At 63.3% G+C, this 55272-nt stretch carries 56 protein-coding genes, 2 tRNA genes and 1 pseudogene (2 of these 59 cut by a window edge); 24 read left to right on the top strand and 35 right to left on the bottom strand.

What is annotated here, in order from left to right; translation table 11 throughout:
• Positions 1–423 carry the start of a type III secretion system ATPase SctN gene (gene sctN, locus ACVWZ5_RS03335; protein ID WP_084941350.1) on the bottom strand. 906 nt of this gene lie to the left of the window's left edge, so the window shows 423 of its 1329 coding nt (coding positions 1–423); the start codon lies at positions 421–423; its stop codon lies off the left edge, out of view.
• A gap of 207 nt (positions 424–630) precedes the next feature.
• On the opposite strand from sctN, the gene ACVWZ5_RS03330 reads away from it, so the two are divergent.
• The 11 genes from ACVWZ5_RS03330 (at position 631) to ACVWZ5_RS03280 (ending at position 9835) form a co-directional block, all read left to right on the top strand.
• On the top strand, positions 631–1467 hold the full coding sequence (locus ACVWZ5_RS03330; protein WP_062573471.1) for an HrpJ domain-containing protein: 837 nt from the start codon (positions 631–633) through the stop codon (positions 1465–1467).
• The gene (locus tag ACVWZ5_RS03325; RefSeq protein WP_062573472.1) at positions 1448–1732 is read left to right on the top strand and encodes a TyeA family type III secretion system gatekeeper subunit; all 285 of its coding nucleotides are present in this window, start codon (positions 1448–1450) and stop codon (positions 1730–1732) included. The genes ACVWZ5_RS03330 and ACVWZ5_RS03325 overlap by 20 nt, the downstream gene beginning before the upstream one ends.
• Positions 1733–1734: 2 nt before the next feature.
• The gene (locus ACVWZ5_RS03320) at positions 1735–2106 is read left to right on the top strand and encodes a type III secretion system chaperone family protein (RefSeq protein ID WP_062573473.1); all 372 of its coding nucleotides are present in this window, start codon (positions 1735–1737) and stop codon (positions 2104–2106) included.
• The gene (gene sctX / locus ACVWZ5_RS03315; RefSeq protein WP_062573474.1) at positions 2103–2468 is read left to right on the top strand and encodes a type III secretion apparatus assembly protein SctX; all 366 of its coding nucleotides are present in this window, start codon (positions 2103–2105) and stop codon (positions 2466–2468) included. Before ACVWZ5_RS03320 ends, sctX begins: the two co-directional genes overlap by 4 nt.
• A 4-nt stretch (positions 2469–2472) precedes the next feature.
• A complete protein-coding gene (gene sctY / locus ACVWZ5_RS03310) occupies positions 2473–2802 on the top strand; it encodes a type III secretion apparatus assembly chaperone SctY (RefSeq protein ID WP_062573475.1) in 330 nt (109 codons plus the stop codon).
• Positions 2799–4898, top strand: coding sequence for a type III secretion system export apparatus subunit SctV (sctV, locus tag ACVWZ5_RS03305; RefSeq protein WP_084941351.1), 2100 nt, complete (start codon positions 2799–2801; stop codon positions 4896–4898). Before sctY ends, sctV begins: the two co-directional genes overlap by 4 nt.
• Positions 4899–5044: 146 nt before the next feature.
• A complete protein-coding gene (locus ACVWZ5_RS03300) occupies positions 5045–6016 on the top strand; it encodes a virulence-associated V antigen (RefSeq protein WP_457340400.1) in 972 nt (323 codons plus the stop codon).
• An 8-nt stretch (positions 6017–6024) separates the two neighbouring features.
• Complete coding sequence (locus tag ACVWZ5_RS03295; RefSeq protein ID WP_062573478.1) at positions 6025–6531, top strand: SycD/LcrH family type III secretion system chaperone; 507 nt, start codon at positions 6025–6027, stop codon at positions 6529–6531.
• Positions 6521–7681 (top strand): type III secretion system translocon subunit SctE, encoded by a 1161-nt coding sequence (gene sctE / locus ACVWZ5_RS03290; RefSeq protein WP_084941352.1) that lies wholly within the window; start codon positions 6521–6523, stop codon positions 7679–7681. Before ACVWZ5_RS03295 ends, sctE begins: the two co-directional genes overlap by 11 nt.
• 14 nt (positions 7682–7695) lie before the next feature.
• Positions 7696–8517: a hypothetical protein gene (locus ACVWZ5_RS03285; RefSeq protein ID WP_062573480.1), complete on the top strand. Its 822-nt coding sequence runs from the start codon at positions 7696–7698 to the stop codon at positions 8515–8517.
• 112 nt (positions 8518–8629) lie between these two features.
• Positions 8630–9835, top strand: a complete 1206-nt coding sequence (locus tag ACVWZ5_RS03280; protein ID WP_457340399.1) for a hypothetical protein — start codon at positions 8630–8632, stop codon at positions 9833–9835.
• 56 nt (positions 9836–9891) lie between these two features.
• Here the strand turns inward: ACVWZ5_RS03280 and ACVWZ5_RS03275 are convergent, their stop codons facing one another.
• The 5 genes from ACVWZ5_RS03275 to trhP all read right to left on the bottom strand — a co-directional run bounded on the left by ACVWZ5_RS03275 (position 9892) and on the right by trhP (position 14874).
• Positions 9892–10329, bottom strand: a complete 438-nt coding sequence (locus ACVWZ5_RS03275; RefSeq protein ID WP_062573482.1) for a YqaA family protein — start codon at positions 10327–10329, stop codon at positions 9892–9894.
• The gene (locus ACVWZ5_RS03270) at positions 10329–10757 is read right to left on the bottom strand and encodes a DUF411 domain-containing protein (protein WP_062573483.1); all 429 of its coding nucleotides are present in this window, start codon (positions 10755–10757) and stop codon (positions 10329–10331) included. Before ACVWZ5_RS03270 ends, ACVWZ5_RS03275 begins: the two co-directional genes overlap by 1 nt.
• Before the next feature lie 68 nt (positions 10758–10825).
• A complete protein-coding gene (locus ACVWZ5_RS03265) occupies positions 10826–11731 on the bottom strand; it encodes a copper resistance protein B (RefSeq protein ID WP_084941353.1) in 906 nt (301 codons plus the stop codon).
• Positions 11724–13460, bottom strand: coding sequence for a copper resistance system multicopper oxidase (locus ACVWZ5_RS03260; RefSeq protein WP_062573485.1), 1737 nt, complete (start codon positions 13458–13460; stop codon positions 11724–11726). The genes ACVWZ5_RS03265 and ACVWZ5_RS03260 overlap by 8 nt, the downstream gene beginning before the upstream one ends.
• Positions 13461–13539: 79 nt before the next feature.
• Positions 13540–14874, bottom strand: a complete 1335-nt coding sequence (trhP, locus tag ACVWZ5_RS03255; protein WP_062573486.1) for a prephenate-dependent tRNA uridine(34) hydroxylase TrhP — start codon at positions 14872–14874, stop codon at positions 13540–13542.
• A gap of 124 nt (positions 14875–14998) precedes the next feature.
• On the opposite strand from trhP, the gene ACVWZ5_RS03250 reads away from it, so the two are divergent.
• Positions 14999–16063 carry an AI-2E family transporter gene (locus tag ACVWZ5_RS03250; RefSeq protein WP_028692470.1) on the top strand — a complete coding sequence of 355 codons (1065 nt, stop codon included), beginning with the start codon at positions 14999–15001 and terminating at the stop codon, positions 16061–16063.
• Between the two features lie 24 nt (positions 16064–16087).
• Here ACVWZ5_RS03250 and ACVWZ5_RS03245 read toward each other — a convergent pair whose 3' ends face one another.
• The 17 genes from ACVWZ5_RS03245 to ACVWZ5_RS03165 all read right to left on the bottom strand — a co-directional run bounded on the left by ACVWZ5_RS03245 (position 16088) and on the right by ACVWZ5_RS03165 (position 37094).
• Positions 16088–18139 (bottom strand): TonB-dependent receptor family protein, encoded by a 2052-nt coding sequence (locus tag ACVWZ5_RS03245; protein ID WP_062573487.1) that lies wholly within the window; start codon positions 18137–18139, stop codon positions 16088–16090.
• Between the two features lie 151 nt (positions 18140–18290).
• Positions 18291–19760, bottom strand: coding sequence for an NADH-quinone oxidoreductase subunit NuoN (gene nuoN, locus ACVWZ5_RS03240; RefSeq protein WP_038706426.1), 1470 nt, complete (start codon positions 19758–19760; stop codon positions 18291–18293).
• A 7-nt stretch (positions 19761–19767) separates the two neighbouring features.
• The gene (gene nuoM / locus ACVWZ5_RS03235) at positions 19768–21300 is read right to left on the bottom strand and encodes an NADH-quinone oxidoreductase subunit M (RefSeq protein WP_028692467.1); all 1533 of its coding nucleotides are present in this window, start codon (positions 21298–21300) and stop codon (positions 19768–19770) included.
• Between the two features lie 40 nt (positions 21301–21340).
• Complete coding sequence (gene nuoL, locus ACVWZ5_RS03230; protein WP_062573488.1) at positions 21341–23194, bottom strand: NADH-quinone oxidoreductase subunit L; 1854 nt, start codon at positions 23192–23194, stop codon at positions 21341–21343.
• Positions 23191–23499 carry an NADH-quinone oxidoreductase subunit NuoK gene (gene nuoK / locus ACVWZ5_RS03225; protein WP_008096201.1) on the bottom strand — a complete coding sequence of 103 codons (309 nt, stop codon included), beginning with the start codon at positions 23497–23499 and terminating at the stop codon, positions 23191–23193. The genes nuoL and nuoK overlap by 4 nt, the downstream gene beginning before the upstream one ends.
• A gap of 3 nt (positions 23500–23502) precedes the next feature.
• Positions 23503–24003, bottom strand: coding sequence for an NADH-quinone oxidoreductase subunit J (gene nuoJ / locus ACVWZ5_RS03220; protein WP_023631348.1), 501 nt, complete (start codon positions 24001–24003; stop codon positions 23503–23505).
• 10 nt (positions 24004–24013) lie between these two features.
• On the bottom strand, positions 24014–24562 hold the full coding sequence (nuoI, locus tag ACVWZ5_RS03215; RefSeq protein WP_003251442.1) for an NADH-quinone oxidoreductase subunit NuoI: 549 nt from the start codon (positions 24560–24562) through the stop codon (positions 24014–24016).
• 11 nt (positions 24563–24573) lie between these two features.
• The gene (nuoH, locus tag ACVWZ5_RS03210; RefSeq protein WP_028692465.1) at positions 24574–25581 is read right to left on the bottom strand and encodes an NADH-quinone oxidoreductase subunit NuoH; all 1008 of its coding nucleotides are present in this window, start codon (positions 25579–25581) and stop codon (positions 24574–24576) included.
• A complete protein-coding gene (gene nuoG / locus ACVWZ5_RS03205; RefSeq protein ID WP_062361143.1) occupies positions 25578–28292 on the bottom strand; it encodes an NADH-quinone oxidoreductase subunit NuoG in 2715 nt (904 codons plus the stop codon). Before nuoG ends, nuoH begins: the two co-directional genes overlap by 4 nt.
• Positions 28293–28424: 132 nt before the next feature.
• Positions 28425–29801, bottom strand: coding sequence for an NADH-quinone oxidoreductase subunit NuoF (nuoF, locus tag ACVWZ5_RS03200; protein WP_062573489.1), 1377 nt, complete (start codon positions 29799–29801; stop codon positions 28425–28427).
• Entirely contained in the window at positions 29798–30295 is a 498-nt protein-coding gene (gene nuoE, locus ACVWZ5_RS03195) for an NADH-quinone oxidoreductase subunit NuoE (protein WP_012313767.1), read from the bottom strand. The genes nuoF and nuoE overlap by 4 nt, the downstream gene beginning before the upstream one ends.
• A 2-nt stretch (positions 30296–30297) precedes the next feature.
• Positions 30298–32079 carry an NADH-quinone oxidoreductase subunit C/D gene (gene nuoC, locus ACVWZ5_RS03190; protein ID WP_084941355.1) on the bottom strand — a complete coding sequence of 594 codons (1782 nt, stop codon included), beginning with the start codon at positions 32077–32079 and terminating at the stop codon, positions 30298–30300.
• 79 nt (positions 32080–32158) lie between these two features.
• On the bottom strand, positions 32159–32836 hold the full coding sequence (locus ACVWZ5_RS03185) for a NuoB/complex I 20 kDa subunit family protein (RefSeq protein WP_008096180.1): 678 nt from the start codon (positions 32834–32836) through the stop codon (positions 32159–32161).
• 9 nt (positions 32837–32845) lie between these two features.
• Positions 32846–33259, bottom strand: coding sequence for an NADH-quinone oxidoreductase subunit A (locus ACVWZ5_RS03180; protein ID WP_028692461.1), 414 nt, complete (start codon positions 33257–33259; stop codon positions 32846–32848).
• Between the two features lie 381 nt (positions 33260–33640).
• The gene (locus ACVWZ5_RS03175) at positions 33641–34303 is read right to left on the bottom strand and encodes a lysoplasmalogenase (protein ID WP_084941356.1); all 663 of its coding nucleotides are present in this window, start codon (positions 34301–34303) and stop codon (positions 33641–33643) included.
• A 206-nt stretch (positions 34304–34509) separates the two neighbouring features.
• On the bottom strand, positions 34510–35835 hold the full coding sequence (aceA, locus tag ACVWZ5_RS03170) for an isocitrate lyase (protein ID WP_062573491.1): 1326 nt from the start codon (positions 35833–35835) through the stop codon (positions 34510–34512).
• 494 nt (positions 35836–36329) lie between these two features.
• Positions 36330–37094, bottom strand: a complete 765-nt coding sequence (locus ACVWZ5_RS03165) for a secretin N-terminal domain-containing protein (protein WP_177330852.1) — start codon at positions 37092–37094, stop codon at positions 36330–36332.
• A 142-nt stretch (positions 37095–37236) separates the two neighbouring features.
• On the opposite strand from ACVWZ5_RS03165, the gene ACVWZ5_RS03160 reads away from it, so the two are divergent.
• From ACVWZ5_RS03160 to ACVWZ5_RS03150, 3 genes are all read left to right on the top strand, one after another.
• Positions 37237–38679, top strand: a complete 1443-nt coding sequence (locus ACVWZ5_RS03160; RefSeq protein WP_457340398.1) for a SulP family inorganic anion transporter — start codon at positions 37237–37239, stop codon at positions 38677–38679.
• Positions 38680–38837: 158 nt separating this feature from the next.
• Positions 38838–38914: transfer RNA gene (locus ACVWZ5_RS03155), tRNA-Val, on the top strand.
• A gap of 155 nt (positions 38915–39069) precedes the next feature.
• Positions 39070–39639, top strand: coding sequence for an SPOR domain-containing protein (locus tag ACVWZ5_RS03150; RefSeq protein ID WP_028692457.1), 570 nt, complete (start codon positions 39070–39072; stop codon positions 39637–39639).
• A 56-nt stretch (positions 39640–39695) separates the two neighbouring features.
• Here ACVWZ5_RS03150 and ACVWZ5_RS03145 read toward each other — a convergent pair whose 3' ends face one another.
• On the bottom strand, positions 39696–40715 hold the full coding sequence (locus ACVWZ5_RS03145; protein ID WP_457340397.1) for a PAS domain-containing protein: 1020 nt from the start codon (positions 40713–40715) through the stop codon (positions 39696–39698).
• Positions 40716–40851: 136 nt separating this feature from the next.
• On the opposite strand from ACVWZ5_RS03145, the gene ACVWZ5_RS03140 reads away from it, so the two are divergent.
• Entirely contained in the window at positions 40852–41673 is an 822-nt protein-coding gene (locus ACVWZ5_RS03140) for a class I SAM-dependent methyltransferase (protein WP_186599533.1), read from the top strand.
• Positions 41674–41728: 55 nt separating this feature from the next.
• Here the strand turns inward: ACVWZ5_RS03140 and ACVWZ5_RS03135 are convergent, their stop codons facing one another.
• The 4 genes from ACVWZ5_RS03135 to ACVWZ5_RS03120 form a co-directional block, all read right to left on the bottom strand.
• Positions 41729–42496, bottom strand: coding sequence for an SDR family oxidoreductase (locus ACVWZ5_RS03135; protein WP_096048206.1), 768 nt, complete (start codon positions 42494–42496; stop codon positions 41729–41731).
• A 27-nt stretch (positions 42497–42523) separates the two neighbouring features.
• The gene (locus ACVWZ5_RS03130) at positions 42524–43591 is read right to left on the bottom strand and encodes a phosphotransferase family protein (protein ID WP_084941358.1); all 1068 of its coding nucleotides are present in this window, start codon (positions 43589–43591) and stop codon (positions 42524–42526) included.
• Positions 43592–43789: 198 nt separating this feature from the next.
• Positions 43790–44107 carry an SCP2 sterol-binding domain-containing protein gene (locus ACVWZ5_RS03125; RefSeq protein WP_062573496.1) on the bottom strand — a complete coding sequence of 106 codons (318 nt, stop codon included), beginning with the start codon at positions 44105–44107 and terminating at the stop codon, positions 43790–43792.
• A gap of 54 nt (positions 44108–44161) precedes the next feature.
• Positions 44162–44875, bottom strand: a complete 714-nt coding sequence (locus tag ACVWZ5_RS03120) for a histidine phosphatase family protein (RefSeq protein WP_084941359.1) — start codon at positions 44873–44875, stop codon at positions 44162–44164.
• Positions 44876–45074: 199 nt separating this feature from the next.
• Between ACVWZ5_RS03120 and sohB the strand changes: the two genes are divergently transcribed.
• The 3 genes from sohB (at position 45075) to ACVWZ5_RS03105 (ending at position 47907) form a co-directional block, all read left to right on the top strand.
• Positions 45075–46091 carry a protease SohB gene (gene sohB / locus ACVWZ5_RS03115; protein ID WP_062573498.1) on the top strand — a complete coding sequence of 339 codons (1017 nt, stop codon included), beginning with the start codon at positions 45075–45077 and terminating at the stop codon, positions 46089–46091.
• A 144-nt stretch (positions 46092–46235) separates the two neighbouring features.
• A tRNA-Cys gene (locus ACVWZ5_RS03110) sits at positions 46236–46309 on the top strand.
• A 635-nt stretch (positions 46310–46944) separates the two neighbouring features.
• A complete protein-coding gene (locus tag ACVWZ5_RS03105; protein WP_062573499.1) occupies positions 46945–47907 on the top strand; it encodes a hypothetical protein in 963 nt (320 codons plus the stop codon).
• Positions 47908–48015: 108 nt separating this feature from the next.
• On the opposite strand, the pseudogene ACVWZ5_RS03100 reads toward ACVWZ5_RS03105, so the two are convergent.
• Positions 48016–48093, bottom strand: a pseudogene (locus ACVWZ5_RS03100) (chemotaxis protein); the annotation flags it as partial.
• A 409-nt stretch (positions 48094–48502) separates the two neighbouring features.
• On the opposite strand from ACVWZ5_RS03100, the gene ACVWZ5_RS03095 reads away from it, so the two are divergent.
• Positions 48503–48940, top strand: a complete 438-nt coding sequence (locus ACVWZ5_RS03095; RefSeq protein WP_155721648.1) for a hypothetical protein — start codon at positions 48503–48505, stop codon at positions 48938–48940.
• Positions 48941–49216: 276 nt separating this feature from the next.
• Entirely contained in the window at positions 49217–49432 is a 216-nt protein-coding gene (locus tag ACVWZ5_RS03090) for a hypothetical protein (protein WP_062573501.1), read from the top strand.
• Positions 49433–49488: 56 nt separating this feature from the next.
• Here the strand turns inward: ACVWZ5_RS03090 and ACVWZ5_RS03085 are convergent, their stop codons facing one another.
• Together ACVWZ5_RS03085 and ACVWZ5_RS03080 are read right to left on the bottom strand one after the other, a co-directional pair.
• A complete protein-coding gene (locus ACVWZ5_RS03085) occupies positions 49489–49695 on the bottom strand; it encodes a DUF6434 domain-containing protein (RefSeq protein ID WP_028692449.1) in 207 nt (68 codons plus the stop codon).
• An 88-nt stretch (positions 49696–49783) separates the two neighbouring features.
• Positions 49784–50680, bottom strand: a complete 897-nt coding sequence (locus ACVWZ5_RS03080; protein ID WP_062573502.1) for a LysR family transcriptional regulator — start codon at positions 50678–50680, stop codon at positions 49784–49786.
• A gap of 258 nt (positions 50681–50938) precedes the next feature.
• Here ACVWZ5_RS03080 and ACVWZ5_RS03075 point away from each other — a divergent pair, with 258 nt between their 5' ends.
• Together ACVWZ5_RS03075 and ACVWZ5_RS03070 are read left to right on the top strand one after the other, a co-directional pair.
• Positions 50939–51442 carry a DsbA family protein gene (locus ACVWZ5_RS03075; protein WP_230962651.1) on the top strand — a complete coding sequence of 168 codons (504 nt, stop codon included), beginning with the start codon at positions 50939–50941 and terminating at the stop codon, positions 51440–51442.
• Positions 51439–51831: a nuclear transport factor 2 family protein gene (locus ACVWZ5_RS03070; RefSeq protein ID WP_028692446.1), complete on the top strand. Its 393-nt coding sequence runs from the start codon at positions 51439–51441 to the stop codon at positions 51829–51831. The genes ACVWZ5_RS03075 and ACVWZ5_RS03070 overlap by 4 nt, the downstream gene beginning before the upstream one ends.
• A gap of 66 nt (positions 51832–51897) precedes the next feature.
• On the opposite strand, the gene ACVWZ5_RS03065 is transcribed toward ACVWZ5_RS03070, so the two are convergent.
• Positions 51898–52617, bottom strand: a complete 720-nt coding sequence (locus ACVWZ5_RS03065) for an META and DUF4377 domain-containing protein (protein WP_230962652.1) — start codon at positions 52615–52617, stop codon at positions 51898–51900.
• Positions 52618–52952: 335 nt separating this feature from the next.
• Positions 52953–53309 (bottom strand): hypothetical protein, encoded by a 357-nt coding sequence (locus ACVWZ5_RS03060; protein ID WP_028692444.1) that lies wholly within the window; start codon positions 53307–53309, stop codon positions 52953–52955.
• Between the two features lie 184 nt (positions 53310–53493).
• On the opposite strand from ACVWZ5_RS03060, the gene ACVWZ5_RS03055 reads away from it, so the two are divergent.
• A complete protein-coding gene (locus ACVWZ5_RS03055) occupies positions 53494–53919 on the top strand; it encodes an anti-virulence regulator CigR family protein (protein WP_336196605.1) in 426 nt (141 codons plus the stop codon).
• A 233-nt stretch (positions 53920–54152) separates the two neighbouring features.
• On the opposite strand, the gene ACVWZ5_RS03050 is transcribed toward ACVWZ5_RS03055, so the two are convergent.
• Positions 54153–54584, bottom strand: coding sequence for a hypothetical protein (locus tag ACVWZ5_RS03050; RefSeq protein WP_062361166.1), 432 nt, complete (start codon positions 54582–54584; stop codon positions 54153–54155).
• 144 nt (positions 54585–54728) lie between these two features.
• A protein-coding gene (locus ACVWZ5_RS03045) for a polysaccharide lyase family 7 protein (RefSeq protein WP_062361168.1) crosses the window boundary here: on the bottom strand, positions 54729–55272 show its 3' portion. Its footprint extends 131 nt past the window's final position; only the last 544 of its 675 coding nucleotides appear in the window; its start codon lies off the right edge, out of view; it ends in the stop codon at positions 54729–54731.

Below are 55272 nucleotides of genomic sequence, written 5' to 3'. Positions count from 1 at the left end.
CTTGCGGCTCAAGGGCGCTGGCGCATCCCGGTGCACCGGATACCAGGCCTGCGGTGTGGCCGGCATGCTGCCGTCGAGCGGGTTGCCGAAGCCGTCAAGCACGGTTCCCAGCAAATGCTCCCCCACGCCGACGCGGTGCATGCTCCCGGTGGGGCAGACCTCGGTGCGCGTGCAAAGGCCCTGCATGTCGCCCAGCGGGGCGAGCAACGCCTGGTCCTGTTGCAGGCCGATGACCTCGGCCAGCAGCGCCTGCTCATGGTTGGGCCTGCGCAGTCGGCATAGCTCGCCGACCTGCACGCCGGGCGCCAGTGCACGGATCAGGGTACCGGTGACCTGGGTGACCTTGCCGTTGACCTGGACCAGGGTGGCGCCGTTCACGGCAGACTTCAGGGTCTGGGGAATCTGGAGCAGCGATGGCGACATGGGAACGATGTGGGTGCGTGAATGAAGGGGACCATTCTAGGAAGCCTGCACGGGGATGGATTTCGCTATGAGTCGCATGTTTTTAGATTGCGGTCGCCAGGTGTTGCGCGCGTCGGCAGGCTAAAAAGAAGCGCCTGACAATGACGGTACGGCTGCTGGCTTGCCTCTAGCATGCCGCCCGTTCATTTATTTCGAAGTGAGGTGGGGATGAGCGAAGGTATCGGCTTTGCCCGGGTTGACCCGATGGTGGCCATGGGGGGCGGCTGGGAGGCAACCATCCAGGCGCGGCAGGTGACCCCGATGGGGCTGCAAGCCGAGATGGCGGAGGAGGTGTCGATGGCATTCTCGTCACTGGCCAATGCCCGGCTCAGTGCCCGCAGCCGCGTCACCGATGCGCGCCAGCATGGGCTACAGGCAGGCCAGGCGGCCGAGGAGATGCTGGCCAAGGTGCCGGACGTCCAGCGCCGCGCCCTGGATGAGCTGGTGGCCTGGTTGCGTCAACATCCTCATCTGACGCCGGGCGAGCTGGAGGCACGGCTGGATGGCTTCTCCGGCGAAGCCTGCCAGCGCTTCCTGGCCCTGGCCTATGCCCGTGATGCATTGGGCAAGGTGGCTGATGCCGGCGACGTGCCCGGCAAGCTGGACCAGGCCATGGCAAGCATGGCGCAGACCCAAGGCCAGGCTATCGAGCTGGGGATCGAAATCGGCCCGTTGGCCCAGGCGGCCCAGGAACAGGGTGTCGCCGAGGTGGCGGCGCTGCGCGAGGTTTATTGCGACTTCCTGTGCGGTTATCGCGGGCTCAGGCATGCCTGGGACGACTTGCGGTCACGCTTCGGCGATGCGGCCATCAGCGACATTGCCCAGTTCATGCTCAACGGCCTGGCCAGTCATATCAGCGGGCCTTCCCCGCACCTGGACAGCAACCAGCTGCAGCAGGTCATCAGCGACATGAAGCTGGTGCAGGCCCTCAAGAAACTGGAAAGCGACACGGCCGCGCTGTTCCGCCAGCTTGCCGGAGAGCCCAGTGGCGTACGGGCCTTCTGACCTGGTCAGCGACCTGTTGGCGCTGATCGACAAGCGCTGGATCACCGAGCAGGACATCCTGCGCCTGCTTGCCGCGCTGCCGCTCGCCCCTGGCGCCCAACGTGTCCATTGCCTGCGTGAACTGCAGCGCATCTTTCGGCTGCTGCCCTTGCAGGTGTTCAGCGAAGTGGCCCAGCGCGAGCACCTGCTGGCGATCTGTCAGTTGACCATGGATCAGCTCATCGACGACGAAGAAGCGTCGCTGCGTGGCGGGCGGGAGGCGTGAGCATGGACTTGTGTACCGAAGCTATCGTCCGGTTCTGTCGCGATCAGGGAGTGCTGCTGGCGCATCCGCCGCAAACGGTGCTACGCCTGGAACTCCCGGATACCGGTGTCCTGCAGTTCGAACGGCAGGCGGGTCAGTTGACGCTTTGGCTGAGCGTTACCCTGCCGGGAGCATTGTTCGAGCACGCCCTGTCGAGTGCGCTCAGGCATGTCCATGACCAGCAGGCACCTGGTCAGCTGCTGCGTTGTGGCCTGCTGTCTGACGAACGTCTGGTGTTGCTGCTCAGCCTCGATGAACGCCGGGTGACCGAGCAGGCACTGCGTGAGGCTTACCGGCTGCTGTCGCAGGTGCGCGCCGAAGTGCTCGCGGCATGAACGCGATCGAGCGAGCCGGGCAGTTCCAGGCACTGTGGCTGCCATCGGTGGCAGCCGACACAGCGTTCCCACGGTCGGCTGGCGAACTGCTGCCGATGCCGGGGCAACCCATACAGGCTCATCTGCGTGAGCTGTATCCGCAGCAGTTGATGGAACGCCTGCGTCTGTCCTACGCCAGTCCCGAGCAGGAGCTGCGTGCCTTGTACGACCCGCAGCGCTTTGCCGCGACCCTGGATGCCCTGGTGCGGCAACTGCTTGACACCCAGGCCTGCCAGGACCGCCAGGCGGCGGTACTGCTGCAAGCGTTGCTGGCCGACCGGCACATGCTGGCGTACTACGTGACCCTTCTGCTCAAGGTATGAATAGATGCAATTGACGATTGAACAGCGCGATGTCCTGCAGCTGTTGGCCTGGCTGCACCTGCGATGTGGTCGGCCCGAGGGGGCGCAAACATTGCTGGAGGTACTGTTGCGGGTTGACCCCGATCACCTTGCCGGGCGTCGAGCCCTGGTCGTGGCGGCGTTGGAGCTGGGCGACTGGGCGCGCGCCGAGCAGCAGTGCCTGGCGCTGCATGACGCCGGCGAGCAACAGGCATCTCTATGGCTGTGCCTGAGTCAGGCGCAGCAGATGGCGGGGCGGCTGGAGCAGGCGCAGGCTACCTTCGGCGAGTACCTGCGACGCAAGGATCATTCATGAACACCTTGACCCGGATGCTCGGCCATATCGGCGCGCGCAAGGACCTGATGCTGGCGGTGATGCTGCTGGCGGTGGTGTTCATGATGATCCTGCCGTTGCCGCCGCTATTGCTGGACCTGCTGATCGCCCTGAACATCACCATCGCCGTGGTGTTGATGATGATGTCGGTGTACGTCGTCTCGCCGCTGCATTTCTCGGTGTTTCCCTCGGTGCTGCTGGTCACCACGCTGTTTCGCCTGGCGCTGTCGATCAGCACCACGCGGATGATCCTGCTGGAAGCCGACGCCGGGCAGATCGTGCAGACCTTCGGCGACTTCGTGGTGGGCGGCAACCTGGTGGTGGGCTGCATCCTGTTCCTGATCATCACCATCGTGCAGTTCCTGGTCATCACCAAGGGCGCCGAGCGGGTGGCGGAGGTCAGCGCGCGGTTTTCCCTGGATGCCATGCCGGGCAAGCAGATGAGCATCGATGGCGACCTGCGCGCAGGGGTCATCGACGTCAACGAGGCTCGCGAGCGCCGTGGCGAGGTGGAGAAGGCCAGCCAGATGTTCGGGGCCATGGACGGGGCGATGAAGTTCGTCAAGGGCGATGCAATCGCCGGGCTGGTGATCATCGTGGTCAACCTGCTGGCGGGGCTGGCCATCGGCGTGATGCAGAAGGGCATGAGCGCGGCTGACGCCTTGCAGCTCTACGCGGTGCTTACCGTGGGCGATGGCATGGTCAGCCAGGTGCCGGCGCTGTTGATCGCCATCACCGCGGGCATCATCGTCACCCGCGACGGCGAAGGTGCCCGCGACCTGGGGGCGAACATCGGCAGCCAAGTCATGGCGCAACCCAAGGCCTTGTTGATCGGTGGCGCGCTGCTGGCGTTGTTCGGCATTATCCCGGGTTTTCCAACGATTACCTTTTTCATCCTGGCGCTGCTGGTTGGGGGCGGTGGTTGGTGGGCAACTCGCCAGCGGCGCATCGAGGAGGATGGCCGGCAGCAGAGCGGTGGACTGCCGGAGTTGCTGGCCAATGGCGCCGGGGCCCCCACGCTCAAGGCATCCAGCAAGGCGAAGGCGGCCGCTGACGCGCAAGCGTTCGCCCTGACGGTGCCCTTGCTCATCGATGTGGACAGCGGCCTGCAAACCGCCTTGGAGGCCGCCTCGCTGAATGAGGAGCTGGCGCGGGTCCGTCAGGCGCTTTACCTGGATCATGGTGTGCCGTTTCCCGGTATCCGCCTGCGTTTTAGCAGCGCGCTCGGCCCCGGCGAGTACCGCATCCTGTTGCAGGAAGTGCCGGTGGCGCGTGGCCGTCTGATGCCGGAACGACTACTGGTGCAGGAAAAGCCCAGCCAGCTGGCGCTGGTCGGCGTGCCCTATGAGGAAGGCGAAGCCCTGCAGCCAGGGCGTGCCGCATTATGGGTGGAGCAGGCCCAGCGCGAGCGCCTGGAGCGTGCCGGGTGCGCCTTCCTGGCGATCGACCAGGTGCTCGCCTGGCACCTGTCCCAGGTGTTGTGCGAGTACGCCGGTGACTTCATTGGCATTCAGGAGACCCGGTACCTGCTGGAGCAGATGGAGCAGGGCTACGGGGAACTGGTCAAGGAGGTGCAGCGCATCCTGCCGTTGCAGCGCATCACCGAGGTGTTCCAGCGGCTGGTGGGCGAGGGCATCTCGATCCGTAACATGCGCTCGATCCTCGAGGCCCTGGTGGAGTGGGGGCAGAAGGAAAAGGATGTGGTGCAACTGGCCGAATACGTGCGCAGCAGCCTCAAGCGCTACATCTGCTACAAGTACGCCAGCGGCCACAACCTGCTGCCGGCCTATCTGCTGGACCCTGCGGTCGAGGAGATGATCCGCAACGGCATACGCCAGACCAGCGCCGGCAGCTACCTGGCCCTGGAGCCCGCGCAGAGCGATACCTTCCTTGCGCAGGTGAAAGCCGTGGTGGGCGACTTGCACGATGCCCAGGCCAGGCCCGTGCTGGTGGTGTCGATGGATATCCGCCGCTATGTGCGCAAGCTGATCGAGGGCCTCTATTTCGACCTGCCGGTGCTGTCCTTCCAGGAACTCACCACGCAGATCAACATCCAGCCATTGGGGCGCATCGGCTGACGCCATCCTGGCGTCAGAAAGCGTACCCACAAACTACAAAATCGCGGCCGGGTCTGACGGAGCGGCCGCTCGCGCCTCAATAGACTTCATCGGCATGTACCCCGGCCTTGTGCCAGGAAGGGTACCTGACCAACCGGATACAGATGATGAGCAGTTCTATTGAAGCAAGTAGTCGGCCTGTCCCATTGCCGTACGTTGACCGTGTCGCGCCGCCGGAGATCTGGGTGGAGGTCCAGCGGCTGGAGTGGTTGCTGGACCAGAAGGGCATCGTGGCCGTGGACGGACAAGGCCAGCCCTTGGAGCGGGAGCGGCGTCGGCAGGCCATCGAAGCGCTGCTTGGGCCCGAAGGGCAGGCGCAGTTGCTGGCAAATCGTCCTTACTTCGACACGCTGCTGGCGCAACCGCTGTCCGACCCGCATTACCACGCAGTGGGGCAGTTGCTGGAGGCCTACGCAAATTGGCTGCCGGGAGCACCCTTGCAGTTGCAAAACCTCGGCGAGCGCCTGCGCATGGACGAGTTGGTGATGGCGGCGATGGGCCTGCGCATGCGCAAGCAGAAGGCCGAACGCACTGAGCTCAGCGAACAGCTCAAGTGCCTCACGGCGGAGCTGAAGATCTTCAGCATGATCCAGTCGAAGGTCAACGTGGTGATGGCGGACAAGGGCACCTTCATGCTGGAAGACCCGGGGTTCAACCTCTTCGACCGGACGTTGTACGACCTTGACGCCGACAGTTGGGAAAAGAGCAGCGAATACCGGTTGCTCTCGAGCCTGGATACGTTCCAGCCCGCCTTCAATGGCACCGCGGTCGTCACGGTGCGGCATTTCCTGGCGGGCACGCAATCGGTCACGGCTTCGAGTGAAAGCAGTGGTCGTCTGCAAAAAGTCAGCGGGCCGATGACCGACCTGAAAGCACAGTACGCCTGGGACAAGGACAACAACCCGCTGGCCAATTTCTCCCAGGCCCTGAGCGACCGCACCCGCATCGTCAACGACAAGGTGACCGAACAGACCACCCTGCTCAACGACGTGGGTTCGCGCTACACCACCTCCACCGAGGTGATGATGAAGTTCGTCGAGACCTGGTTCTCGATGCTGTCCAAGATTCTGCAGAACTGAGGTAGGTGATGACGGCAGTACAACAGGTGGACGGCGACGATGCCGATGCCAACAACGTCGATGCGATCGAGCGCTTCTTTGGCGATGGCGGCACCTTCGCCATGCTGCGCGGAGTCTGTGCGGCGCAACTGGAAACGCTCTATGCCCAGGCGTTCAACTTCTACCAGGCAGGTCGGTTGGACGATGCGCTGACGCTGTTCAAGGGGTTGGCGGCGCTCGATCACTACGACCCCCGGGCTTTTCTGGGCGTGGCAGGTGCGTACCAGGCGCTCGAGCGCTACCAGGACGCATTGCCGGCCTATGCCTACGGCGCGATGCTCGCACCGCAGGACCCCCGGTTCAGCTTCCATGCCGCGCAGTGCCACCAGCACCTGGGCGATCTGGACTCGGCGCGCAGCGGTTACGAGCAGGCGCAGATCCTGGCGGTGGACAGCGAGCATCCCGGTCTGGCAGGTCAGGCACAGGTGCTGCTCGAGGCCCTGCAGCAGAAGGAGGGCGTACGTCATGCGAGCTGAACGTCTGTCTGTGGAACAGTCGCTCTTGATGCCGACTGAAATCGAATCGGAAACACCGCTGCCGGGCATGGCGATCCAGTTGCCCGGCGAGACCGGCACACCGTCTGGAGTCACAACGACCAAGCCAGACATGAGCGTCCGGCTGGATCCTCCAGCGCCACTGGCGACGGCACAGCAGCAGGGGCTGGTACTCGACAAGCTGATCGATGCTGAAGGCCTCATGCAACCTGTGCTGGTCGCGGTACCTGATATCGGAGCATTGATACTCGGGCAGCTCGCCGGGGACATCTCCGACGCCGAACTGGATATCCGCCTCACCGAACTGCTGAGTCAGCTGGGTGCTCGCCAGACCGAGCTGAACCTGCAGCAGGTACGTCAGCTCACCGAGCAGAACCGCCAGCAGATGGCGCTCAACGCGCAGAAGTTGGACGAGGTAGCCCAGCGGCACCAGGATGCCGGCACGGCGAGCGTGTTCGCCAAGGTTTTCGGCTGGGCCGCAGCCATCGTTTCCATCGTGGTGGGGTCCGTCATGGTCGCCACCGGCCTGGGCGCCGTCGCGGGCGCGCTGATGATTGCTGGTGGCGTCATGGGTGTGGTGTCCATGTCGTTGAACCAGGCCGCCGAGGACGGACATATCGCCAAGGAGGTGATGAAGTACCTCGGGCCTGTGTTGATGGCGGTGGAGGTCGCCCTGGCACTGGCCTCGGTGGTGCTGACCTGCGGCGGCAGCCTTGCGGTGGTCGCGGCCAAGGTCGCCGGCAAGGTGAGTGGCAAGGTCGCGCAGACGGTCCTGTCGGTGGGCCAGAAGATCCAGGGCGTTGCCTCCACCGGGGTCACCTCGACTGCCTGCGCGGGCACCCAGGCCAAGCTGCAGATGACCCTGACCGGCGCCAGCATGGCGACCACCACGCTGTCCAGCGTCGGGCAGGCGGCCAGTTCGGTCATGCAGGGGTTGGCACTGCGTAGCGAGGCCCAATTGGCGGAAATGCGTCTGCTGCTGGACCAGGGGCACAGTTTTCTCGAGCAGTTGGCCAAGGCGCTTGAACAACTGCTCGCGGGGAAAGAGCAACGCTTCGAGCAACTGCTGGAACTGTTGAACAGCCGCAGCAAGGCCTGCGCTGATATCGCTTGCCGAAACGTCATTGCCTGATCAAGGAGTCAATCATGAGTCTGACCATATCCAACATCGATCATTCGTCTCGCGTGGATGCCCAACAGCCGGTCACCGAGGGGCAGAAGGCCTGCCAACCGCTGTGGGCGATGTTGGCCATGCCCTGCGCAACAGCGGGCGCGGTATTTGCCGGGAAGCAAGGGCGGGTAAGCCTGGATACACCGCAGGCCACGCCCTGCAGCCAGGACCTGGAGAGCCTGCTGGCCATTCTCAGGGCCGCCATGCAGGTGCGTGACGGCAACGCGCAGGGGCGCAGGACCCAGGCCGAAGTCAGCGTGCTGGCGAGCAAGGAGCAGATCGGCTGGATGAGAACCGCCAGCAACGCGCTGTTCGCCTCGGCGGCCGTCAGTGGTGCATTGGGCATGTTCACCCTGGCCAGCGGCACCACCGGCATGCTCAGGAACCTGGGTGACGCGCGCACGATCAAGGGCCTGGAGCAGGCCAGTCATGCTGCCAAGTATGCTCGGCCCGGCGAGATGACGCTGGCCTCGAAAAAGCTGGTCGCCGAGAACCGTATCGAGGTCAAGCACCTGCAGAACGCCATCGACACCCGCAACACCACGCTGCACACGCTCAATGGCGTGGCCCAGAGTGGCGCCGCCTTTGGCACGGGCATCGCCCATGCCATCAAGTCGCTACAGGACGTGTGGGCCAAGGAGCAGGAGCTCGAGGCGGCAGTTGCCGGCAATCAGAAAGAGTTGTTCCAGCGCTGCACCGATGACCTGGCAAGGATGATCGATCAGGTGCGTCAGCTGATCCAGGAAATCTTGCGTAACGACAATCAGGGGATCAGGGCTGCGGGCATCATGGCCTGAGCACGTCAGGTTTCCTGGCAGGATGTTGCAAGGCGCAAGGATCCAGGTTCTTGCGTGTGTGAGAGTGGTCTTTTTCCAAATCAAATGATGCTGCAAGAAGAGGTTTGCACAAATGATTGAATCGGTTTCAACCAGTTGGGTGTGTGCCGCCCAGTTGCATCCAGTCAACGAGAGCAGTGACTGCGCACAGGTGAAAACCAGCGAGTCGGCGCAACGCCTGGCGCGTCACGAGGAGTCGCAGAAGAATGGCATCCTGATGAGCATTTTCATCGCGATTGCCAAGTACTTTGGCTTTTTTTCGAGTGCACCGACTCCAGGGAAACAAGGCATGGAGTCGACGGCGCAGATGACGCGCGTGAGGGAAGAGACCATTAAGGAGATACCGAATCTCATGAAGTCGCAGAGTTGCTCGATACTGAAAAGGTTGGAGGTTATGTCAACTGAGGAGTTTATGATTGAGTATCCTCAAGAGCTCTTGGGCAATGGTGTAATGCGAAAAGCTAATTGTTTGATAGCGAATCTCAACGAGCTGGGTAAGTTGGTGCCAGAGTTGAAAGTGGAGATAGGCGCCAACAAGATCGATATCGTCGGTGGCTACGCTTTGAATGAGGCTCAGTTTCCGGATAATATCAAATTGATGCAGAACGACCCGATGGCTGCCGCCAAGGTGCTCGATGCGGTGGCTTTCCTGGCTACGAGGTTTGCCGAGTTTCCGGATCCAGAGCGGGTGGGCCCCGAAGCGGTAGTGGAGTTTGTCAAAGTGGTCGATGCCGAGTTCATCGAACTGTTCGCCCAGAAGCCTGATATGGTGGCGGCAGGTGTCGTGGTGGATGCAGGCGACGCTGCCCCAGCGCTGATGACCGGCACGTTGGCCGGAGCGAGCGCTGCACAGCCTGTGGAACCTGAAGCGACTTGCGACGCGACGACCTCCGAACAGCCTGATCCGGTAACGTCGTTGAAGGCTGTCAAGCTCAGCTTTGTCAAGATTGACGACGAGGTTGCGCTGCCGACACGCAATGACTTCAACGCGACCATGCATTCGCTACAGCGGCCGGCTAGTCCGCTCTCGCAGTCGTTCGAGCACCTGGAGCATCTCGCCGGACATGGCAGTGCTGCCGAAAAGGCAATCGCTTCAATGGTCCTGGACCACACGGCGGTGGGGCAGTCCCACTCCTTCGGCGAACTCTTCGGGCAGCGTAAACTGGAGCCCAACCTGCTGCAGGCTCACTCCGCGCTCTCGTTCGTGGACACGCTGCAGAATAAGCTGGACATGGCAGGTCGCCTGCTCGGCAACCTGCAGGCTGCCAACGCGGCTTGAGCGTAACACTGGCTGGAGCCTGCAGGCTCCAGCCAGCCCTTCGAATTCCCGCCTGATCACCCCGTGTGAAACCAACCCAGGGTGATCATCGCCACCACGATATAGCGTCCACCCTTGGCCAGGGTGACCAGCAGCACGAAGCGCCAGAACGGCTCGCGCATGATCCCGGCGATCAAGGTCAGCGGGTCGCCGATCACCGGCATCCAGCTCAGCAGCAGCGACCATTGACCCCAGCGCTGGTAGCGGCGCTGGGCGTGTTCCAGCTGGCTGGTGCTGAACGGAAACCAGCGGCGATCACGCAGGTGCTCGATGGCCCGGCCCAACAGCCAGTTGACGATGGAGCCGAGCACATTGCCGAGCGTCGCCACCAGCAGCAGGGTCACCCAGGCTGTGGGTTCGCGAATCAGCAGCCCCACCAGCACTGCCTCTGACTGAAGCGGCAACAGGGTGGCGGCGCCGAAGGCGCTGAGGAACAGCGCCCCGAGGCTGAGCATCAGTAGTTGGCGACCACGGTATCCTGGCCATCCCGGGTCACGCCGATGACCTGGTAGGCGTCCTTGTGGTCACCCATCTCCATCCCCGGCGAGCCCATCGGCATGCCCGGCACCGCGATACCCTTGAGGTCGTCGCGCTTGGTCAGCAGGCGCACCTGCTCCGCCGGGACATGGCCTTCGACGAACTTGCCGTCGATCACCCCGGTGTGGCACGACGCCAGGCGTGGCTCGACACCCAGGCGCTGCTTGACCGCGCTCATGTTCGGTTCGACATGGTCGTTGACGGTGAAACCGTTGTCGCTCAGGTGCTTGATCCATTCCTTGCAGCAACCGCAGTTGGGGTCGCGGTAGACATCGATGGTTTCGGCGGCCTGGGCCAGGCCGGTGACGGCCAGCAGGCCGAGGGTGAGCAGGTGTTTGCGCAGCATGGCGGAGCTCCTGTGAAACAGCATGAATCTTTGACCTGGTCGCCGCTCCCACGCAGAGCGCGCGTGTATCAGAAACGCAGGCGAACCCCGGCCACCAGCCGGGTCTGGCCGACGTCCTCGCCATCCTCCCGGGCCAGGTCGGCGCGGTTGCCGTGCAGACGATTGAAGCTGACGCCGACATAGGGCGCGAACGCGCGGGTGATTTCGTAGCGCAGGCGCAGGCCCAGTTCGCTTTCGGCCAGCCCCGAGCCTTGCTCGCGCCCGGCATCGTTGCGGCCGAAGAAGTTGGCTTCGACGGTCGGTTCGAGGATCCAGCGATTGGTCAGCAGCATAGCGTAACCGGCTTCCAGGCGCAGCGCGGTCTGCTGTCGCTCGCCGGCGTAGGCGGTGGCCTCCAGCTCCAGGCCGTAGAGCGGCGTGCCCTGGATGCCGAAGGCGGCCCAGCCCTGGCCGCTGGCGGGCTTGAAGTCCTGGCGCACGCCGCCGACCAGTTCCCACCAGGGGCTGATGGCATGGCCCCAGAGGGCCTGCAGCTCGGCCTTGTGGGTCTTGCCTTGTTCCCGCTCACCCTCGGTGCGCAGCCATAGACGGTCGATATCGCCGCCAACCCAGGCAGTGGCGTTCCAGTTCAGGGCGCCGCTGCTTTCGAAGTTCTGGTATTCCAGCTGGTCGACGATCACCGCCCAGTTGGTCGCCTGGTCGTGCACCTGATGCCCCGGAAGCGGCGGGAAAGCGGCACGGCGGTCGGCGTCGGTGATCACCGGAAGCGGTGTGCGCGGTTGGCTGGGGGGCATCGCCGCGTGGTTCATCTGGCTGTGGTCCATGGGCATGCTGTCATGGTTCATTTGGCCGTGGTCCATCGGCATGGTGCCATGGTTCATGTGGTCCATGCCCGCGGCCAGGGCCCGTTCACTGGCCAGCAAGGCCATAAGCGCGACACCGGTGACGATGTGGCGGTTGCGGTTCTCATTCATCGACCCGTACCTCGCGGAACATGCCGGTCTCCATGTGGTAGAGCAGGTGGCAGTGGTAGGCCCAGCGGCCCAGGGCATCGGCGCTGACGCGGTAGCTGCGCCGGCTTCCGGGTGGCATGTCGATTGTGTGCTTGCGCACCAGGAAGCGCCCTTGTTCATCCTCCAGGTCGCTCCACATGCCGTGCAGGTGGATGGGGTGGGTCATCATGGTGTCGTTGACCAGGATGATGCGCACCCGCTCGCCGTATTTCAGGCGCAGCGGCTCGGCATCGCTGAACTTGATGCCGTCGAACGACCAGGCGAAGCGTTCCATGTGGCCAGTCAGGTGCAGCTCGATGTCCCGCGACGGTTCGCGCCCGTCCGGATCGGGGTAGGGGCTACGCAGGTCGGCGTAGGTCAGCACTCGGCGGCCGTTGCCGCGCAGGCCAATGCCGGGATCGGCCAGGTTGGGCCGCGGGGCCATGGTCTGCATGTCCACCAGCGGGTTGTCGGTCTCGCTGGCGGGGTGGCCTTGCATCATGGCCATACCGGCCATGTTCGAGTGGTCCATGCCCGCCATGTTGCCGTGGTCCATCGCTGGCATGTTCGAATGGTCCATCCCGCCCATGCCGCCGTGCCCCATGTCGTCCATGGTCAGCACCGGGCGCGGGTCCGGCTCGGGCACGGGGGCCTGCAAACCCGCCTCGCGGGCCAGGGTGCCACGGGCGAAGCCGGTGCGGTCCATGCTCTGGGCGTACAGCGTGTAGGCGGGCAGGTCGCCCACGGTGACCAGCACGTCGTAGGTCTCGGCCACGGCGATGCGCAGTTCGTCCACGCTCACCGGGGTCACCGGCAGGCCGTCGGCGGCGATCAGCGTGAGCTTCAGGCCCGGAATGCGGAAGTCGAAGTAGGTCATCGCCGAGGCGTTGATCAGGCGCAGGCGCACGGTCTCGCCGGGCTGGAACAGGCAGGTGAAGTTGCCGTCCGGGGGCTGGCCGTTGAGCAGGTAGGTGTAGCTGGCGGCGCTGATGTCGGCCAGGTCGGTCGGGCTCATGCGCATCTTCGCCCAGGTCCAGCGGTTGTCGATGGCCTTGCCCCAGCCGTTTTGCGCGACATCGTCGACGAAGTCGCCGACCGTGCGCTTGTGGTAGTTGAAGGCGTCGGACTGTTTCTTCAGGGTGGCCATCAGCGCTTCTGGCGCCTGGTCCGACCAGTCGCTGAACAGCAGCACATGGTCGCGCTGGTACTGGTGCGGCTCGGGCGCGCGGGGCTCGATGACGATGGCGCCGTAGACGCCGGCCTGCTCCTGCAACCCGGAGTGGCTGTGGTACCAGTAGGTGCCGCTCTGGCGCAGGGTGAACTGGTAGAGGTAGTCGCCGCCAGGTTCGATGCCAGCGAAGCTCAGACCCGGCACGCCGTCCATGTTGGCCGGCAGGATGATGCCGTGCCAATGGATCGAGGTGGGCTGGTCCAGGCGGTTGCGCACGCGCAGGGTCACGGTGTCGCCCTCGCGCCAGCGCAGCTGCGGGCCGGGCAGGCTGGCGTTGATGGTTTGCGCGGTGCGCGGCCGGCCGGTGATGTTGACCGGGGTCTGGCCGATGAACAGGTCGAACTGCTGGCCGCTCAGGTCGTGCAGCGGCAGGCGGCCTTCGGCGGCCTGGGCCAGCGGGCGCCAGAGGCCGAGGCCGGCCAGGGCGGTGGCGGCACCCAGGCCCTTGACGAAGGTGCGGCGGGTTGGAGTCGGTGGCATGGCGTGCTCTCGCTACGGAACTGCCACGATCCTCGCCGCCCGCGCCTGTCAGCTACCTGAGGCGCGGATTACAGATTTGTCAGGCAGCGGCCTCGCCACTCTCCAGGTCGCGCATCAACAGGCCGAACTCCAGCGAGACCTGCTCGGGAATCGGCAGGTACACCACATGGCCGTCGCCCGGCGCCACCTCGATGGCCTGGTGCTGGCGGTCGCACAGGCGGTGCAGGTCGAAGTGGTAGTTGCCGCGCGGGGTCATCAGCTCCAGGTGGTCACCCACGGCGAAGCGGTTCTTCACCTTCACTTCGGCCAGGCCGTCCACGCGCACTCCGGTCAGCTCGCCGACGAACTGCTGGCGCTCGGACACCGAGTTGCCGCGCTGGTAGTTCTGGTACTCGTCGTGCACGTGGCGGCGCAGAAAACCTTCGGTGTAGCCGCGCTGGGCGAGGGACTCGAGGTTGCTCATCAGGCCGCGGTCGAACGGCCGCCCGGCCACGGCGTCGTCGATGGCCTGGCGGTAGGACTGCACGGCGCGGGCACAGTAGAAGTGCGACTTGGTGCGGCCCTCGATCTTCAGCGAGTGCACGCCCATCCGGGCCAGGCGCTCGACGTGCTGGATGGCGCGCAGGTCCTTGGCGTTCATGATGTAGGTGCCGTGCTCGTCCTCGAAGGCCGGCATCTCTTCGCCGGGGCGGCTGGACTCCTGGAGCAGGAACACCTGCTCGGTCGGCGCGCCGAGGCCCAGGGTCGGCTCGCACTCACGGACGATATCGCCGGTGGCATTCTCGGTGGCCGGGGTAGCCTGGTATTTCCAGCGGCAGGCATTGGTGCAGGTGCCCTGGTTGGCGTCACGCTTGTTCATGTAGCCCGACAGCAGGCAGCGCCCGGAATAGGCCATGCACAACGCGCCGTGCACGAAGACTTCCAGCTCCATCTCTGGCACCTGCTGGCGGATCTCCTCGATCTCTTCCAGTGACAGCTCCCGCGACAGGATCACCCGGGTCAGCCCCAGGCCTTGCCAGAACCGCACGCTGGCCCAGTTCACCGTGTTGGCCTGCACCGACAGGTGGATGGGCATCTGCGGGAAGTGCTGGCGTACCAGCATGATCAGCCCCGGGTCGGACATGATCAGCGCATCGGGGCCCATCTCGATCACCGGCGCCAGGTCCTTGAGGAAGGTCTTGAGCTTGGCGTTGTGCGGGGCGATGTTGACCACCACGTAGAAACGCTTGCCCTGGGCCTGGGCCTCCTGGATGCCGAGGGCCAGGTTGGCGTGGTCGAATTCGTTGTTGCGCACCCGCAGGCTGTAGCGCGGCTGGCCGGCGTAGACCGCGTCGGCGCCGTAGGCGAAGGCGTAGCGCATGGTCTTGAGGGTGCCGGCGGGGGCGAGCAGTTCGGGCTTGGCGAGAGGGGTCATGGTGCGCACCAGGGGCAAAAGGCGCGGATGCTAAGACGGCGGCGATGTGCAGGTATTGATCTGGATCAACGGCACTTTTGCCGGCGCGCGGGGCACTAAATTGTTGAGTCCTCGAGGAATGCCCATGAACGAAACCTTATTGCAGAACAAAGCCCTGACCGTGCTGCTGGCACTGGTGACCATCGCCTTCATCTGGATCCTGCTGCCGTATTCCGGCGCGATCTTCTGGGCGGTGATCCTCGGTATTCTTTTCGCGCCTCTGCAGCGCCAGCTGTTGCTGCGCTTTGGTGGGCGGCGCAACCTGGCCACGGCGACGGCCCTGGTCACCTGCCTGCTGATCGCTGTATTGCCGGTGATCGTCATCGGCGCCCTGCTGGTGCAGGAGGGCGCGACGCTGTACCAGCGCATCGAAAGCGGCCAGTTGGATATCGCCGGCTATATCGAGCGCGGCAAGGACATGCTGCCGGCCTACGCCCAGCATTTCCTCGACCGCATGGGCATGGGCAACCTCGATGGCCTGCGCGACAAGATCACCAAGTGGGCGACCCAGGGCAGCCAGTTCCTCGCCGGGCAGGCGTTCAGCTTCGGCCAGGGCACCTTCGAGTTCCTGGTGAGCTTCGGCATCATGCTGTACCTGCTGTTCTTCTTCCTGCGCGAGGGCGCGGAGGTGGCGCGCAAGGTGCGCCAGGCGGTGCCGCTGCCCGAGCAGCAGAAGCGCCGCCTGCAGTTGAAGTTCAAGCGCGTGGTGCGGGCCACGGTCAAGGGCAACCTGCTGGTGGCGATCACCCAGGGGGCGCTGGGCGGGCTGATCTTCTGGGTGCTGGGCATTCCCAGCGTGCTGGTGTGGGCGGTGCTGATGGCGTTCCTGTCGTTGCTCCCGGCGGTGGGCGCAGGGATTGTCTGGGGGCCGGTGGCGCTGTACTTCCTGCTGACTGGGGCGATCTGGCAGGGGATCGTGCTGACCGCGTTCGGCGTGCTGGTGATCGGCCTGGTGGACAACCTGCTGCGGCCGATCCTGGTGGGCAAGGATACGCGGATGCCGGATTACCTGGTGCTGGTGTCGACCCTGGGCGGGCTGGCGGTGTTCGGGCTCAATGGCTTCGTGATCGGGCCGTTGATCGCGGCGTTGTTCATTTCCAGCTGGGCGATCTTTGCCTCGACCAAGCCGCAGGTGCAGTTGCCGTCTTGAATGGGGCGCAAGGCGCCCCCGGGGTCACCGGAAACTGTACGAAACCCCCGCATACACCCCGAACCCTTCACCCGGCGTCGAGCGGGCGATGTCTTGCCCGGCATCGTTGTACCCCGGTGTCACCGTCGCCGCGTAACGCTTGTTGGTCAGGTTGCGCAGGTCGAGCCAGGTCTGCCAGTCCCGTTTCGGCGAATCCCAGCCCAGGCGCGCGCCGAGCAGGGCGTAGGCGTCGGCGTGGTAGCTGTTGGCGTAGTCCACCTGCACCTTGGAGGCCATCTGCGTGTTAACCCCGGCATGGAAGCCGCTCGGCCAGTCATAGCGCAGTTCGGCCTGGTAGTAGTGCATGGGGATGCCGGGCAGGCGGTTGTCGCCGAACGTGTCGTCGTCGCGGTAGTGGAAGTCGCTGAAGGTGTAGGCCTGGCGCAGGCTGAGCTTGCCGGTGCCCGGTTGCTCCCAGAGCAGGCTGTCCAGGCCGGCCTCGATGCCCTGGTGCACGGTGGGGCTGGCGTTGAACTCCTTGAACGGCAAGCCTTGCACGACTTCCACGTTTAACAGTTCGTGGCGTACCTGGGCGTAGTACCAGGCCAGGTCCCAATGCCCCAGTGCCGATTCGCCGCGGGCACCCAGCTCGAGGGTGGTGGCGGTCTGGTTCTGCATCTTCATGGGCTGGTTGGCGACTGGCGCACTCCAGACCAGAGACCACGGGTGCGGCGGCTCCACCGAGCGGCTGAGGTTGCCGTAGAGCTGCAGGTCAGGGCGGATGTCGTAACGCAGGCCCAGGCGTGGGGCGTAGTCCCAGTCATGCTGGCTGACCTTGCCGCCACTGGTTGGGTAGGTGACGTCGCTTTCGCGGCGGGTATAGATCATCGCCAGCCCCGTGGTCAGCCACAGGTTCGGAATCAGCTCCAGGTCGTTGCCTGCATGCAGCACGGTGTCCGATCCCTGGTAGCTGAAATCGCGGGTGCGAGCACCGAAATTGTCACCGCCGCTGCGGACGAACTGGGAGGCGCCGCTGTTGGGTAGGTGCTTGGTGGTACGCCAGCCGAGGGTGGTCTTGCTCTCATGGCCGAACAGGGTGTCGCGACGCAGGTAGTTCAGCGTGCCGCTGACATCGCTGTAGGCGACCTTGAGGCGCATCGGGCCTTCGCGCAGGTCCATGGGATAGTCGTGATAGACCAGCCCGGCCTCCAGGCGCGAATCGTCATCCAGGAAGAAGGTGGTCTTGTTGCCCACCCAGGTGCTGCCCGGTTGTGGGCGGCTGTCGTCACGGGCCAGGTACGCCGGGTTGGCGGCACGGGGATGGTGCTTGATCTGCTCCTTGGTCAGGCGCCCGGCCAGGTCGTTTTCGGTTTCCCGGTAGCGCAGGTAGAAGCGCGTCTCCAGGTTCGAGTTGAAGCGGTAGCCGACGTTGGCGGCGATGCCCTTGGCGCTGCCGCTGCTGTGGTCCTGGTAGCCGTCGTACTCGGCATCGGTCAGGGCCACGTAGTAGTCGAGGTTGCCCAGCACCTGCCCGGAACTGATGTGCCGGCGCTGGTAGCCACGGCTGCCGACTTCGTAGCGCACCTGCAAGGGCGCGGCATCGTGGCCGGTGTGGGTCACGTAGTTGATCGCGCCACCCAGGGCCAGCGAGCCCTGGTCGAAGCCATTGGCGCCGCGCAGCACCTCGGCGCGGCTCAGCCACAGCGGTTCGAACAGTTCATAGGGCGTGCCGCCCGGGCCGGTCAGCGGCAGGCCGTCGAACATCGTGTACACGCCCGAGCCGTGGGCGCCCGGCGCGCGGTTGATGCCCGAGCCACGGATCGACAGCTTGATGCCATCGTTGCCCGCCGACTGGGCGAACACCCCCGGCTGATAGGCCAGCACGTCCTGGTTGCTGGCCACCCGGCCCTGGCCCACCTTGTCCATGTCTACCAGGTTGCTGGCGCCGGGTATCTCGCGCAGCTGGTCGGCGGCGGCTTCCAGCTCGGATTGCTGCCGGTCCTGGATCAGCACCTGGTCGAGTTCGACGCGGCCTGCGGCCTGGGCGGTGCCGGCGACGAACAGGGCCAGCAGGGAGTAGGGGAGGGTGGGGCGCATGGGGACGGGGTTCCAGATCGAGTGCGGGAGTCTGACGCTGCAAAGGGCAGACGAAGCACAGTGGTCGATCTGTAATGGCCATGGGGCCGCAAAGCGGCCCCAAAAAAGAACACCCCGCCGAGGCGGGGTGTCTTGTGACGCAGTCAGCCGATCAGCCGATCAGTTGCAGACCCGCCTGCTGCACCATCTCCAGCAGCGGCTGCGGGTACACACCGAGCACGAAGGCGAGGATGGCGATGGCCAGCAGCATCACGCCGCCGGTGCGCTGTTCCCACTTCAGCGGAGCGTCGTGGCGACGCAGGTTCGGCTCGACCAGGTACAGGGTGACCATGACGCGCAGGTAGTAGTACACGCCGATGGCGCTGCCGATCACCAGGGCGCCGACCAGCCACCACAGGTGCGACTCGACGCCGGTGGCGATGATGTAGAACTTGCCGATGAAGCCCGCGGTCAGCGGGATACCGGCCAGCGACAGCATCATCACGGTCAGTACCGCGGTCAGGTACGGACGGCGCCAGAACAGGCCGCGGTACTCGTACAGGGCGTCGGCGTCACGGCCGGCATACGGCGAGGACATCAGGGTGATCACGCCGAAGGCGCCCAGGCTGGTGATCACGTAGGTGACCAGGTACACGCCCATGGCTTCCAGGGCCAGGCCCTTGCTGGCGACCAGGGCGATGACCAGGTAGCCGAAGTGGGCGATGGACGAGTAACCAAGCAGACGCTTGAGGTTGCTCTGGGTCAGCGCCAGCAGGTTGCCGATGATGATCGAGGCAACCGCGATCACCGCCAGCACGGTGCTCAGCACGCCGCTGCTGGCGGCGGGGGAGAGCATGAACAGGCGTACGACCACGGCGAACACCGCGACCTTGCTGGCGGTGGCCAGGAACGCGGCGACCGGCGCCGGGGCGCCTTCGTACACGTCCGGGGTCCACAGGTGGAACGGCACCAGCGACAGCTTGAAGGCCAGGCCGACCAGCATCATGCCCAGGCCCAGCTGCGCCAGCAGGCTCGGCATGCTGGTGGCGGCCAGGGCCTTGCCCAACTGGTCGAAGGTCAGGCTGCCTGCGTCAGCGTACAGCAGCGCCATGCCGAACAGCAGGAAGGCGGAGCCGGCGGCCGACAGCACCATGTACTTGATACCGGCTTCCAGCGAGCGCTTGTTGAAGAAGGCGTACGCCACCAGGCCATAGACCGGCACCGACAGCAGCTCAAGGCCAATGAACAGGCCGGCCAGGTGGTTGGCACTGACCAGCACCAGGCCACCCAGTGCCGACATCAGCAGCAGCAGGTACAGCTCTTCACGGTTGCCCGGGAAGCCCTTGGAGCCTTCGCCCAGGTAGGCGTGGGCGAGGGTGACGCAGGCCAGCGTCGCCACCAGGATGATCGCCATGTACAGGCAGGCGAACTTGTCGATGGTCACCAGCGAGGTGACTGCCAGCGGCGCGACCTTGAGCGCCGGCAGGATCGACAGCAGGGCCAGGTTCAGGCCCACGGTGGACAGCAGGAAGGTCTGCGAGTGGTTGCGCTTCCAGGCGATCGCCAGCATCACCACCACCGTGGTGATGGTGGTGATCAGCATCGGCGCCAATGCGATGAAGTGTTGAGTGGTGAATTCCATAGCGCTCTTACCGGGCCGAAGCGAGTTGAGTGAAAGCGGAACCGAGCCACTGCTGCACACCGCTCATGGTGGCGGCAGAGGTGTCCAGGAACGGCTGCGGATACACGCCCAGCAGGATCAGCAGGCCCGCCAGGCCCAGCACCATGATCAGCTCGCGACCGTCCATGCCGGCCAGCACGGTGTCGGCCTTGGCCGGACCGAAGTAGGCGCGGTGGATCATGATCAGCGAGTACACCGAGCCGAAGACCAGGCCGGTGGTGGCGATCACGGTGATCCATGGGACGTGGGCGAAGCTGCCGATCAGGATCAGGAACTCGCCGACGAAGTTGCCGGTGCCCGGCAGGCCCAGCGATGCGGCGGCGAAGAACAGGCTGATGGCCGGAAGATAAGCGATGCGGTGCCACAGGCCACCCATCTCGCGCATGTCGCGGGTGTGCAGGCGCTCGTACAGCTGGCCGGCCAGGATGAACAGCGCGGCGGCCGACAGGCCGTGGGCCAGCATCTGGATCACCGCGCCCTGCAGGGCCTGCTGGCTGCCGGAGTAGATGCCGATCAGCACGAAGCCCATGTGCGAGACGCTGGAGAACGCCACCAGGCGCTTGATGTCGGTCTGGGCGAAGGCCAGGAAGGCACCGTAGAAGATGCCGATCAGGCCCAGGGTCATGGCGATCGGCGCGAACTCGGCCGAGGCGTTCGGGAACAGCGGCAGGGCGAAGCGCAGCAGGCCGTAGGCCGCGGTCTTCAGCAGGATGCCCGCCAGGTCCACGGAACCTGCGGTCGGCGCCTGGGCGTGAGCGTCAGGCAGCCAGGAGTGGAACGGCACCACCGGCAGCTTCACCGCGAAGGCGATGAAGAAGCCCAGCATCAGGAGGTACTCGACGCCGGCCGGCAGTTCGGCCTTGAGCAGGTCGCTGTAGTTGAAGGTGATCACGCCAGTGCTGTTGTAGTTGACCAGCACCAGGCCGAGGATCGCCACCAGCATGATCAGGCCGCTGGCCTGGGTGAAGATGAAGAACTTGGTCGCCGCGTAGATGCGGGTCTTCTTGCCGTCGGAGGAGCTGTGACCCCAGAGCGCGATGAGGAAGTACATCGGCACCAGCATCATTTCCCAGAAGAAGAAGAACAGGAACAGGTCCAGGGCCAGGAACACGCCGACCACGCCGCCAAGGATCCACATCAGGTTGAGGTGGAAGAAGCCGACGTGGCGCTGGATCTCTTTCCACGAGCACAGCACCGACAGCACGCCGAGCAGGCCGGTGAGCAGGATCATCAGCAGCGACAGGCCGTCGAGGGCCAGGTGGATGCTGATGCCGAAGCGCTTGATCCACTCGACCTTGTATTCGAGGGCCCAGGCGGGCTCCGCGCCAGGGGCGGGAGCCAGGGTGTAGTTGCCGTTCGCCCACAGCCACAGGCCGATGCCAAGCAGCAGGGACATGGTCAGCAGCGCGATCCAGCGCGGCAGGGTGGCGCCGAAGCGCTCACCCAGCCAGCACAGGAAGCCGCCGATGAAGGGGATCAGGATCAGCCAAGGCAAAATCATGACGGGTTGGTTTCCTTTGGCAAAGTCGCAAGATTCATAGTCATACCGCGGCCACTACCACGGCACCGAGCACCAGCACGGCACCCACGGCGATCGAGGCGGTGTACCAGCGCAGCTGGCCGGTCTCGGTCTTGCTCATGGCGACATGACCGCCGCGAGCCAGGCGAGGAATGAGGCCGATGCTGCGGTCAACCGGGTCCTTGCGCAGGATGTGGCTGATCAGCAGGTAAGGTTTGACGAAGAGCTTGTCGTAGATCCAGTCGAAGCCCCAGGCGGCGAACCACCAGGCCGACAGGACGCGACCGATACCGCTGTTGGCAACTGCGGTGACGAAGCGGCGCTTGCCCAGGAACAGCAGGGCCGAGAGCAGGATACCGGCGATGGCGATGGCACCCGAGGCGATCTCCAGCGAGTGCTTGGCTTCGCCACCGGCGTGGCCTGCGCTTTCAGGCAGCACGCCTGCCAGCGGCGGGTGGATCCAGGCGCCGATGAAGGTCGACAGCACGATCAGCACGCCCAGCGGCAGCCAGTGGCTGATGCCGTGGCCGGCGTGGGCTTCGGTCTTGGCTTCGCCGTGGAAGGCGATGAAGATCAGGCGGAAGGTGTACAGCGAGGTCATGAACGCGCCCACCAGGCCGGCGTACAGCAGGCCGGTGTTGCCGCTGGCGAAGGCTTCCCAGAGGATCTCGTCCTTGGAGTAGAAGCCCACGGTCAGGATCGGCAGGGCAGCCAGGGCGGCGCCACCAACCACGAAGCTGGCGTAGGCCAGCGGCAGCTTCTTCCACAGGCCGCCCATCTTGAAGATGTTCTGCTCGTGGTGGCAGGCGACGATCACCGCACCGGAGGCAAGGAACAGCAGGGCCTTGAAGAAGGCGTGGGTCATCAGGTGGAAGATCGCCGCGTCCCAGGCGCCGACGCCCAGGGCCAGGAACATGTAGCCGATCTGGCTCATGGTCGAGTAGGCGAGGATACGCTTGATATCGGTCTGTACCAGGGCGGCGAAGCCGGCCAGGACCAGGGTCACGCCACCCACGACGCCGACCAGGTGCAGGACGTCCGGCGCCAGCAGGAACAGGCCGTTGGTACGGGCGATCAGGTACACGCCCGCAGTCACCATGGTCGCCGCGTGGATCAGTGCCGAAACCGGGGTCGGGCCGGCCATCGCGTCGGCCAGCCAGGTCTGCAGCGGCAGCTGGGCCGATTTACCGACCGCGCCACCCAGCAGCATCAGGGTCGCCAGGACCATCCAGGTGTCACCAGCCTGGAACTTCTGCGGTGCCAGCACCAGCAGTTCCTGCACGTTCAGGGTACCCAGCTGGACGAACAGGATGAACAGGCCGATGGCCATGAACACGTCGCCGATGCGGGTGACGATGAACGCCTTGAGCGCCGCGTTACCGTTGTTGCGGTTGCTGTAGTAGAAACCGATCAACAGGTACGAGCACAGGCCCACGCCTTCCCAGCCGAAGTAGATGAACAGCAGGTTGTCGCCCAGCACCAGGAACAGCATGCTGGCGATGAACAGGTTGGTGTACGAGAAGAAGCGCGAGTAGCCGGCTTCGCCACGCATGTACCAGGAAGCGAACAGGTGGATCAGGAAGCCCACGCCGGTGACCACGCCCAGCATGGTGACCGACAGGCCATCCACATACAGGGTGAAGTTCGGCGCGAATCCGTCCACCGACATCCACTGCCACAGCAGCTGGCTGTACGCGCCGCCTTCAGGCGGGGCGACGTTGAACTGCCAGATCACGTAGGCGGCGGTGGCCGCCGACAGGCCGACCGAGCCGACGCCGACCAGCGCCGACAGGTTCTCGGACCAGCGGCCGCGCGAGAACGACAGCAGCAGGAAGCCGATCAGGGGGAATACGAACGTCAGGAAGATAAGGTTCATCCGCGCATCTCACTGGCAGCATCGATGTCGAGAGTGTGGAAGCGGCGATACAGCTGCAGCAGGATCGCCAGGCCAATGCTGGCCTCGGCGGCTGCCAGGCTGATCACCAGAATGAACATCACCTGGCCGTCGGGCTGGACCCAACGGGCACCGGCGACGATGAACGCCAGGGCGGAGGCGTTCATCATGACTTCCAGGCTCATGAGCACGAAGAGGATGTTGCGGCGGACCATCAGGCCAACCAGACCTAAGCAGAACAGGATGCCGGCGACCGCCAGACCATGCTCGAGAGGGATAGCACCCATGATTTACTCCTTCGCCTCGTTGCGGCCCAGGTGGAAGGCGGTGACGGCTGCCGCGAGCAGCAGCATCGAGGCCAGTTCGACCACCAGCAGGTACGGTCCGAACAGGCTGATGCCGACTTCCTTGGCGCTGACGGTGGTACCGCTGATGGCGGCGCCCGACGGGGTGACGAACAGCACGTACAGCAGCTCCAGCAGCAGCAGGGCGGCGAGGATCACCGGCCCGGCCCAGATCCCGGGCTTGAGCCAGCCGCGCTCCTGGGCGACCGAGGCCGGCCCGAGGTTGAGCATCATCACCACGAACACGAACAGCACCATGATGGCGCCGGCGTAGGCGATCACTTCCAGGGCGCCGGCGAACGGCGCACCGAGGGAGAAGAAGATCATCGCCACGGAGATCAGCGAAATGATCAGGTAGAGCAGGGCGTGCACCGGGTTGGTGCCGGTCACCACGCGCAGCGTGGAGACGACGGCGACACCGGATGCGAAGTAGAAAGCGAATTCCATCTTTCTGTCCTTATGGGAGCAAGCTCTTCACGTTGATCGGCTCGGCTTCGTTCTGCGCGGAGCCTTTCGGCTTGCCAGCGATCGCCATGCCCGCAACACGGTAGAAGTTGTAGTCAGGGTTCTTGCCGGGGCCGGAGATCAGCAGATCTTCTTTCTCGTACACCAGGTCCTGACGCTTGAACTCGGCCATTTCGAAATCCGGAGTCAGCTGGATCGCGGTGGTCGGGCATGCCTCTTCGCACAGGCCGCAGAAGATGCAGCGCGAGAAGTTGATGCGGAAGAACTCGGGGTACCAACGGCCGTCCTCTGTCTCGGCCTTCTGCAGCGAGATACAGCCGACCGGGCAGGCCACCGCGCAGAGGTTGCACGCCACGCAGCGCTCCTCGCCGTCGGGGTCGCGGGTGAGGACGATGCGGCCGCGGTAGCGCGGCGGCAGGTACACGGGTTCTTCGGGGTACTGCAGGGTGTCGCGCTTGCGGAACCCGTGGGAGAACACCATGGCCAGGCTGCGCAGCTGTGTGCCGGTGCCCTTAACGATGTCGCCGATATACTTGAACATGGGTCAAATCCTCACTGGGCCGCGACGGCTGGCGTGTTGTAGAGCACGATCGCAGCGGTCACCAGCAAATTGATCAGGGTCAGCGGCAGGCAGAACTTCCAGCTGAAGTCCATCACCTGGTCATAGCGTGGGCGCGGGATCGAGGCGCGCAGCAGGATGAACAGCATGATGAAGAACGCGGTCTTCAGGGCGAACCACAGGAACGGTACCTGCGGCAGGATGCCGAACGGACCGTGCCAGCCACCGAAGAACAGGGTGACCAGCAGCGCCGAGATCAGGATGATGCCGATGTACTCACCCACGAAGAACATGCCCCATTTCATGCCGGCATATTCGATGTGGTAGCCGTCGGCCAGTTCCTGTTCCGCTTCCGGCTGGTCGAACGGGTGACGGTGAGTCACGGCGACGCCAGCGATGAAGAAGGTGCAGAAGCCGAAGAACTGCGGAATGATGAACCACAGGTTCTGGGCCTGATAATCAACGATATCGCGCATGTTGAACGAGCCCACCTGCACCACCACGCCCATCAACGCCAGGCCCAGGAACACCTCGTACGACACGGTCTGCGCCGAAGCCCGCAGGCTGCCGAGCAGGGCGTACTTGTTGTTCGACGACCAGCCGGCGAACAGCACGGCGTAGACCGACAGGCCGGCCATGGCGAAGAAGAACAGCAGGCCGATGTTCAGGTCGGCCACGCCCCAACCCGGGGTGATCGGGATGATCGAGAAGCCGATCAGCAGGGCGCTCATGGCCACGACCGGCGCCAGGGTGAAGATCATCTTGTCGACGAAGGGCGGGTTCCAGTCTTCCTTGAAGAACATCTTCAGCATGTCGGCGGCGATCTGGAACATGCCGAACGGGCCGACACGGTTCGGACCGTAGCGGTCCTGCCACCAGCCCAGCAGGCGACGCTCGACGAAGCTGAGCAGTGCGCCGCAGACCACCACGGCCAGCAGCACCACGATGGCCTTGACGACCTGAATGATCACGTCGATCACTTCGGGGGTGAACCAGCTCATTGTGCTGCCTCCTGCAGGCCTTCGACGGCTGCACCGAAGATGGCGGGCGGAATGCCGGCCAGGCCTTTGGGCAACGCAACCAGGCCAGCGCCCAGTTCTTCATTGATACGTAGCGGCAGACGCAGCGACACGCCGGCCACGTTCAGGCTCAGCAGCGCGCCGTCGTTGACGCCCAGGCGGTCGGCTTCGGACTTGGCCAGGGCGACGTAGGCGGCCGGGATGCGCTCCTGCACCGGGGCGGCGCGCGAGGAGGACTCTTCGCTGCCGAACAGGTGGAAGAACGGTACGGCGGTCCAGGTACCGCGGGCCGGGTTGAACGCGCCCGGAATGGCGGTGAACCAGTTCAGGCGGTCGCCCTGCGACTCGATCAGGCGCACGCCCGGGTCACCGGCACGCAGGTGCCCACCCACTTCGTCCTGGAACTTGTTCCAGGCCTGCGGCGAGTTCCAGCCCGGCGACCAGGCGAACGGCACTTGCTGGCGCGGCTCGGCCGAGCCCGAATAGCCTTCCATGGAGAAGGCGAACGCGGTGTCCTTGTCCTGCGGGGTACGCGGCTCGTGCACGCTGATGTTGGCGCGCATGGCGGTGCGGCCCGAGTAGCGCAGCGGCTCACGGGCCAGCTTCATGCCCTTGATGCGGAACGCGGCGCTTGGTGCGGCGTTGACGATGCCGGCCAGTTGCGGGGCGGCTTCGGCGCAGGCGCTGGTGACGTGGTCCAGCTGGGTCCAGTCCACCGGCTTGTTCAGCAGGGTGGCACGCAGGGCGTGCATCCAGCGCCAGCCTTCGTGGATCTGGATGCTGCTGTCCAGGTACTGCGGGTCGAACACCTGGAAGAAGCGCTGGGCACGGCCTTCCTGGCTGACCAGGGTGCCGTCGCCTTCGGCGAAGGAGGCGGCCGGCAGCACCAGGTGGGCGCGGTCGAGGGTCGGGGTCTTGGAGTGGTCGGCAACGATCACTACCTTGGCGGCTGCCAGGGCGGCGTCGACCTTGGCGGCCGGTACGCGGGCGTACAGGTCGTTCTCCAGCACGACGATGGCGTCGGCCTTGCCGCTGATGACCGCGTCCAGGGCGGCGTCGACGGACTCGCCGCCCATCATCGCCATGCCGAGGCTGTTGGCCTCAGGCACGACCAGGCTCAGCGAACCGTTTTTCTCGCGCAGCTTGAGGGCCTTGGCGATGTTGGCGGCGGCTTCGATCAGCGCAGGGTCTGCCAGGGAAGTGCCGGCGACTACCAGCGGGCGGTTGGCGGCGACCAGGGCGTCTGCGATGCGCTGGGCCAGGGCCTTGGCTTCCTCGTCCAGTCCGGCGACGGCAGGCGCGCTCGGGTCGATGGCGTGGGCCACGGCGAAACCGATACGGGCCAGGTCAGCGGGAGCGGCGTGTACACACTCTTCGGCGACGTCGTCCAGCTTGGTTTCAGCCAAGGATGCGATGAACAGCGGGTACAGCGCGTGCTGGCCGATGTTCTTCACCGCGGCGTCCAGCCAAGGCTGTACGCGCATGGCGTCGGCCATGGCCTCGGCCTTGCCCTTGGTGGCCTGGCGCACGGCCAGGGCGAGGCGGGCGGCGGTCTGGGTCAGGTCTTCGCCGAGCACGAACACGGCGTCGTGGTCTTCGATGTCGCGCAGGGTCGGGACCGGCAGCGGGCTGTCGTTCAGCACGTTCAGCGCCAGGCGCACGCGGGCCAGTTCGCCAGCTTCCATGCCCGAGTAGAAGTACTCGGCGCCGACCAGCTCACGCAGGCCGTAGTTGCTCTCGAGGCTGGCGCGTGGCGAGCCGATGCCGACGATGGTGCGGCCGCGCAGCAGGTCGGCGGCCTTGTCCAGGGCGGCGTCCAGGCTCAGCTTGCTGCCATCGGCGAGGAACGGCTGGCGTGGACGGTCCTTGCGGTTGACGTAGCCATAGCCGAAGCGGCCACGGTCGCACAGGAAGTACTGGTTCACCGAGCCGTTGAAGCGGTTCTCGATGCGGCGCAGTTCGCCGTAGCGCTCACCGGGGCTGATGTTGCAGCCGCTGGAGCAGCCATGGCAGATGCTCGGGGCGAACTGCATGTCCCACTTGCGGTTGTAGCGCTCGGAGTGGGTCTTGTCGGTGAACACACCGGTCGGGCAGACCTCGGTGAGGTTGCCGGAGAACTCGCTTTCCAGCACGCCGTCTTCGACGCGACCGAAATACACGTTGTCGTGGGCGCCATACACGCCCAGATCGGTGCCGCCGGCGTAGTCCTTGTAGTAGCGCACGCAGCGGTAGCAGGCGATGCAGCGGTTCATCTCATGGGCGATGAACGGGCCGAGGTCCTGGTTCTGGTGGGTACGCTTGGTGAAACGGTAGCGGCGCTCGTTGTGGCCGGTCATTACCGTCATGTCCTGCAGGTGGCAGTGACCGCCTTCCTCGCACACCGGGCAGTCGTGCGGGTGGTTGGTCATCAGCCATTCGACGACGCTGGCGCGAAACGCCTTGGACTCTTCATCGTCGATGGAAATCCAGGTGCCGTCGGAGGCAGGGGTCATGCAGGACATGACGATACGACCACGGGTGTCGTTCTCGTCGGTGTACTGCTTGACCGCGCACTGCCGGCAGGCGCCGACGCTACCGAGCGCCGGGTGCCAGCAGAAATAGGGAATGTCGAGGCCGAGCGACAGACAGGCCTGTAACAGGTTGTCCGCACCGTTGACTTCGAGCGCTTTGCCGTCTACGTGGATAGTGGCCATTGTTCAAAGTTCTTCGTTGGCCCGCGTGGGCGGGCGTGGCTAATGGAAATCGGTGAGCCCGCGGCCGGCCACGAATCGTTCGGGCCGGCCGGCGGGCTGGCGGATGGCACGGACCATCCGCTGTTCATCTTGTTATGCGCCGACCACGATCGGCCCGCTCTTGTTAACGGAAAGGTTCGGGCGCAGGGTGTCTCCCGCGTTAGCGGGAGCGACACCGGCCTCGAACTCCGAGCGGAAATATTTGATGGCACTGCCCAATGGCTCGACGGCACCCGGTGCGTGAGCACAGAAGGTGCGGCCTGGGCCGAGGAAGTTGACCAGACCCAGCAGGGTCTCGATGTCTTCGGCGCGGCCCTGGCCTTTCTCCAGGGCGCGCAGCATCTTCACGCTCCACGGCAGGCCGTCGCGGCATGGCGTGCACCAGCCGCAGGATTCGCGGGCGAAGAACTCTTCCATGTTGCGCAGCAGCGAGACCATGTTGATGCTGTCGTCGACCGCCATGGCCAGGCCCGTACCCATGCGGGTACCGACCTTGGCGATGCCACCGGCATACATTTGCGCATCGAGGTGCTCGGGCAGCAGGAAGCCGGTACCGGCGCCGCCTGGCTGCCAGCACTTGAGCTTGAAGCCGTCGCGCATGCCGCCGGCGTAGTCTTCGAACAGCTCGCGAGCGGTGACGCCGAACGGCAGTTCCCACAGGCCGGGATTCTTCACCTTGCCGGAGAAGCCCATCAGCTTGGTGCCGTGGTCCTCGCTGCCTTCACGGGCCAGCGACTTGTACCAGTCGTTGCCATTGGCGACGATGGCCGGCACGTTGCACAGGGTCTCGACGTTGTTCACGCAAGTCGGCTTGCCCCACACGCCGACGGCGGCAGGGAAGGGCGGCTTGGAGCGTGGGTTGGCGCGGCGGCCTTCCAGCGAGTTGATCAGCGCGGTTTCTTCACCGCAGATATAGCGGCCGGCGCCGGTGTGCACGAACAGCTCGAAGTCGAAGCCCGAACCGAGGATGTTCTTGCCCAAAAGGCCTGCCGCCTTGGCTTCGTCGATGGCCCGGTTGAGGTTCTTTGCCGCGGTGGTGTATTCGCCACGCAGGAAGATGTAGCCGCGGTAGGCTTTCAGCGCACGGGCGCTGATCAGCATGCCCTCGACCAGCAGATGGGGCTGTTGCTCCATCAGCATGCGGTCTTTCCAGGTGTTGGGCTCCATTTCATCCGCGTTGCACAGCAGGTAGCGGATGTTCATGGATTCATCTTTGGGCATCAGGCCCCACTTCACGCCAGTGGGGAAGCCCGCGCCGCCACGGCCCTTGAGGCCGGAGTCCTTGACGCTCTGCACGATGTCGTCGGCGGACATGTCGGCCAGCGCCTTGCGCGCGGCGGCGTAGCCGTTCTTGGACTCGTACTCGGCAAGCCAGACCGGCTCGCCGTCGTCACGCAGGCGCCAGGTCAGCGGGTGGGTTTCGGCGGTACGCGCAATGCGGTTGGCCGGGCCGAAGGAAGTGATGGTCATACGTAACCCTCCAGCAGCTTGGAGACGCCGGCAGGCTGCACGTCGCCAAAGGTGTCGTCGTCGATCATCAGCGCCGGGGCCTTGTCGCAGTTGCCCAGGCAGCACACCGGCAGCAGGGTGAAGCGGCCGTCTGCGGTGGTCTGGCCGAGGCCGATGCCCAGCTCGCTCTGGATCTGGCTGACCACCGACTCATGGCCGCCGATGTAGCAGACCATGCTGTCGCACACGCGGATGATGTGGCGACCGACCGGCTGGCGGAAGATCTGGCTGTAGAAGGTGGCCACGCCCTCGACGTCGCTGGCGGGGATGCCCAGCACTTCGCCAATGGCGTAGATGGCGCCGTCCGGCACCCAGCCGCGCTCTTTCTGGACGATCTTCAGGGCCTCGATGGACGCCGCGCGCGGGTCCTCGTAGTGGTGCATCTCGTGCTCGATGGCCGAGCGCTCGGTTTCGCTCAGGGCGAAACGGTCGGTTTGGATAAGCGTGCTGTTCATGCTTAGCGGTCCACGTCAGCCATAACGAAGTCGATACTGCCCAGGTACGCGATCAGGTCCGCGACCATGCTGCCTTTGATCACCGAAGGGATCTGCTGCAGGTGCGGGTAGCTCGGGGTACGGATCCGGGTGCGGTAGCTCATGGTGCCGCCGTCGCTCGTCAGGTAGTAACTGTTGATGCCCTTGGTCGCCTCGATCATCTGGAACGACTCGTTGGCCGGCATGACCGGGCCCCACGAGACTTGCAGGAAGTGGGTGATCAAGGTCTCGATGTGCTGCAGGGTGCGCTCTTTCGGCGGCGGCGTGGTCAGCGGGTGATCCGCCTTGTACGGGCCTTCCGGCATGTTGCGCAGGCACTGGTCGATGATGCGGATACTCTGGCGCATCTCCTCGACGCGGACCATGCAGCGATCGTAGGCATCGCCGTTGTGGGCCAGCGGCACTTCGAACTCGAAGTTCTCGTAGCCGGAGTAGGGGCGCGCCTTGCGCAGGTCGAAGTCGCAGCCGGTGGCTCGCAGGCCGGCACCGGTGGTGCCCCATTCCAGGGCTTCCCTGGTGTTGTACGCGGCGACGCCGATGGTACGACCCTTGAGGATGCTGTTCTTGAGCGCGGCCTTCTCGTACTCGTCGAGGCGCTTGGGCAGCCATTCGACGAAGTCCTTGACCAGCTTGTCCCAGCCGCGCGGCAGGTCGTGGGCGACGCCACCGATGCGGTACCAGGCCGGGTGCAGACGGAAACCGGTAATCGCTTCGATCACGGTGTAGGCGCGCTGGCGGTCGGTGAAGGTGAAGAACACCGGGGTCATGGCGCCGACGTCCTGGATGTAGGTACCCAGGAACAGCAGGTGGCTGGTGATGCGGAAGAACTCGGCGAGCATGATGCGAATCACGTCGACTTTCTGCGGCACCTTGATACCGGCCAGCTTTTCCACCGCCAGGACGTACGGCAGGTTGTTCATCACCCCGCCGAGGTAGTCGATACGGTCGGTGTAGGGAATGAAGCTGTGCCAGGACTGACGCTCGGCCATCTTCTCGGCGCCACGGTGGTGGTAGCCGATGTCCGGGACGCAGTCGACGATCTCTTCGCCGTCCAGTTGCAGGACGATGCGGAAGGCACCGTGGGCCGAAGGGTGGTTCGGGCCGAGGTTGAGGAACATGTAGTCCTCGTTGGCGCCGTGACGCTTCATGCCCCAGGCTTCCGGGTTGAAGCGCGCCGATTCCTCTTCAAGCTGCTGCTTGGCCAGGGTCAGGCTGTAGGGGTCGAACTCGGTGGCGCGGGCCGGGTAGTCCTTGCGCAGCGGGTGACCTTCCCAGGTCGGCGGCATCATGATGCGGCTCAGGTGCGGGTGGCCGGCAAAGTCGATGCCGAACATGTCCCAGACTTCGCGCTCGTACCAGTTGGCGTTCGGCCAGATACCGGTCACGGTCGGCAGGTTCAGGTCGCCCTCGCTGAGCGACACCTTGATCATCACGTCGCTGTTACGCTCGACCGACAGCAGGTGGTAGAACACGCTGAAATCGGCGGCGGGCAGGCCACGGCGCTGGGTGCGCAGGCGCTCGTCGACGCCGTGCAGGTCGTACAGCATGCTGTACGGCTTGGCGACGCCGCGCAGGAAGCTGAGCACTTCCTTGAGTTGGGCACGTTTTACCCACAGTACCGGCATGCCGGTGCGGGTTTCCTGGGCGACGAATGCGTCGGCGCCAAAACGGTTGTGCAGTTCGACGACCACATCCTGGTCGTCAGCCTTGTAGGGCGGAATATAAATAGCGTTGTCCGCTGTCATGGTCTCGGTCGCTTTGGGTCAGCGTTAAGAATGAAGCCAGGCCGCCTGCTCCTTCGGGAGCGGGCGGCAGGTCGCTGGATCAGACTTCGTCGGGGCTGCGCAGGTTGGTTACCGCAATGCGCTGTTCGCGACGCAGGTCTTTCTGGGCGGGCATCTCGGCACGGTAGATGCCTTGATCACCAACCACCCAGGAAAGCGGGCGTCGTTCTTGGCCGATCGATTCCTGCAGCAGCATCAAGCCTTGCAGGAATGCCTCGGGGCGCGGCGGGCAGCCAGGCACATAGACGTCCACGGGGAGGAACTTGTCGACCCCCTGAACGACCGAGTAGATGTCGTACATGCCGCCGGAGTTGGCGCACGAACCCATGGAGATGACCCACTTGGGCTCGAGCATCTGCTCGTACAGGCGCTGGATGATCGGCGCCATTTTGACGAAGCAGGTACCGGCGATGACCATGAAGTCGGCCTGGCGCGGCGAGGCCCGGATGACTTCGGCGCCGAAGCGGGCGATGTCGTGGGGTGCCGTGAAGGCCGTGGTCATTTCCACGTAGCAGCAGGAAAGGCCGAAGTTATACGGCCAGAGGGAGTTCTTGCGACCCCAGTTGACCGCGCCACGCAGCACATCTTCGAGTTTCCCCATGTAGATGTTCTTGTGGACCTGGTCTTCCAGCAGTTGATCGGTGACGGTTTCCCGCTCACCGACCGGATACTGCTCGTTGGGTGCGTCCGGATCGATTCTGGTGAGATTGTATTGCATGCCAAAGCCTCATTGTTTCAGCTTCGCTTGCCGCTTGCGGCGACCTTCGGGAGCCCAATCGAGCGCCCCGACGCGCCATAGGTAGACAAGACCTGCCAACAGAATTGCTATGAAAATGAGAGCTTCGACGAATCCGGTCCAGCCGCTTTCGCGGACGGACACAGACCATGCATACAGGAAGAGGGCTTCGATATCGAAGATCACGAACAGCATCGCGACCAGATAGAATTTGGCGGACAGGCGCAGGCGGGCGCTGCCGACGGGCAGCATGCCGGATTCGAAGGGTTCGTTCTTGGCGCGACCCCAGGCCTTGCTACCGAGCAGGCTGGACAGGCCGAGCATGAAGGCACACAGGCCGACGACACCCAGGAGGAAGATGGCAAAGCCCCAGTTGTGGGCGATGAGTCCTGCCGAATCGGACATGCTAGAAATCCTTATACAGAGACCCAGCTCTGCAGTCTGAAATAAAGTAGAGCGGCGACGTGGTGTCGCAGACGCAGTGACCAAATGTCGCAGCTGAATCAATCGCGCTGATTTTATGGGTAAACCCAGTGCAAGTAAAATTTCCGTTGCAAATTTATTCGTATGTTTAAGAACAAAAATCTTTCGTAACTGGCTGAAACCCTTGAGTTTCGGGCATTGGGCGCGGATTTGTTAATTATGTTTCTTGCCCCGCGTAATGACGGGCTAATTTCGTAATGATAATTAATATCATTTGGACTGGCCTGTAATGTTTTTGCTGTTCTGGCCCTTGTAAAGTTCATCTGCCGAGCGCCCCTCTTGCAAATGCGAAAAACTCTCGTTCTAACAGCTTCCGGCGCTGCGCGTACCGCTCTGGATCAATACTTTGTCGCTTGCGTCGCGGCTGACCGACGCGGCGATCAGCCACTGGCCGAGCCAGTAGAAGAGGATGATCAGGTACTCGGCGGCGGCGAACGGGCTGACGAAGCGGTCGATGCCGATCAGGCTGTCGGAGAACACGAAGGCGCAGGCGCCCAGCGCGGCCAGGCCACCACAGGCCAGGGCGCGCCAGAGCATGGCGCCGATGGTCAGGGCGTAGAGTGCCACCGGGATCAGCAGTGGACCCAGGCCATGGCCGGCGAGCAGGCCGAACAGCGAACCGCCGATCAGCACGGCGAAGGCCAGGGCCGGGTAGGCCGGGCGCCATGTGAGGCTGCAATAGCCGCGCAGGTAGGCCAGGTGGGCGCAAAGAAACGCCGCGAGGCCGAACACGAACAGGTCACGGGGAATGGCCAGGAGTATGTCGCCAAGCACTGAGAAGGCCAGGCCGACGATGATCCAGCGACGATAGGGTGTGACGGGGGTGGTGCTCAGCCAGGCAATCAGGGCGAGCACCGGAATGGGTTTGACCAGAAGGCCAAGCAGGGCGCTATTGCTGGCCAGCGCATAGAGATAGAAGGCGGCAGCTGCGACGGCGATGAGGAGCAGGTGGCCAGGGCGGGGCATGGGCAGTCCTTGCTATGGGGTAGCCACAAGCTTAGACCTGATCTGCAGTTTTGCCGGTGTGACGCGACCCCTGTAGGAATTGCCGGGACCGCTCTGCGGCCCTTTCGCGACACAAGGCTGCTCCTACAGGGGGGGCGTTTGGCCTGAAAATGAAGAAGGCCCGGAATCCTCGCGAATCCCGGGCCTTGCTCAACAGCTCACTGCACTCAGTGGAACTGCTCTTCCTCGGTCGAGCCGGTCAGGGCGGTCACCGACGAGGCGCCACCCTGGATCACGGTGGTCATGTCGTCGAAGTAGCCGGTACCGACTTCCTGCTGGTGCGCCACGAAGGTGTAGCCTTTGCTTGCGTCGGCGAACTCCTGCTCCTGCAACTTCACGTAGGCAGTCATGTCGTTGCGGGCGTAGTCGTGCGCCAGGTTGAACATGCCATGCCACATGTTGTGGATGCCGGCCAGGGTGATGAACTGGTGCTTGTAGCCCATGGCCGACAGCTCGCGCTGGAACTTGGCGATGGTGGCGTCGTCCAGGTTCTTCTTCCAGTTGAAGGAAGGCGAGCAGTTGTACGACAGGATCTGGTCCGGGTATTCCTTCTTGATCGCCTCGGCGAAGCGACGGGCTTCCTCCAGGTCCGGCTTGGCGGTTTCACACCAGATCAGGTCGGCGTACGGGGCGTAGGCCAGGCCGCGGGCGATGGCCTGGTCGAGGCCGGCGCGCACCTTGTAGAAGCCTTCACGGGTGCGCTCGCCGATCACGAACGGCTGGTCGTACGGGTCGCAGTCGCTGGTCAGCAGGTCGGCGGCGTTGGCGTCAGTGCGGGCCAGGATGATGGTCGGCACGCCCGAGACGTCGGCGGCCAGACGCGCTGCAACCAGCTTCTGCACGGCTTCCTGGGTCGGCACCAGGACCTTGCCGCCCATGTGGCCGCATTTTTTCACCGAGGCCAGCTGGTCTTCGAAGTGCACGCCGGCGGCGCCCGCTTCGATCATGCTCTTCATCAGCTCGTAGGCGTTCAGCACGCCGCCGAAACCGGCTTCGGCGTCAGCCACGATCGGTGCGAAGTAGTCGATGTAGCCATCGTCGCCCGGATTCTTGCCGGCTTTCCACTGGATCTGGTCGGCGCGGCGGAAGGCGTTGTTGATGCGCTTGACCACGGTCGGTACCGAGTCGACCGGGTACAGCGACTGGTCGGGGTACATCGACTCGGCCGAGTTGTTGTCGGCGGCAACCTGCCAGCCGGACAGGTAGATGGCCTGGATGCCGGCTTTTACCTGCTGCACTGCCTGGCCACCGGTCAGGGCGCCCATGCAGTTGACGAAATCTTTTTCTGGGCGGAAGGACGGGTGGGCACCTTCGGTGACCAGCTTCCACAGTTTTTCCGCGCCTTGGCGAGCAAAGGTGTGCTCTGGCTGCAGCGAGCCACGCAGGCGAACGACATCGGCGGCGGTGTAGGTACGGGTCACGCCTTTCCAGCGCGGGTTTTCGGCCCAGTCTTTCTCGAGGGCTGCAATTTGCTGTTCGCGTGTCAGTGCCATGGAAATAAACCTCGTCGCATCGATCTTGAGTGTAATTGTGCTGATGCTCGGATACGCGGATCAGAAGCCGGGCGGCTGTCCTGTCCGGGGGAGTGCGGCGGCGAACGCAGAAGGTTCGAAGGGGAAGGGTTGTGCAGGCCAGGCGAAGGTGTGCCCTGCAGGTCGGCTCGTGGTTGCCTTGCTGCGGTGCGACGCGATTGCCAGAACTGCGGTGATGCGCTTCCGTCCCTCGGGACAACTTCTTCGTTGCAGTCGCAATCCCGTCGAACCGCCTTGTGGGCCGTATGGACACGAGGTGCCTCCACGGTGGGAGGAGCGCACCTCGAAGACCCTTGCCAGGGCCTCTGATTAGCGGGAGCGAGGCCATCATGCCCTTGGCGAAAAGAGCCTGTCAAATGTTTTGTAGTGCTTTTTTAGGCTTACTACATCTTTGGTCTAATGCGACTTGGCGGTCAGTTTCAAGGCCTTTGGTCGAGGCCTTGAATTGCCTGGGTTCAGTCGAGAAGGTCGACTTTGACGCGCAGAGTCATGTTTTCACCGCGCTGGGTGCTGTAACTGAGGCTTGACGCGCTGCGTTCGGATTGACTCTGCTGGTTGAACCCGGCCAGGGTGATCCACTCGCCGAGCTTGCCGGTGACGGTCGTGTCGGTGCTTTGCACTTTCACTACATCGGCACGTTCCTGGCTCATTCGATCATTATTGGTGCTGATTTGCAGACGAACCGTGTCGCCGCTCAGGCGTGGCGTGACGTAGAAGCCCTGGGTCACATTGCGGTATTCGGTGTTGCTCTGGATGCGCCCGTAACCGTCGGTGGCGGTGCTGGTGACGGGGATGCTCTGGCCCACCTGGATCAGTGCCGGCTGGCCGTCGCTGGCCTGCACCTGCTGCATGCCGCCTTCGCGGTTGGCTGTGCCGTAGCGGATCACGCGGGCGTTGCCGCGGTTGTCCTGGAAGTTGCTGTCGTTGTTGTCGACGCTGATCAGCAGGCGCTTGGGCGCGGTGTCGAGCTGTTGCAGCAGGGCGCGCAGATCGTCGATGCGTTCCTGGCTGGCGTTGACGATCAGCTTGTCCTCGAAGGTGCTGACGCTGCCGTCCTTGCCCAGGAACGACTGGGCGGCGGGCAGCAGTTCGGCGCTGCTGCGATGTTGCAGGGGGATGACCTCGGTGGCGGCCTGGGCGGTGAGGCTGGCGGCCAGCAGCAGGGAGGCGAGCAGGGGGCGTAGCGGCATGTCCATGATCTCCGCGGGTGGAATGGACATGATGGCAAATTTGCGTGCAACTTGCCGTGCGGATTGGCGGTGGCTGCTGTCAGACAAATTCCGTAACATCGCGCCCTCGATTTTCAGGCTCATTACCCAAGTCTCCACAGCGTGGGAGCTTGAGGTTGTCTACAGGACCTCCATGAAACCCGCCCGACTACGCGCCGACCTGCTCGCCGGCCTCACCACTTCGTTCGCCTTGGTGCCGGAGTGCATTGCCTTTGCCCTGGTGGCACACCTCAACCCGCTCATGGGGCTGTATGGTGCCTTCATTATCTGTACCCTGACCGCCTTGTTCGGCGGTCGTCCCGGCATGATCTCCGGTGCCGCCGGCTCCATGGCGGTGGTGATCGTCGCCCTGGTGGTGCAGCACGGCGTCCAGTATCTGCTGGCCACGGTGCTGCTCGGCGGGGTGGTGATGATCCTGTTCGGCGCGCTGCGCCTGGGCAAGCTGGTGCGACTGGTGCCTTACCCGGTGATGCTCGGCTTCGTCAACGGCCTGGCCATCGTCATCGCCCTGGCCCAGCTGGAGCACTTCAAGGACGGCGAGCACTGGCTTGGCGGGACGCCGCTGTACCTGATGATCGGCCTGGTGGCGCTGACCATGCTGGTGGTCTACGTGCTGCCGAAGCTGACCCGTGCGGTGCCACCGGCGCTGGTGGCGATCCTCGGTGTCGGCCTGCTGGTCTATCTGCTCGGCCTGCCGACCCGTACCCTCGGCGACATGGCCCACATCGCCGGCGGCCTGCCGACGCTGGCCCTGCCGCAGGTGCCATGGAGCCTGGAAACCCTCAAGATCATTGCTCCCTATGCATTGCTGATGGCCATGGTCGGCCTGCTGGAAACCCTGCTGACCCTCAACCTCACCGACGAGATCACCGAGAGCCGCGGCTACCCGGACCGCGAGTGCGTGGCGCTGGGCGCGGCCAACATGGTCTCGGGCCTGTGCGGTGGCATGGGCGGCTGCGCGATGATCGGCCAGACCGTGATCAACCTCAGTTCCAATGGCCGTGGGCGCCTGTCGGGCGTGGTGGCCGGGGTGATGATCCTGCTGTTCATCCTGTTCCTGTCGCCGCTGATCGAGCACATTCCGCTGGCGGCGCTGGTGGGGGTGATGTTCGTGGTGGCCCAGCAGACCTTCGCCTGGGCCTCCCTGCGGGTGCTGCACAAGGTGCCGGTAAGTGATGTGCTGGCGATTATCGCGGTGACCGTGGTCACGGTGTTCACCGACCTGGCCACGGCGGTACTGTTCGGCATCGTCATCGCCGCGGTCAACTTCGCCTGGCAGCATGCGCGGGAGTTGTATGCCGACAGTCATGTGGACGGCGAGGGCAGCAAGCATTACCAGGTGCATGGCACGTTGTTCTTCGCCTCGACCACGCCGTTTCTCAACCAGTTCGATCCGGCCAATGATCCGGCCAGGGTCACCCTGGACTGCCAGCACCTGAGCTTTGTCGATTATTCGGCGGTGGCGGCGCTGAAGACCTTGCGCGAGCGGTATGCCAAGGCAGGCAAGCAGTTGCGGGTGGTGCACTTGTCGGAGCGTTGCAGGAAGCTGCTCAGGCGGGCGGGGGAGCAGCACTGAGTGTGTGCTGGCGAGCAGGATTGTTGTAGAGGGTCTTGGGCCTGGGCACTGCGCGTCCAGGCACAGGTCGCGCTAAGCTGATTCGCAAAGTTTTTGATTTTTTTGAAAAAAACGCTTTACAGACGCACGGTCGATGACTAATATGCGCCCCACACGACAGGCACATAGCTCAGTTGGTTAGAGCACCACCTTGACATGGTGGGGGTCGTTGGTTCGAGTCCAATTGTGCCTACCAAACCTGAAGAGGGCGATCCGCAAGGATCGCCCTTTTTGCTTTGTGCCGTTCCACCGTTGCCGACACACGCTGCAACCTTCCACCTTCGCCTCATCCCTGCGGCCGAGCTGTCCGCTCATGTTAGAATCCGCCCCTTCGAATCTGGAGGTACAGGCGTGCGCAAACTGGCGGTGGTAATGGCGGTGTTGGCCTTGGCGGGCTGTAACAACGAGGTCGAAGGCGTACACAAGCAGGTGGCCGAACACCTGAACAACCCCAAGACGGCCAAGTTCGCCAACGTGCGCTTCGACACCCAGGGCTCTATCTGCGGCCAGGTGCGTGGCAAGGACGACGCCGGGCAGTACGAAGCGTATCGCAGCTACGTGGCGATCAAGCATGATGGGCAGTACGAAATCCTCATCGACGAGACCGGCAACAACCTGCGCATTCGTGAAGTCTGCGGGGGCGCCGACCTGCAGCGTCGCGCCGAGGCCCTGGCCGACCAGCCAGCGCCGGAGGGCTGGGACGTGGAGGTGATCCAAGGGCCGAACATGGGCGCCCTGACCGACATGACCGCGCGCCTGATCGAGAAGGGCATTCCGTCCTGGGTCGAATACCGCGAGGGCAAGCCGGTGGTGCTGATGGGGCCGTTCCCGGCCAAGGCCGATGCCGATGCGCGCAAGGCCGAAGTGATGGCCAAGCTGGGCACTGACTCGATCGTCATCCAGCACGGCGTCCAACGCTGATTGTCGACCGTGGCCTGGAGGCATTGCCCAGGTTGCGGTGCGGACCGCTTCAACGGCTAGCGATCAGTGCCGATGTCCTCGAACACGCTGATCAGATGCTGCGGTTGCCCATCCGCCCGGCGTTCCAGCGAGGTGCGCGCCCGCACCCACATATAGTGCCCGTCCTTGTGGCGCACGCGTTTCTGCACCTCGTAACGGTCGATCTCGCCGCCCAGCATGCGCCTCAGTAGCGCCAGGTTGTCCGGCAGGTCGTCGGGGTGGGTGATCTGCTGGAAGGTCGTGCCGTACAGTTCGTCTTCACTGTACCCCAGCAGCTCGCAAAAACTGCCGTTGACCCGCTGCCAGCTGCCATCCGGGTCGATGTAGGCCAGCGCGCCCCAGGCCAGTTCGAAGATGGTGCGAAAACGCGCTTCGCTCTGGCGCAGCTCCTCTTCGGCCACCTTGCGCTCGGTGTTGTCCATGCTGATGCCGACCATTTTCACCGGGCGCCCGACACTGTCGCGCAATACCGTGGCACGCGAGGCGATCCAGCGCTGGTCGCCGTCGGGGCGGGTGATGCGAAAATCGCATTCGCAGCCGGTGCCGTCGGCCACCGCCTGGGCATACATGCCCTGCATGTGCCGGGCGTCATCGACATGGATGTGTTTCCAGAAGTTTTCGTTACGGCGCAACGGCCAGCCATACACCGCCTCGACGTTGGGCGAGTAGGTCACTTCGTCGGTGACCAGGTTCCATTCCCAGGTGACGATGCGCGCGCCCTCCTGGGCCAGCTTCATGCGCGTCTCGCTTTCCATGATCTCGGCGGTGTAGCGGCGGCGCACGTCGGTCATCGGCAGCTCGACCACCTCGGCCTGCTGCACGCTGTGCAGGGCCTCCTCGCCGTAGCGCAGCCAGATCCAGTTGACCTTGAGCAGGTCGGCCAGGCGGCGCAGGTTGTCGTAGTCGATCTCGCCGCCGCGGGTCCACTTGTGCACCGCCGTGCGCGAGATTCCCAGCGCCGTGCCCACGGCCTGCAGGGTCAGCTTGTGGTGTTCGAGCAGTTCCTTGAGGCGAAAGGCGAAGCTGTTTTCGGTCATGGGCGCTGGATCCTTGGGCGGGCACGAAGGGGGCAGTATACCCGAGCTGTCAACTTGAGGTTGACGGGGTGGTTGCCGGGCATGTCGGGGCCGGTTAACGTGGCGCCTGACTCACTCAGGACAGGGAAGCACCGCAATGAGCCGATCACTGGAACTCAATCGCGCCAGCTGGGACGAGCGCGCGCCACTGCACGCCGCCTCCGGGGACTACGAAGTCGAGCGCTTCGTCGCCGAGCCTGGGCATCTGTCCGAGGTGGTGCGTTTCGACCTGCCGCGTCTGGGCGATATCCACGGCCTGCGCGCCGTGCACCTGCAATGCCATATCGGTACCGACACCCTGTCGCTGGCGCGCCTGGGCGCCGAGGTCTGCGGCCTGGACTTCTCCGCGGCCTCCCTGGCTCAGGCGCGCCAACTGGCCGAGCGCTGTGGTGCGGGCATCGGGTATGTCGAATCGGACGTCTACCAGGCCGCGCAGGTACTGCCTGCTGGGGCTTTCGACCTGGTCTACACCGGCATCGGTGCGCTGTGCTGGCTGCCGAGCATCGAACGCTGGGCGCAAACCGTGGCGGCTTTGCTCAAGCCGGGCGGGCGGCTGTTCCTGCGCGACGGCCACCCGATGCTGATGGCCGTGAACGAGGACCATCAGGACCGCCTGCAACTGGAGTATCCGTACTTCGAGCGCGAGGCGCCGACGGTGTGGCACAGCGACGAGACCTACGTCGAGACCGACCAGGCGCTGACCCAGACCGAAACTCATGAGTGGAACCATGGCCTGGGCGAGGTGATCACCGCGTTGCTGAACCATGGCCTGCGCATTACCGGCCTGGAAGAGCATCAGAGCATCCCCTGGGAGGCGCTGCCGGGGCAGATGACGCTGGGCGATGACGGCGAGTGGCGCCTGAACGAGGCGCCGTGGCGGTTGCCGCTGAGCTATACGCTGCAGGCGGTGAAGGGGTAGGCGCGCGGACCTATGCCATGCGTCACCACCCCCTAGGGGCGTGCATGAATCCGGATCAGGACAGGAACCCACCGTCGACATTGAGCGCGGTGCCGGTGGTATAGCTGGAGGCATCACTGGCCAGGTACAGCACCGCGCCTGCCATCTCGCTCGGGTCGGCCACGCGCTTGAGCGGGATCTGCTGTAGCGCGGCGTTGCGGATGCTGTCGTTCTTCACCAGCGCCGAGGCGAACTTGGTGTCGGTCAGCCCCGGCAGCAGGGCGTTGCAGCGGATGCCGAACTGCGCGCACTCCTTGGCGAAGACCTTGGTCATGTTGATCACCGCTGCCTTGGTCACCGAGTAGATGCCCTGGAACAATCCGGGCGAGACGCCATTGATCGAGGCCACGTTGATAATGCTGCCGCCGCCGTGCTCGCGCATCAGCTTGCCGGCTTCCACCGACATGAAGAAGTACCCGCGGATATTGACGTCGACGGTCTTCTGGAACGCCCCCAGGTCGGTGTCCAGGACGTTGCAGAACTGCGGGTTGGTGGCGGCGTTGTTGACCAGGATGTCGAGGCGGCCGAACTGTTCGCGGATGCCGGCGAACACCTGCTGGATTTGCTCCATCTCGCCAATGTGACAGGCCACCGCGGTGGCCTTGCCGCCGGCGGCGACGATCGCCTCGGCCACTTGCTGGCAGCCGTCGAGCTTGCGGCTGGAAACGATCACATGGGCACCTTGCTGGGCCAGCAGGTGGGCGATGGCTTCGCCGATGCCGCGGCTGGCGCCGGAAACGAAGGCGATCTTGCCGTCGAGGTCGAACAGGTGGGTCTTGGGCATGCGCATATTCCTTGTTGTCTGCCGAAGTTACAGGCTGGATTTGCCGATCAGTTGCAGGCTCATCTGCTCCAGCAGCCGGTTCATGTGGATGAACTGGGCGAAGCGCTTGTCCTGGGTCTGGCCGTGGAAGAAGCGGTAGTAGATCTGCTGGACGATGCCGGCCAGGCGGAACAGGCCGTAGCAATAATAGAAGTCGAAGTTGTCGATGCGGATGCCGGCGCGCTCGGCGTAGTAGTCGACGAACTGCTGGCGAGTGAGCATGCCGGGGGCGTTGCTAGGCTGGCGGCGCATCAGTTGCACCGGCGCCGGGTCGCCCGCCTCGATCCAGTAGGCCAGGCTGTTGCCCAGGTCCATCAGCGGGTCGCCGATGGTGGCCATCTCCCAGTCCAGCACGCCGATGATGCGCATCGGGTTGGCGCTGTCGAGGATGACGTTGTCGAAGCGGTAGTCGTTGTGCACGATGCCCGGGCGCGGATGGTCGGCGGGCATCTTCTCGCGCAGCCAGGCGATCACCTGCTCCCAGCGCGGCGCGTCGGGCGTCAGGGCTTTTTCGTAGCGGCTGGCCCAGCCTTCGACCTGGCGCTGCACATAGCCTTCCGGCTTGCCCAGGTCGGCCAGGCCGCAGGCCTGGTAGTCCACTTGGTGCAGCTCGACCAGGCGGTCGATGAAGCTCTTGCACAGGGCTTCGGTGCGGCTGGCGTCCAGGTCCAATTCGGCGGGGATGTCCGAGCGCAGGATGATGCCGTTGACCCGTTCCATCACATAGAACTCGCCGCCGATCAGCGACTCGTCGGTGCAGTGCACATAGGCCTTGGGGCAATAGGGAAAGCCGGCGTTGAGCTGGTTGAGAATACGGAACTCACGGCCCATGTCGTGGGCCGACTTGGCCTTGTGGCCGAATGGCGGGCGGCGCAGCACGAACTCCCGGTCCGGGTAGCTGACCAGGTAGGTCAGGTTGGAGGCGCCACCGGGAAACTGGCTGATGCTCGGCGTGCCGGCGAGACCGGGAATGTGTTCCTTGAGGTACGGATCGATGACGGCCGCGTCGAGTTCTTCGCCGGGGCGTACCTGGGTGGACTGGTCGGTGAGCGTCATGCGATTTCCTTATGATCAGTAGCAAGGACTATTGGCTAATCTAATTTCCTGTCAAAGCTGGTACAAGCGTGCCAGACATTTATTGGCCTGGGTGTTGCCGGGCGATCAATGGCCCTGATGGGCGGGCCTTGCGGCAGGCGAAAAAAAACCGAAGCACATCTGGCTTCGGTTTTTTTCATTGGCGATTCGCCGCGCCGATCAGGCCGGGAACAGCTCGCTGAGCTTCATCGACAGCATCATGTCGCCTTCGACGCGCAGCTTGCCGCTCATGAAGGCCTGCATGCCGTCGGTGTCACCGCTGACGATGCCCTTGAGGGTGTCGCTGTCCAGCACCAGGGTGCAGTTGGCGTCGGCGTTCTCGCCTTCCTGGATCTCGCAGGTGCCATCCTTGACCAGCAGGGCGTAGTGCTTGTCTTCGTCGGTGATGTTGAAGCCGAACACCAGGTCCAGGCCGGCGGCGGCGTCAGGGTTGAATTTTGCCTTCATCGCCTCGACGGCTTTAGCTACATCGCTCATGGTGTATTCCTTGTTAAGTGATATTCGCGTCCGCGAGGACACAACAGACCGGGCTCATCGGTAGGTGACGAGCTCCGGCAACCGCAACAGCCGCACATGGGCTTGGCTGTTGAAGGAAGCCAGGGTGACGTCGCGGCCACGGAACTTCAGGTGGCTGAGCGACGTGTTGATGATCTGCCAGTTCAGGGTGAACGCCTGAGCCGGCGTGATTCCGCTTACCAGGTGGAGCAGGGCGGCAATGGTGCCGCCGGAGGTGAACAGGGCGATGTTGTCGCCGCTGGCGGCGCTGTCGAGCAGCCGTCGCAGACCATCGCCGACCCGGCCGGTGAAGGCCTGCCAGGTTTCCAGGTGTTCATCGTGGGCATGCTCGCCGTCGTGCCAGCGCTGCACCATCAGGGCGAACAGACGCTGGAACTCGCCGCGGTGCTGGGCGCCGTTGCGCAGCACATGCAGGGCCTCGGGCTCTTCGGGCAGCAGGGCAGGGAGCAGGGCACGGATCACGCCGTCGGCGTCGAACTCGTTGAAGGCCGCGTCGGTCTCAATGGTCGGGACTGCCTCGCCATGTGCCTGCAGCGCGTCGAGGGCCAGGCGGGCGGTGTCCTGCTGGCGACGCAGGGTACCGGCCAGGCAACGGTCCAGGCGCAGGCCCAGCTGGGCGAGGTGCTCGCCCAGTGCCTGGCTCTGACGCTCACCGACCGGCGAGAGCACGTCGTAGTCAGCGGCACCGAAGGAGGCTTGGCCATGTCGGATCAGGTAGAGATTGCCCACGTTGAAGTCCGGCCCGTTTGGAGGTTGTTGCGAGGTTAGGTTGCCCCAGGCGGGCTGTCAACGAAAAAACATACAAGCGTTTGAAAAGGTCGTTTGAACTGTGTTGCCAGCATTTTCACCGGCTGGCAGCGGCTCTGGCGCCCCGGTATGCTTGCATCCAGTTCGCGCCGTTGCGGCGCTGGTTTATCAAGGAGTCAATGTGGAGTTTCTTGCCGAATACGCAAGCTTTCTCGCCAAAACCGCCACCCTGGTGATCGCCATCCTGGTGGTGTTGTCGGCCATCGCCGGCCTGCGTGGCAAAGGGCGGCGCAAGCCGGGCGGGCAGTTGCAGGTCACCCGTCTCAACGACTTCTACAAGGAGTTGCGCGAGCGTCTGGAATCGGGCCTGCTCGACAAGGCCCAGCTCAAGGCCCTGCGCAAGCAGCAGGCCAAGGCGGAAAAACAGCAGAAGAAAAAGCCCGAGGACAAGCGCCGGGTGTTCGTCCTCGACTTCGACGGCGACATCAAGGCCTCGGCCACCGAGAGCCTGCGCAACGAGATCACCGCGCTGCTGACACTGGCCACCCCGCGTGACGAGGTGGTGCTGCGTCTGGAGAGCGGCGGCGGTATGGTGCACAGCTATGGTCTGGCTTCCTCGCAGCTGGCGCGCATCCGCGAGGCCGGCATCCCGCTGACCATCTGCATCGACAAGGTCGCCGCCAGCGGCGGCTACATGATGGCCTGCATCGGCGAGAAGATCGTCAGTGCGCCGTTCGCTGTGCTGGGTTCGATCGGCGTGGTGGCGCAGATGCCCAACGTCAACCGGCTGCTGAAGAAGCACGACATCGATTTCGAAGTGCTCACCGCCGGTGAGTACAAGCGCACCCTGACCGTGTTCGGCGAGAACACCGACAAGGGCCGGGAGAAGTTCCAGGAAGACCTGGACATCACCCACCAGCTGTTCAAGGACTTCGTTGCCCGCTACCGTCCGCAGCTTCATATAGACGAAGTGGCGACCGGCGAGGTCTGGCTCGGTATCGCCGCGCTCAATCGCCAGTTGGTCGACGAACTGGGCACCAGCGACGAGTACCTGAGCCGCAGCGCCCGCGAGGCCAATGTGTTCCACCTGCGCTTCGCCGAGCGCAAGAGCCTGCAGGAGCGCATCGGTGTGGCCGCCAGCGGGGCGGTGGAGAACACCCTGGTAGGCTTGTGGAGCAAACTCGGGCGTCTGCGCTAACACCTTGAACCCCTTGAAGATTTTTTTCTTCAAGGGGGTTGCAAGGTCCATCGAATGCCGACATAATGGCGTCCATCGAAACGCAGCTGACTTGAAAAAGCCCAGCGGTTTCAAGGAGATAGCGAAAGCTGACTCCGACTTTGAGGCCGAGTAGCAAAGTGGTTATGCTCCGGATTGCAAATCCGTCTACGCCGGTTCGATTCCGACCTCGGCCTCCACTATTCGAAACCCCGCAGATCTAGATCTGCGGGGTTTTTCTTTGCGCGCAGAAAATGTCAAGAGTTCCGAAACAAAAGGCATGGAGTTCCGAAACTTCAGCCCTTCGAGGGCTTGGCCATCGCACCTACTCGACGGTAAACGCGCTAGGTTAGACATCTCGCTGGATGCGTCGGCGTGGTGCCGCAAAGCCGTGGTCAATGCTGCGGTTGCCGCAGGGCAGGCCTCGAAGAAACGCATTGAGGCGCTCGTGATCATCCTGATTATTCCCACCTGTCATTCCTGCGCACGTTGATGAGTGACACGCAGAACCCGGCCTAAGCGCCGGGTTTTTTATTGCCCGCTGAGGGCCTCAAGAGTCCCGCGAAGCCGGGCATTACCGGAGCATGTCGATCAGCGAATCCACCCAAACGCGGTGCACGCGCCGAAGCTCGCTGAATAAAAACTTCAGAGTGCTGGTTGGATATACAGTGTTTGTGTGGCATAGTTTCCTACATCGGCGACAGGTCTGAGGTTAGTGAAACCTCGTCACCCCTGATCTTCGCCAGAAGACCTCGAGTCTCTAGCCATCGCCCATGAGCACCATACGCCCAATACAGAGGCCTGAACTTAAATCAGCTCAGTAACGGAGTTTAAAATGGAAAACGCAAACTCGGCGTCTCAAACCTTGCAAGATCTTTGGACTCAAGTAGAACCGGTGGAAAACACCGGCATGCTTAGGCGCGTGGTTTTTGCGCAAGGCAAGTTTTATGCGGCTGGCGGCAACGGTCTTCCCACAACCACTCAGCTTGTCAGCGGAGACGCAACTGGTACAGCGTGGACCAAGCTCAAGGGCGCCGTCACCTCTGATAGCGGAAAGGTCCTCAATGAGCTGTACTGGAACGGTCTTGGGACCTCGCTTCAAGCCCTTTCTCAATCCGGCAATGTGCTCTACGGCAGCACAGCGCGCCCTTTAAGGGATTGGACAGACCTTACCGCAACTGTTCGCGCGTATGGAGACTTGCAAGGCATAGTGTATTATAAGCCAATTTACGGCGACATCGCGACCTGGATACTGGTTGGGTCTAACGGTAAAGTCTTTTCCCGTTATGAGGATTGGTCAGGCCAGGTGGAGCGCACTACGACCTTCACTTCTAGCGAGACTGTGTACTGCGTAAACGTCATTGGCAGTTTTGTGTTGATTGCGGGATCGAATGGGAAGTTGCTTAGCGCTGTGAAGATGGCGACGAACAATCCGCAATCATTCGCGACCAGAACCAGCACCTTCGGCACTAGCACCATCCTTTCCATGAAACTTTGCAACGGGAAAATGTTTATCGTTGGTGCGGATGGCAAGATGGCATATTCATCCGATGGGCTTAGCTGGACTGCTGTTGAAGATACCAGTTTCGATGGAACCATCATCCGCGACATTGCTTACGGTAATGGCAAGTATGTAGCTGTCGGCGACGGCGGCAAGACAGCCGTTTCCGAGGATGGGATTGGCTGGGTTCAGCAAGTCAACACTTTCGCAGGAACCGATATCCGGAGCGTCGCCTACGGCAACGGCAATTTTGTAGCTGTTGGTGCAGGCGGCAAGATTGCTTACTGGACTCCATAATCTTCTATCTCCTTGCGTAATAGAGCCCAGCCGTCGCGCTGGGCTTTTTTCATTTCTGATTCAGGCTCGGCACAGCCAGGGTGGCCCTTCGGGGGATGCCTGGACGCGGATAAAGCCACCTAGCAAAACGGTGCCCGTTCCATTCAGCCAGGTGGCTGTGCCTGGGCCGACGTCGGTAGGGTCCATAAGTACTCCGAGGGTCTGAATAGGCCCTCGTGGAACCACTGAATTCGATGCGAGTCTCTTCCCGCCTGCCCGCCAATGGACTTGCAGCGCTGGTACCCAACTGAACTTGTCTCGCCGCGCGTCCAGCGCATCCCCCGGTAAAACGTGATGGCACCGGTCTGCGGGCTGCTCGGTGTTCTTCGGATGCGCGGCACTACCGCTGCAGAGCCTCCATTAATCGTCGCTTTTAATTCTCAGGCATCTGCGCACTCTTCACGTGAGTGGTTGGGATGGGTAGGGATAAGCCGAATGGGAGGGAGCATGGATCGCTTGGCGGCCTGGTCAGTTGTTGATTGCGCCGCGCAGTTTATCGGGTTATGCAATTGCCTTAGAATGGTCGTTTTTCACCCCTCAAAGGAATGATTACGTGGTGAGCAACAACGCCATCTGCTGTCCGCATTGCCAAGGCCAAAATGTCCAGCTGCTATCCGTGATTCACGCTGCTGGTACCACTCGCATTCAAGCAACTCACCAGACCAACTCCGGCTATGGTCCTGTTACGGTCGAAACGACTGGTCGGCATCAGACCGATTTGGCTGCCAGCGTAGGTCCGCCCCCGGGCAAACGCCTGTTGGGTCCTGTGATCATGACCGGAGTAGGTACCATCATTCTCTACGATGGTCTCAAGCTGATTAACACTTACTGGGGCGTCGATTGGACCAGGTTCTTCATCGGAGCCACGCTCGCCACCATCGGTGTGATCGGATTTGTGCGTCACTGGAAGTTCAATGTCGCGCAGTACGACAAGTTGGAAGAATGGCGCCGCACTTGGCTATGCCACGCGTGCGCCACGCGATTCCAGCCGTGAGCAATTTGTAAAGACACCTTCGCAGACGCTGTGAAAACTTGATCTCTTCGGGTCTTTAAGAGAATGCCCCGTAGCAAAATCCGTCTACGTCGGTTGGATACTGATCTCGGTCTCCACCTTTCGAAACCCCCGCAGATCTAGGTCTGCGGGGTTTTTAATGCCTGCGAATCGTTCGTCGCCCCGCCATCTGGGACAAATCGTGGGACACGAAGGAAAGTGTGTGACCACCGGTAAATCCGCTGTAATCTCCTACCGGTCATTCAAGGATGAAACGCAGTGAAGCAGCTCAAAGAACTGGACGCAGCAGCCAGCTGCTACCTCAGCAGGTACTCCCGCAAGCAGTTTTTCTCGATTTTCGTTGTGATTACGGCGATCAACTATTGGTGCGCTTACAACGTAGAGGGGTACCAATCGATCTGGCTGGCAATGATTGGCGGCTGGTTCTTCGGTATGACCTTCGCGCCGTTCCACGCTAAAAAGGGCCAACCCTGAAGGTAACTCCGGGGTGGGAGCCAGGGCGGCCAGCGTGGGACAGCAAGCGGCCTTGATCAGCCGCGTCTGCGCAGCCACTCATCCGCGACGTCCCCCATGGTGGCAGGCGCAGCGCTCTTGATCCAGGCCATGAAGGCGCGGTCGAACTTGAAGGCCTCGCCACATTCATTAACCAGGAACTGTCGGACCTTCTGCGTATTCCGGTAGTGCCTGTCCAGCGGGGTGGTGCGGGTGATCGGTCCAGCGTGCCAGTCGAAGCTCATCTTCATTCCCTTGGATGGCCATGATCCTCGGAGCGTAGCACTGTCTGCGGCTGTGCGGGCGTGCGCTCACCTGATGGTCTGAGCCGTCTCATTGAGCCAGGCGGCTTGCCAGAAGCTCGACAAACGCCCGCACCTTGACCGGTCGAAAGCGAGCCGTTGGAAAGACTGCATGGATCTCGCCTCGGGGTAGCGACCATTGCGGCAGCACCTCGATCAGCCGGCCTGCTTGCAGGTCAGGTTCCGCCACATAGTCCGGAAGGACCGATAGCCCGGCCCCGAGCAGCGTGGCTTCGCGCACTGCCAAGGTGGCGTTGAGCGACAGGCTGGCTCTCATCTCAACCGTTTCGCGCTGTGAGGTGTCCTTGGCAAATACCCAGCGGGTCGGTTCTCGCAGCGCCAGGTTCGCCACGATCGGCAACTCGGCCAGCTCCGCTGGGGTCTGCAGTTTGTCTACCCGCGCTTGCCACTGAGGGGCGGCCACCAATCGTTGCGCAAACTGGCCGATTCGTCGGGCCTGCAGATGTTGCTCGGTAATCCAGCCAACGCGAATGGAAAGGTCCAGATCGTTGGCGCCCAGATCCAGGGTTTGGTCGCTGAAATGGGCCTCGACCTTGCACTGCGGATATCGCTGCGAGAATGCGGTGATGGCCGGCACCACGACACCGATGCCGTAATCGAAAGGGGCGGTCAGGCGTAGGGTGCCCGTCGGCTCACTGGCGGCCTCGGACAATTCTTCGAAAGCCTCTTCCGCCTCTTTGAGGATCAGAGCACAGCGGTGGTAGAACTGTTGGCCTGCCTCGGTGGTGCGGACTTTTCGCGTGCTGCGCACCAGCAGTGTGGTGCGGCAGTCGCTTTCCAGCCGCGCTACCTGCTGACTGACCACGGCCTTGGTGATGCCGAGGCGTTCGGCAGCGGCGGTGAAGGAGCCGGTCTCGACCACTGCGGTGAAGTACGCAAGCCTGTTCAGGCTGGAAGCGCCGGTCATTGATAGATCCTCAATGTATGTCTATAGCATACAGTGTGTTTATTTCGTATGTATTTAAATGTCAATGCCTGCGCGGTAGGATTTGAGGCATTCCATTTAAGGCGATCTACTATGAGCAGGACTCTGGTTTACCTCTTCGATCCACTGTGCGGCTGGTGCTACGGCGCAGCTGGACCGCTGCCTCAGGTCCTCGAGTCCACTGGCCTTGCGTTGCGCTTGGTACCGACGGGGCTGTTTTCCGGCAGCGGTGCGCGCGTCATGGATGACGACTTTGCGGCCTATGCCTGGAGCAACGACCAGCGTATCGAACGCCTGACCGGGCAAGTCTTCAGTGAACGCTATCGCGATCATGTACTCGCCGACCGTCTTCAGGCGTTCGACAGCGGCCCATCTACCCTGGCGCTCAGTGCAGTGAACCTGACAGCGCCTGAGCGCGAGTTCGAAGCGCTCAAGGCGATCCAGGCGGCGCGCTATGTCGATGGCCTGGACGTGACTCGAGTGGAGACGTTGACCGCTGTCCTGGCAAACCTGGGCTTGGATACCGCCGCCGAGCGCCTGACGCGTCCGGATTCGGCCTTGCTGCAGGTCAACGACGATCGTGTGGGGCAGGGGCGTGCCTTGCTGCGTCGTGTGGGCGGCCAAGGCGTACCGACATTCGTTCTGCAACAAGCGGACGATGCCCTGCAGTTGTTGCCTGCCAGCGCTATCTTTTCAGATCCACGGGCCTTCATTCGCGAGCTGAACGCGGGGGTAAAATCATGAGCAAGGGCAACCTGGACATCATCCGAGCCTCGTACGAAGGCTCAGCCGAACAGAATGGCCAGAATCTGCTGGCGGCGCTGGCTGCGGACGTGACCTGGACCGAAGCGGCCGGCTTCCCTTATGCCGGTACCTATGTCGGCCCCCAGGCGATCATGGAGGGTGTGTTCCATCGCCTGGCCACCGAATGGGATGGCTACCAGGCCAAGGTGCATACCTATGTGGCCGAGGACGACCGAGTTGCCGCCTTTGGCGTTTACTCAGGTACCTATCGCAAGACCGGGAAAGCGATGACCGCAACCTTTGCCCATCTGTACCGTTTGACGAACGGCAAAATTGTCAGCATGGAGCAATACGTCGACAGTGCGCAGGTCAACGCGGCGCTCACCTGAGCCGTTTCACGGTCGCCGTTGGCTTAAGACGCAGGCCGCCGCAGAGCGGCCTGCGCCGACAGGCAATTACTTGCCCGAAGCGTCCTGCTCGACCACCAGGTCAAGCACATAGACCTGCGACGAGGCGTCGGCCGGCGGGTTCTTCCATTCGTATTGCTTCACGCGCAGCACGGTGCGCACGCCGTCGCGGTGCTCGTAGCCTTCGATGGATTGGTACAGCGGGTGCCAGCTGTCCTGGGTCGCCAGTTGCAGGCCGGCGTCGTCATAGCGACGCTCGCGCACTTGCAGGCACTGGTAGTTGGGGATCAGCGGGTGGCTGCACTTGACGGTCTTGGCGGCCACTTCCAGGAACTTGATCTCGCCCTTGCTGCCATAGCGGGTCTCCGGGGTGGCTTCACCCTGGAATTTCAGCACCGAACCGTCCTGGGTGGTCAGTTGCAGCACCGGCTCCCCGGCATCGTCGGAGAAGGTGGTGCGCAGGTCGCCCTTGAACAGGCGCCCGACCTGGGCGTCCAGCTCCATCAGGGGCTTATCGCAGGCCTTCAGGGTCGAGGCCAGTGATTGCACCTTCAATACGCCGTCCTTGTAGGAATAGCCGCCGAACTGGTTGTTGCAGCCGCCATTGATGTTCAGGTTACGCTCGGCGAAGTTCAGGCGCAGCTTGCCCTCGATGCCAGGCGCCATGGCGGCGATGGCCTTGCCCGACGCATCGTTGGCAGCGACCAAGTTCCAGTAGTAGGCCGAGAGTTTGGGCTGGGTTGCGGGAGAGGCGGCAGTAGCAGGCATGGAAGGCGTCCCTTCATGGGAAGTGGAAGCCGGAGCGCACGCCTGGAGCAGGGCGGCGCAGACGGCAACGAGGAGAATATTCTGTTTCATGGTTCGCTCTTTCAGCCTTGAAAAGTGGGTGCGGCATCCTCGACAGGCGGGATGCGCGCGCCGGTAAACCGGGATATCGAGACCGTTTCAGGATCGCTTCGCGATGTGGACCTTGCCACTCCTGTGAGCGCTATCGGACGGCCTCGGCAGTAACCGATGGCAATGGGACAGCATCGATTCCATTGAGTTTCATCAACGGGGTGGCCTACAAGTGTTGCCGGATTTTGCAGGAAAGCCAGCGCCCTCTAGACCTGCGGGCCTTTGCAGGGATATCCACTCATTTTCGCGGCCTGCAGCGCACGCTCCCTGGCCAAGGGCGTGAGTGCCCCTGCTGCATAGCCGTTCTTGATGTAAAGAAAATAGTTGCCCTGCAGGTCGTGGAAGATCCGGTAAACATCGGCAGCTCTATGGGGGGTTGGTAGCGTGACTTTATCGACCATCAGTTCGTAGCCGTCGATATCCAAACTGCCCAGCCTGGCCGTGAAGTCTGCCTCTAAGGCTGCGCGCCAGCGATTGCGCTCGTAGGTGCATGCCCAGAAGAGGGCGATCAGTACCAACAGTCCAGCGCACAGAAAGGCGATGTCGGTGAGCAGTTTCAGCATGTCGTTCCTTTGACCCATGGTCCTTCAATACCGGCCGTATGCCACTTTACCAAGTCGCAACGGGAGAGTGCGCATCCGCCGTGGTGTTGATATGCCTGATCGCTCAAGTAGGGGTATGAGAAAGCTTCTTGTCGTTGTCGTGGGCTAGGATTGCACAGACCCCAATCTGCAGAGGCAAGCAGCAATGAGCAAATACCGCACCGTCATTGCCACATTGACATCCATCGCACTGGTACTGGCGCCCTGCATATCCTTCGCCGACCCGGGGAATGGCAAGGGGAAATCCCAGCAGAACCATGGCAACCCGGGGGCGGGCAAGCACAATGGTGGTCATGGCGGCCCCGTGATCGACCGTGGCGATGTGCTCGGTATCCTGGGGGGGCACCGTGACTACTGGAGTCCTGGGCCAGCGCTTCCTCCGGGTATCCAGAAGAACCTGGCGCGTGGCAAGCCTCTGCCCCCTGGCATTGCAAAGAAGCTCGATGGCCGGCTGCTGGGCCAACTGCCGCGTTATGACGGTTACGAATGGATGCAGGCGGGTGTCGACCTGATTCTGGTGGCAGTCGCCACGGGGGTGATCTACGAAGTACTCAACGGTGCTTTCGACTAGCGCGCAGGCAAAGAAAAGGCCCGCTGGGGAGGGCGGGCCAAGTGTTTCACGGATGAGTCACTACCTTGGCACGGCAGACGTGAAAATGTTGTCAATTGCCGTGGCTTTCTCGTGATCGGAGCGCCCAAAAAAGAAAACCCGCCTAAAGAGGCGGGTTGAACAGAACGTATCGAAGCCAGGTCAGTCTGCCTACGCAGATGTCAGAATTTCGTGAAGGTCATGCTGGAAGGGGCTCAGTAACCGTTACTGAATTTTTCCTCGATCTTGCGCTTCTCCATCGCGTACTGCCTCGGATCGATCTCTTCCGCGATCAGCTTGTTGTCGAGCGTATCCATCTGGCTTTTCTTCATGCGCGAGACATGGGCACGGGTGGCCTGGTAGTTGATCGACTCGGCGGCGCTGTAGCCACTGACCGGGTCCCAGAGAATCGAGAGCGGCCACAGCAGCAGGTTGGCAACGCCATAACCATAGGCCCGGCCATAGAACGAGCCGCCGCCTGGCAGCAGGCCGAGTGCCGCAGCAGCGCCCGGGCTCTTTTCTCTGACCTCGAGGTTTTGCGCACGGTAGTAGCCGAGCTCCTGTTCCTGCACGGAGTTCAGGCCGCTGGCGCACCCCGTGGTCAGGACGACAAGGGCGGCGGCGATCAGGTGACGAGCGAATGGCATTGCGGATTCCTTGGAATTTCAGTGAATTACCTCGCAATCCAGGGCGAGGCGGTGGAATCCTACCTGACATGATGGCACTTTGCCTCGAAATATTACATTCAGATGAATGGGCGACCCTGCAGTCGCGTCTTGGTTGTCTGTTCATCATCGATGGTGCAGTTCGAGCTGGCTGATGACACAGACCGAGGCATCCTCTGGTGCTGTGCGGTCGCTGAAGTCCACCTGGTTGTAGACTCCGCCGTGGAAGTTGAAGGTGCGGCTGTTCCAGGTCTTGGCCATTTGCAGCAGCCCCGTACTGCCTGTGCGGCCGTTGCAGGTGGCTGAAACCAACGCGGCCCCTGCTGCAGAAACCTCCAGGGTAATGTCGAAGGGGGTGTGCAGGGGCACATTGGCCAGGACTTCGCTGTTGATCGGCGTCACCTGATCGAAGTCCCGGCGAAAGCCGAGGGTGATCCTGCCCTTGTTCCAGAACACCTTGATCGCCGGGCTGTCGTCGTCTTTCACATGCATCTGTGCAATCACCACCTTCTGCGCCGAGTTGACCTGCTCGAGCACCATGCGCTGGTGGCTGAAATGTCGGTTGGCACTGTTCATGGCCCAATAGGTGGCTTCCTTCCACTCGCAGCGAGTGCGATGTGTGCTCTTGCTCGACGCGCCCTTGGTCGGCGCGGTCATGCGTACCGCGCCA

The organism is Pseudomonas sp. TE6283 (assembly GCF_054060555.1).
This window is presented reverse-complemented; position numbering and strand designations above follow the sequence as displayed.

Coding starts and splice junctions, on each gene's coding strand:
- ACVWZ5_RS03265 (WP_084941353.1), bottom strand. CDS start 11,731: ATGAATGAGAACCGCAACCGCCACATCGTCACCGGTGTCGCGCTTATG.
- nuoM (WP_028692467.1), bottom strand. CDS start 21,300: ATGATTTTGCCTTGGCTGATCCTGATCCCCTTCATCGGCGGCTTCCTG.
- ACVWZ5_RS03070 (WP_028692446.1), top strand. CDS start 51,439: ATGAGCAAGGGCAACCTGGACATCATCCGAGCCTCGTACGAAGGCTCA.
- ACVWZ5_RS03050 (WP_062361166.1), bottom strand. CDS start 54,584: ATGCCATTCGCTCGTCACCTGATCGCCGCCGCCCTTGTCGTCCTGACC.
- ACVWZ5_RS03075 (WP_230962651.1), top strand. CDS start 50,939: ATGGATGACGACTTTGCGGCCTATGCCTGGAGCAACGACCAGCGTATC.
- sctY (WP_062573475.1), top strand. CDS start 2,473: ATGCAATTGACGATTGAACAGCGCGATGTCCTGCAGCTGTTGGCCTGG.
- ACVWZ5_RS03295 (WP_062573478.1), top strand. CDS start 6,025: ATGACGGCAGTACAACAGGTGGACGGCGACGATGCCGATGCCAACAAC.
- ACVWZ5_RS03145 (WP_457340397.1), bottom strand. CDS start 40,715: ATGACCGAAAACAGCTTCGCCTTTCGCCTCAAGGAACTGCTCGAACAC.
- ACVWZ5_RS03140 (WP_186599533.1), top strand. CDS start 40,852: ATGAGCCGATCACTGGAACTCAATCGCGCCAGCTGGGACGAGCGCGCG.
- nuoK (WP_008096201.1), bottom strand. CDS start 23,499: ATGGGTGCTATCCCTCTCGAGCATGGTCTGGCGGTCGCCGGCATCCTG.
- nuoG (WP_062361143.1), bottom strand. CDS start 28,292: ATGGCCACTATCCACGTAGACGGCAAAGCGCTCGAAGTCAACGGTGCG.
- ACVWZ5_RS03275 (WP_062573482.1), bottom strand. CDS start 10,329: ATGCTCAGCCTCGGGGCGCTGTTCCTCAGCGCCTTCGGCGCCGCCACC.
- ACVWZ5_RS03270 (WP_062573483.1), bottom strand. CDS start 10,757: ATGCTGCGCAAACACCTGCTCACCCTCGGCCTGCTGGCCGTCACCGGC.
- ACVWZ5_RS03175 (WP_084941356.1), bottom strand. CDS start 34,303: ATGCCCCGCCCTGGCCACCTGCTCCTCATCGCCGTCGCAGCTGCCGCC.
- nuoL (WP_062573488.1), bottom strand. CDS start 23,194: ATGAACCTTATCTTCCTGACGTTCGTATTCCCCCTGATCGGCTTCCTG.
- ACVWZ5_RS03055 (WP_336196605.1), top strand. CDS start 53,494: ATGAGCAAATACCGCACCGTCATTGCCACATTGACATCCATCGCACTG.
- nuoI (WP_003251442.1), bottom strand. CDS start 24,562: ATGTTCAAGTATATCGGCGACATCGTTAAGGGCACCGGCACACAGCTG.
- ACVWZ5_RS03125 (WP_062573496.1), bottom strand. CDS start 44,107: ATGAGCGATGTAGCTAAAGCCGTCGAGGCGATGAAGGCAAAATTCAAC.
- aceA (WP_062573491.1), bottom strand. CDS start 35,835: ATGGCACTGACACGCGAACAGCAAATTGCAGCCCTCGAGAAAGACTGG.
- nuoE (WP_012313767.1), bottom strand. CDS start 30,295: ATGAACAGCACGCTTATCCAAACCGACCGTTTCGCCCTGAGCGAAACC.
- nuoH (WP_028692465.1), bottom strand. CDS start 25,581: ATGAGCTGGTTCACCCCCGAAGTGATCGACGTGATCATTCAGGTCGTC.
- ACVWZ5_RS03260 (WP_062573485.1), bottom strand. CDS start 13,460: ATGCCACCGACTCCAACCCGCCGCACCTTCGTCAAGGGCCTGGGTGCC.
- sctX (WP_062573474.1), top strand. CDS start 2,103: ATGAACGCGATCGAGCGAGCCGGGCAGTTCCAGGCACTGTGGCTGCCA.
- ACVWZ5_RS03330 (WP_062573471.1), top strand. CDS start 631: ATGAGCGAAGGTATCGGCTTTGCCCGGGTTGACCCGATGGTGGCCATG.
- ACVWZ5_RS03080 (WP_062573502.1), bottom strand. CDS start 50,680: ATGACCGGCGCTTCCAGCCTGAACAGGCTTGCGTACTTCACCGCAGTG.
- nuoF (WP_062573489.1), bottom strand. CDS start 29,801: ATGACCATCACTTCCTTCGGCCCGGCCAACCGCATTGCGCGTACCGCC.
- ACVWZ5_RS03320 (WP_062573473.1), top strand. CDS start 1,735: ATGGACTTGTGTACCGAAGCTATCGTCCGGTTCTGTCGCGATCAGGGA.
- trhP (WP_062573486.1), bottom strand. CDS start 14,874: ATGACCCCTCTCGCCAAGCCCGAACTGCTCGCCCCCGCCGGCACCCTC.
- ACVWZ5_RS03085 (WP_028692449.1), bottom strand. CDS start 49,695: ATGAGCTTCGACTGGCACGCTGGACCGATCACCCGCACCACCCCGCTG.
- ACVWZ5_RS03180 (WP_028692461.1), bottom strand. CDS start 33,259: ATGTCCGATTCGGCAGGACTCATCGCCCACAACTGGGGCTTTGCCATC.
- ACVWZ5_RS03185 (WP_008096180.1), bottom strand. CDS start 32,836: ATGCAATACAATCTCACCAGAATCGATCCGGACGCACCCAACGAGCAG.
- ACVWZ5_RS03300 (WP_457340400.1), top strand. CDS start 5,045: ATGAGCAGTTCTATTGAAGCAAGTAGTCGGCCTGTCCCATTGCCGTAC.
- ACVWZ5_RS03065 (WP_230962652.1), bottom strand. CDS start 52,617: ATGCCTGCTACTGCCGCCTCTCCCGCAACCCAGCCCAAACTCTCGGCC.
- nuoJ (WP_023631348.1), bottom strand. CDS start 24,003: ATGGAATTCGCTTTCTACTTCGCATCCGGTGTCGCCGTCGTCTCCACG.
- ACVWZ5_RS03280 (WP_457340399.1), top strand. CDS start 8,630: ATGATTGAATCGGTTTCAACCAGTTGGGTGTGTGCCGCCCAGTTGCAT.
- nuoN (WP_038706426.1), bottom strand. CDS start 19,760: ATGGAATTCACCACTCAACACTTCATCGCATTGGCGCCGATGCTGATC.
- ACVWZ5_RS03245 (WP_062573487.1), bottom strand. CDS start 18,139: ATGCGCCCCACCCTCCCCTACTCCCTGCTGGCCCTGTTCGTCGCCGGC.
- sctV (WP_084941351.1), top strand. CDS start 2,799: ATGAACACCTTGACCCGGATGCTCGGCCATATCGGCGCGCGCAAGGAC.
- ACVWZ5_RS03250 (WP_028692470.1), top strand. CDS start 14,999: ATGAACGAAACCTTATTGCAGAACAAAGCCCTGACCGTGCTGCTGGCA.
- sctE (WP_084941352.1), top strand. CDS start 6,521: ATGCGAGCTGAACGTCTGTCTGTGGAACAGTCGCTCTTGATGCCGACT.
- ACVWZ5_RS03105 (WP_062573499.1), top strand. CDS start 46,945: ATGGAAAACGCAAACTCGGCGTCTCAAACCTTGCAAGATCTTTGGACT.
- nuoC (WP_084941355.1), bottom strand. CDS start 32,079: ATGACAGCGGACAACGCTATTTATATTCCGCCCTACAAGGCTGACGAC.
- ACVWZ5_RS03060 (WP_028692444.1), bottom strand. CDS start 53,309: ATGCTGAAACTGCTCACCGACATCGCCTTTCTGTGCGCTGGACTGTTG.
- ACVWZ5_RS03165 (WP_177330852.1), bottom strand. CDS start 37,094: ATGTCCATTCCACCCGCGGAGATCATGGACATGCCGCTACGCCCCCTG.
- ACVWZ5_RS03285 (WP_062573480.1), top strand. CDS start 7,696: ATGAGTCTGACCATATCCAACATCGATCATTCGTCTCGCGTGGATGCC.
- ACVWZ5_RS03160 (WP_457340398.1), top strand. CDS start 37,237: ATGAAACCCGCCCGACTACGCGCCGACCTGCTCGCCGGCCTCACCACT.
- ACVWZ5_RS03135 (WP_096048206.1), bottom strand. CDS start 42,496: ATGCCCAAGACCCACCTGTTCGACCTCGACGGCAAGATCGCCTTCGTT.
- ACVWZ5_RS03130 (WP_084941358.1), bottom strand. CDS start 43,591: ATGACGCTCACCGACCAGTCCACCCAGGTACGCCCCGGCGAAGAACTC.